Annotated in this window: 69 protein-coding genes and 1 other RNA gene (2 of these 70 running past the window's edge); 24 read left to right on the top strand and 46 right to left on the bottom strand. The window is 35.2% G+C overall.

Annotated features, from left to right (window positions below):
* Positions 1-155, top strand: partial view of a ribosome biogenesis GTPase YlqF gene (ylqF, locus tag K6112_07090; GenBank protein QZP17772.1) — the final stretch only. 709 nt of this gene lie to the left of the window's left edge; only the last 155 of its 864 coding nucleotides appear in the window; its start codon lies beyond the left edge, outside the window; it ends in the stop codon at positions 153-155.
* Here ylqF and K6112_07085 read toward each other — a convergent pair.
* The 5 genes from K6112_07085 to K6112_07065 form a co-directional block, all read right to left on the bottom strand.
* Entirely contained in the window at positions 152-847 is a 696-nt protein-coding gene (locus tag K6112_07085) for a hypothetical protein (GenBank protein QZP17771.1), read from the bottom strand. The two genes, ylqF and K6112_07085, sit on opposite strands and share 4 nt — an antisense overlap.
* A 2-nt stretch (positions 848-849) precedes the next feature.
* Positions 850-1,107 (bottom strand): hypothetical protein, encoded by a 258-nt coding sequence (locus K6112_07080; GenBank protein QZP17770.1) that lies wholly within the window; start codon positions 1,105-1,107, stop codon positions 850-852.
* Positions 1,108-1,173: 66 nt separating this feature from the next.
* A complete protein-coding gene (locus tag K6112_07075) occupies positions 1,174-1,914 on the bottom strand; it encodes a PepSY domain-containing protein (GenBank protein QZP17769.1) in 741 nt (246 codons plus the stop codon).
* Positions 1,911-2,396, bottom strand: coding sequence for an FMN-binding protein (locus K6112_07070; GenBank protein ID QZP17768.1), 486 nt, complete (start codon positions 2,394-2,396; stop codon positions 1,911-1,913). The genes K6112_07075 and K6112_07070 overlap by 4 nt, the downstream gene beginning before the upstream one ends.
* 203 nt (positions 2,397-2,599) lie before the next feature.
* Positions 2,600-3,850 carry a porin gene (locus tag K6112_07065; GenBank protein ID QZP17767.1) on the bottom strand — a complete coding sequence of 417 codons (1,251 nt, stop codon included), beginning with the start codon at positions 3,848-3,850 and terminating at the stop codon, positions 2,600-2,602.
* Between the two features lie 209 nt (positions 3,851-4,059).
* Between K6112_07065 and K6112_07060 the strand changes: the two genes are divergently transcribed.
* A complete protein-coding gene (locus K6112_07060; protein QZP17766.1) occupies positions 4,060-5,070 on the top strand; it encodes an inverse autotransporter beta domain-containing protein in 1,011 nt (336 codons plus the stop codon).
* Between the two features lies 1 nt (position 5,071).
* On the top strand, positions 5,072-6,049 hold the full coding sequence (locus K6112_07055; protein QZP17765.1) for a hypothetical protein: 978 nt from the start codon (positions 5,072-5,074) through the stop codon (positions 6,047-6,049).
* 4 nt (positions 6,050-6,053) lie between these two features.
* Here K6112_07055 and K6112_07050 read toward each other — a convergent pair whose 3' ends face one another.
* On the bottom strand, positions 6,054-6,860 hold the full coding sequence (locus tag K6112_07050) for a PD-(D/E)XK nuclease family protein (protein QZP17764.1): 807 nt from the start codon (positions 6,858-6,860) through the stop codon (positions 6,054-6,056).
* Positions 6,861-7,061: 201 nt separating this feature from the next.
* Here K6112_07050 and msrP point away from each other — a divergent pair, with 201 nt between their 5' ends.
* The 9 genes from msrP to K6112_07005 all read left to right on the top strand — a co-directional run bounded on the left by msrP (position 7,062) and on the right by K6112_07005 (position 15,516).
* Positions 7,062-8,000, top strand: a complete 939-nt coding sequence (msrP, locus tag K6112_07045; GenBank protein QZP17763.1) for a protein-methionine-sulfoxide reductase catalytic subunit MsrP — start codon at positions 7,062-7,064, stop codon at positions 7,998-8,000.
* Positions 8,001-8,615: a sulfoxide reductase heme-binding subunit YedZ gene (locus K6112_07040; GenBank protein ID QZP17762.1), complete on the top strand. Its 615-nt coding sequence runs from the start codon at positions 8,001-8,003 to the stop codon at positions 8,613-8,615.
* Positions 8,612-8,983 (top strand): DUF393 domain-containing protein, encoded by a 372-nt coding sequence (locus tag K6112_07035; GenBank protein ID QZP17761.1) that lies wholly within the window; start codon positions 8,612-8,614, stop codon positions 8,981-8,983. The genes K6112_07040 and K6112_07035 overlap by 4 nt, the downstream gene beginning before the upstream one ends.
* A gap of 28 nt (positions 8,984-9,011) precedes the next feature.
* A complete protein-coding gene (locus K6112_07030; protein ID QZP17760.1) occupies positions 9,012-10,454 on the top strand; it encodes a deoxyribodipyrimidine photo-lyase in 1,443 nt (480 codons plus the stop codon).
* 67 nt (positions 10,455-10,521) lie between these two features.
* A complete protein-coding gene (locus tag K6112_07025; protein ID QZP17759.1) occupies positions 10,522-11,034 on the top strand; it encodes a PepSY domain-containing protein in 513 nt (170 codons plus the stop codon).
* Positions 11,035-11,116: 82 nt separating this feature from the next.
* Positions 11,117-11,767 (top strand): hypothetical protein, encoded by a 651-nt coding sequence (locus K6112_07020; GenBank protein QZP17758.1) that lies wholly within the window; start codon positions 11,117-11,119, stop codon positions 11,765-11,767.
* A gap of 97 nt (positions 11,768-11,864) precedes the next feature.
* Positions 11,865-13,688 (top strand): ABC transporter ATP-binding protein/permease, encoded by a 1,824-nt coding sequence (locus tag K6112_07015; GenBank protein QZP17757.1) that lies wholly within the window; start codon positions 11,865-11,867, stop codon positions 13,686-13,688.
* Between the two features lie 169 nt (positions 13,689-13,857).
* Complete coding sequence (locus tag K6112_07010; protein ID QZP17756.1) at positions 13,858-14,190, top strand: c-type cytochrome; 333 nt, start codon at positions 13,858-13,860, stop codon at positions 14,188-14,190.
* Between the two features lie 114 nt (positions 14,191-14,304).
* The gene (locus K6112_07005; GenBank protein QZP18505.1) at positions 14,305-15,516 is read left to right on the top strand and encodes a PQQ-dependent sugar dehydrogenase; all 1,212 of its coding nucleotides are present in this window, start codon (positions 14,305-14,307) and stop codon (positions 15,514-15,516) included.
* 76 nt (positions 15,517-15,592) lie between these two features.
* On the opposite strand, the gene K6112_07000 is transcribed toward K6112_07005, so the two are convergent.
* From K6112_07000 to K6112_06970, 7 genes are all read right to left on the bottom strand, one after another.
* Positions 15,593-15,889 carry a hypothetical protein gene (locus K6112_07000; GenBank protein ID QZP17755.1) on the bottom strand — a complete coding sequence of 99 codons (297 nt, stop codon included), beginning with the start codon at positions 15,887-15,889 and terminating at the stop codon, positions 15,593-15,595.
* Positions 15,890-15,957: 68 nt separating this feature from the next.
* Positions 15,958-16,368 carry a hypothetical protein gene (locus tag K6112_06995; protein ID QZP17754.1) on the bottom strand — a complete coding sequence of 137 codons (411 nt, stop codon included), beginning with the start codon at positions 16,366-16,368 and terminating at the stop codon, positions 15,958-15,960.
* A 4-nt stretch (positions 16,369-16,372) separates the two neighbouring features.
* Positions 16,373-16,765: a hypothetical protein gene (locus K6112_06990; GenBank protein ID QZP17753.1), complete on the bottom strand. Its 393-nt coding sequence runs from the start codon at positions 16,763-16,765 to the stop codon at positions 16,373-16,375.
* Between the two features lie 145 nt (positions 16,766-16,910).
* The gene (locus K6112_06985) at positions 16,911-17,177 is read right to left on the bottom strand and encodes a hypothetical protein (protein ID QZP17752.1); all 267 of its coding nucleotides are present in this window, start codon (positions 17,175-17,177) and stop codon (positions 16,911-16,913) included.
* On the bottom strand, positions 17,178-17,588 hold the full coding sequence (locus tag K6112_06980; GenBank protein ID QZP17751.1) for a hypothetical protein: 411 nt from the start codon (positions 17,586-17,588) through the stop codon (positions 17,178-17,180). It abuts the gene before it with no gap.
* Positions 17,589-17,864 (bottom strand): hypothetical protein, encoded by a 276-nt coding sequence (locus K6112_06975; GenBank protein QZP17750.1) that lies wholly within the window; start codon positions 17,862-17,864, stop codon positions 17,589-17,591.
* 579 nt (positions 17,865-18,443) lie between these two features.
* Complete coding sequence (locus K6112_06970; protein QZP18506.1) at positions 18,444-18,590, bottom strand: hypothetical protein; 147 nt, start codon at positions 18,588-18,590, stop codon at positions 18,444-18,446.
* Between the two features lie 79 nt (positions 18,591-18,669).
* Here K6112_06970 and K6112_06965 point away from each other — a divergent pair, with 79 nt between their 5' ends.
* Both K6112_06965 and K6112_06960 read left to right on the top strand, forming a co-directional pair.
* Positions 18,670-18,822 carry a hypothetical protein gene (locus K6112_06965; GenBank protein ID QZP17749.1) on the top strand — a complete coding sequence of 51 codons (153 nt, stop codon included), beginning with the start codon at positions 18,670-18,672 and terminating at the stop codon, positions 18,820-18,822.
* A gap of 804 nt (positions 18,823-19,626) precedes the next feature.
* Positions 19,627-20,157: a group 1 truncated hemoglobin gene (locus tag K6112_06960; GenBank protein ID QZP17748.1), complete on the top strand. Its 531-nt coding sequence runs from the start codon at positions 19,627-19,629 to the stop codon at positions 20,155-20,157.
* A gap of 60 nt (positions 20,158-20,217) precedes the next feature.
* On the opposite strand, the gene K6112_06955 is transcribed toward K6112_06960, so the two are convergent.
* Together K6112_06955 and K6112_06950 are read right to left on the bottom strand one after the other, a co-directional pair.
* Positions 20,218-20,694, bottom strand: a complete 477-nt coding sequence (locus tag K6112_06955; GenBank protein ID QZP17747.1) for a MarR family transcriptional regulator — start codon at positions 20,692-20,694, stop codon at positions 20,218-20,220.
* A gap of 246 nt (positions 20,695-20,940) precedes the next feature.
* Positions 20,941-21,330, bottom strand: a complete 390-nt coding sequence (locus tag K6112_06950; GenBank protein ID QZP17746.1) for a MarR family winged helix-turn-helix transcriptional regulator — start codon at positions 21,328-21,330, stop codon at positions 20,941-20,943.
* 133 nt (positions 21,331-21,463) lie between these two features.
* On the opposite strand from K6112_06950, the gene K6112_06945 reads away from it, so the two are divergent.
* The 5 genes from K6112_06945 to K6112_06925 all read left to right on the top strand — a co-directional run bounded on the left by K6112_06945 (position 21,464) and on the right by K6112_06925 (position 27,672).
* Complete coding sequence (locus K6112_06945; GenBank protein ID QZP17745.1) at positions 21,464-22,297, top strand: alpha/beta hydrolase; 834 nt, start codon at positions 21,464-21,466, stop codon at positions 22,295-22,297.
* A gap of 19 nt (positions 22,298-22,316) precedes the next feature.
* The gene (locus tag K6112_06940; protein ID QZP17744.1) at positions 22,317-23,048 is read left to right on the top strand and encodes an SDR family oxidoreductase; all 732 of its coding nucleotides are present in this window, start codon (positions 22,317-22,319) and stop codon (positions 23,046-23,048) included.
* Between the two features lie 67 nt (positions 23,049-23,115).
* Complete coding sequence (locus K6112_06935) at positions 23,116-25,476, top strand: MMPL family transporter (GenBank protein ID QZP17743.1); 2,361 nt, start codon at positions 23,116-23,118, stop codon at positions 25,474-25,476.
* Positions 25,477-25,508: 32 nt separating this feature from the next.
* A complete protein-coding gene (locus K6112_06930) occupies positions 25,509-26,318 on the top strand; it encodes an outer membrane lipoprotein-sorting protein (GenBank protein QZP17742.1) in 810 nt (269 codons plus the stop codon).
* Between the two features lie 7 nt (positions 26,319-26,325).
* Entirely contained in the window at positions 26,326-27,672 is a 1,347-nt protein-coding gene (locus K6112_06925) for a hypothetical protein (protein ID QZP17741.1), read from the top strand.
* Positions 27,673-27,920: 248 nt separating this feature from the next.
* On the opposite strand, the gene K6112_06920 is transcribed toward K6112_06925, so the two are convergent.
* Genes K6112_06920 through K6112_06910 form a run of 3 tightly spaced genes read right to left on the bottom strand, consistent with a single transcriptional unit; the run spans position 27,921 to position 33,911 of the window.
* A complete protein-coding gene (locus K6112_06920; protein ID QZP17740.1) occupies positions 27,921-29,495 on the bottom strand; it encodes an efflux transporter outer membrane subunit in 1,575 nt (524 codons plus the stop codon).
* Positions 29,461-32,649 (bottom strand): multidrug efflux RND transporter permease subunit, encoded by a 3,189-nt coding sequence (locus tag K6112_06915; GenBank protein ID QZP17739.1) that lies wholly within the window; start codon positions 32,647-32,649, stop codon positions 29,461-29,463. Before K6112_06915 ends, K6112_06920 begins: the two co-directional genes overlap by 35 nt.
* 14 nt (positions 32,650-32,663) lie before the next feature.
* Complete coding sequence (locus K6112_06910; protein ID QZP17738.1) at positions 32,664-33,911, bottom strand: efflux RND transporter periplasmic adaptor subunit; 1,248 nt, start codon at positions 33,909-33,911, stop codon at positions 32,664-32,666.
* 174 nt (positions 33,912-34,085) lie between these two features.
* Here K6112_06910 and K6112_06905 point away from each other — a divergent pair, with 174 nt between their 5' ends.
* A complete protein-coding gene (locus K6112_06905; GenBank protein QZP17737.1) occupies positions 34,086-34,226 on the top strand; it encodes a hypothetical protein in 141 nt (46 codons plus the stop codon).
* A gap of 243 nt (positions 34,227-34,469) precedes the next feature.
* Here the strand turns inward: K6112_06905 and K6112_06900 are convergent, their stop codons facing one another.
* The 4 genes from K6112_06900 to K6112_06885 are packed head-to-tail and all read right to left on the bottom strand — an operon-like array spanning position 34,470 to position 36,911.
* Positions 34,470-35,192: a hypothetical protein gene (locus K6112_06900; protein QZP17736.1), complete on the bottom strand. Its 723-nt coding sequence runs from the start codon at positions 35,190-35,192 to the stop codon at positions 34,470-34,472.
* A 9-nt stretch (positions 35,193-35,201) separates the two neighbouring features.
* Positions 35,202-35,915 (bottom strand): hypothetical protein, encoded by a 714-nt coding sequence (locus K6112_06895; protein QZP17735.1) that lies wholly within the window; start codon positions 35,913-35,915, stop codon positions 35,202-35,204.
* Positions 35,912-36,409, bottom strand: coding sequence for a DUF1311 domain-containing protein (locus tag K6112_06890; GenBank protein ID QZP17734.1), 498 nt, complete (start codon positions 36,407-36,409; stop codon positions 35,912-35,914). The genes K6112_06895 and K6112_06890 overlap by 4 nt, the downstream gene beginning before the upstream one ends.
* A gap of 4 nt (positions 36,410-36,413) precedes the next feature.
* The gene (locus K6112_06885) at positions 36,414-36,911 is read right to left on the bottom strand and encodes a hypothetical protein (protein QZP17733.1); all 498 of its coding nucleotides are present in this window, start codon (positions 36,909-36,911) and stop codon (positions 36,414-36,416) included.
* Between the two features lie 497 nt (positions 36,912-37,408).
* Between K6112_06885 and K6112_06880 the strand changes: the two genes are divergently transcribed.
* The 3 genes from K6112_06880 to dcm are packed head-to-tail and all read left to right on the top strand — an operon-like array spanning position 37,409 to position 40,843.
* Positions 37,409-38,440 carry a DNA cytosine methyltransferase gene (locus tag K6112_06880; GenBank protein QZP17732.1) on the top strand — a complete coding sequence of 344 codons (1,032 nt, stop codon included), beginning with the start codon at positions 37,409-37,411 and terminating at the stop codon, positions 38,438-38,440.
* The gene (locus K6112_06875; protein ID QZP17731.1) at positions 38,437-39,870 is read left to right on the top strand and encodes a DUF3883 domain-containing protein; all 1,434 of its coding nucleotides are present in this window, start codon (positions 38,437-38,439) and stop codon (positions 39,868-39,870) included. Before K6112_06880 ends, K6112_06875 begins: the two co-directional genes overlap by 4 nt.
* A 4-nt stretch (positions 39,871-39,874) precedes the next feature.
* Entirely contained in the window at positions 39,875-40,843 is a 969-nt protein-coding gene (gene dcm, locus K6112_06870; GenBank protein ID QZP17730.1) for a DNA (cytosine-5-)-methyltransferase, read from the top strand.
* A gap of 69 nt (positions 40,844-40,912) precedes the next feature.
* Here the strand turns inward: dcm and K6112_06865 are convergent, their stop codons facing one another.
* The 23 genes from K6112_06865 to K6112_06755 all read right to left on the bottom strand — a co-directional run bounded on the left by K6112_06865 (position 40,913) and on the right by K6112_06755 (position 55,714).
* Positions 40,913-41,647, bottom strand: coding sequence for a PD-(D/E)XK nuclease family protein (locus K6112_06865; protein ID QZP17729.1), 735 nt, complete (start codon positions 41,645-41,647; stop codon positions 40,913-40,915).
* Between the two features lie 25 nt (positions 41,648-41,672).
* Positions 41,673-41,972, bottom strand: coding sequence for a hypothetical protein (locus K6112_06860; protein ID QZP17728.1), 300 nt, complete (start codon positions 41,970-41,972; stop codon positions 41,673-41,675).
* 4 nt (positions 41,973-41,976) lie between these two features.
* Positions 41,977-42,639: a hypothetical protein gene (locus tag K6112_06855; GenBank protein ID QZP17727.1), complete on the bottom strand. Its 663-nt coding sequence runs from the start codon at positions 42,637-42,639 to the stop codon at positions 41,977-41,979.
* 61 nt (positions 42,640-42,700) lie between these two features.
* Positions 42,701-43,345: a hypothetical protein gene (locus K6112_06850; protein ID QZP17726.1), complete on the bottom strand. Its 645-nt coding sequence runs from the start codon at positions 43,343-43,345 to the stop codon at positions 42,701-42,703.
* A gap of 2 nt (positions 43,346-43,347) precedes the next feature.
* A complete protein-coding gene (locus K6112_06845; protein QZP17725.1) occupies positions 43,348-43,971 on the bottom strand; it encodes a hypothetical protein in 624 nt (207 codons plus the stop codon).
* Complete coding sequence (locus K6112_06840; GenBank protein QZP17724.1) at positions 43,971-44,555, bottom strand: hypothetical protein; 585 nt, start codon at positions 44,553-44,555, stop codon at positions 43,971-43,973. Before K6112_06840 ends, K6112_06845 begins: the two co-directional genes overlap by 1 nt.
* A 34-nt stretch (positions 44,556-44,589) precedes the next feature.
* A complete protein-coding gene (locus tag K6112_06835) occupies positions 44,590-45,105 on the bottom strand; it encodes a hypothetical protein (GenBank protein ID QZP17723.1) in 516 nt (171 codons plus the stop codon).
* 281 nt (positions 45,106-45,386) lie between these two features.
* Entirely contained in the window at positions 45,387-45,941 is a 555-nt protein-coding gene (locus K6112_06830; GenBank protein QZP17722.1) for a hypothetical protein, read from the bottom strand.
* A gap of 18 nt (positions 45,942-45,959) precedes the next feature.
* On the bottom strand, positions 45,960-46,304 hold the full coding sequence (locus K6112_06825) for a hypothetical protein (GenBank protein ID QZP17721.1): 345 nt from the start codon (positions 46,302-46,304) through the stop codon (positions 45,960-45,962).
* Positions 46,305-46,313: 9 nt separating this feature from the next.
* The gene (locus tag K6112_06820; protein QZP17720.1) at positions 46,314-46,859 is read right to left on the bottom strand and encodes a hypothetical protein; all 546 of its coding nucleotides are present in this window, start codon (positions 46,857-46,859) and stop codon (positions 46,314-46,316) included.
* Complete coding sequence (locus K6112_06815) at positions 46,860-47,018, bottom strand: hypothetical protein (protein ID QZP17719.1); 159 nt, start codon at positions 47,016-47,018, stop codon at positions 46,860-46,862.
* Between the two features lie 20 nt (positions 47,019-47,038).
* Positions 47,039-47,119, bottom strand: a transfer-messenger RNA (tmRNA) gene (gene ssrA / locus K6112_06810).
* Between the two features lie 67 nt (positions 47,120-47,186).
* A complete protein-coding gene (locus tag K6112_06805) occupies positions 47,187-47,453 on the bottom strand; it encodes a hypothetical protein (protein QZP17718.1) in 267 nt (88 codons plus the stop codon).
* Between the two features lie 470 nt (positions 47,454-47,923).
* Positions 47,924-48,112 (bottom strand): hypothetical protein, encoded by a 189-nt coding sequence (locus tag K6112_06800; GenBank protein QZP17717.1) that lies wholly within the window; start codon positions 48,110-48,112, stop codon positions 47,924-47,926.
* A gap of 79 nt (positions 48,113-48,191) precedes the next feature.
* Entirely contained in the window at positions 48,192-48,380 is a 189-nt protein-coding gene (locus K6112_06795; protein ID QZP17716.1) for a hypothetical protein, read from the bottom strand.
* 278 nt (positions 48,381-48,658) lie between these two features.
* Positions 48,659-49,201, bottom strand: a complete 543-nt coding sequence (locus K6112_06790; protein ID QZP17715.1) for a hypothetical protein — start codon at positions 49,199-49,201, stop codon at positions 48,659-48,661.
* A gap of 4 nt (positions 49,202-49,205) precedes the next feature.
* Positions 49,206-50,051: a hypothetical protein gene (locus tag K6112_06785; GenBank protein ID QZP17714.1), complete on the bottom strand. Its 846-nt coding sequence runs from the start codon at positions 50,049-50,051 to the stop codon at positions 49,206-49,208.
* A 19-nt stretch (positions 50,052-50,070) separates the two neighbouring features.
* Positions 50,071-50,547, bottom strand: coding sequence for a hypothetical protein (locus K6112_06780; GenBank protein ID QZP17713.1), 477 nt, complete (start codon positions 50,545-50,547; stop codon positions 50,071-50,073).
* A gap of 307 nt (positions 50,548-50,854) precedes the next feature.
* Positions 50,855-51,304 carry a hypothetical protein gene (locus K6112_06775; GenBank protein ID QZP17712.1) on the bottom strand — a complete coding sequence of 150 codons (450 nt, stop codon included), beginning with the start codon at positions 51,302-51,304 and terminating at the stop codon, positions 50,855-50,857.
* Positions 51,301-53,175, bottom strand: a complete 1,875-nt coding sequence (locus K6112_06770; protein QZP17711.1) for a DEAD/DEAH box helicase family protein — start codon at positions 53,173-53,175, stop codon at positions 51,301-51,303. The genes K6112_06775 and K6112_06770 overlap by 4 nt, the downstream gene beginning before the upstream one ends.
* A gap of 128 nt (positions 53,176-53,303) precedes the next feature.
* Positions 53,304-54,227 carry a hypothetical protein gene (locus K6112_06765; GenBank protein QZP17710.1) on the bottom strand — a complete coding sequence of 308 codons (924 nt, stop codon included), beginning with the start codon at positions 54,225-54,227 and terminating at the stop codon, positions 53,304-53,306.
* Positions 54,228-54,262: 35 nt separating this feature from the next.
* A complete protein-coding gene (locus tag K6112_06760; protein ID QZP17709.1) occupies positions 54,263-54,901 on the bottom strand; it encodes a hypothetical protein in 639 nt (212 codons plus the stop codon).
* Between the two features lie 144 nt (positions 54,902-55,045).
* The gene (locus tag K6112_06755) at positions 55,046-55,714 is read right to left on the bottom strand and encodes a hypothetical protein (GenBank protein ID QZP17708.1); all 669 of its coding nucleotides are present in this window, start codon (positions 55,712-55,714) and stop codon (positions 55,046-55,048) included.
* 241 nt (positions 55,715-55,955) lie between these two features.
* Here K6112_06755 and K6112_06750 point away from each other — a divergent pair, with 241 nt between their 5' ends.
* Positions 55,956-56,435, top strand: coding sequence for a sel1 repeat family protein (locus K6112_06750; GenBank protein QZP18504.1), 480 nt, complete (start codon positions 55,956-55,958; stop codon positions 56,433-56,435).
* A 202-nt stretch (positions 56,436-56,637) separates the two neighbouring features.
* On the opposite strand, the gene K6112_06745 is transcribed toward K6112_06750, so the two are convergent.
* Positions 56,638-57,259: the 3' portion of a hypothetical protein gene (locus tag K6112_06745; protein ID QZP17707.1), read on the bottom strand. It continues 227 nt past the right edge of the window; 622 of the gene's 849 nt are visible here — the last part of the coding sequence; its start codon lies beyond the right edge, outside the window; it ends in the stop codon at positions 56,638-56,640.

Here is a 57,259-nt window from a genome sequence, read left to right as displayed (position 1 = left end):
TTGCAAGACAAAGAGGGTTTGTACTTAAAAAAGGGAAGCCAAACCTTGAAAAAGCTGCGATTAGTTTTATTAACGATTATAGGCAAGGGCTTTTGGGGAGAATTAGCTTGGAAACTCCTACTTCAAGAGAAAAAATGATTGAAGCAAATACCTAATTAATCAAAACCCAGGTTTCTTTTGAGACTAGCCTTTTAGATGGAACACACCCGTACTTTGTGAACACCTGTTTTAATAATTTACTATCTTTTAAATCAAACCAAGTCTCAACATAGATCTCTCCCGTTGAGGTTGAAAAGTTCTGGCCGGGTTGAGTCATCTTGCAGTTGGTTGTACTGGTAGGTCGAGAGCCCCATAATTTAGTATGAACTGATTTACGCATCTGGCCATTTATTTCAATACTTTCAATATTTTCTACTTTGAATTTGAATATCCAGTCAAAGTCACTAAAATCAGGATGCCTATCTTCATCTTTGATAATTTTTTTTGTTTCAAAGCCAACGGGATAATTTTTGACTTTGATGTGTCTTGCAAAAACACTGTAGCCTTTTTTTTGATCACCCTCGACAATGTCGTATAGAACTAAACCGTTTTTTATTTCCTTTTTTTGTATAAAGTCATCAGTTATGCTTGATTTAAAAAACCCGCCTTTCCACTTTATATTCACGTGGGCATACTCATACATAACCCCATTGTCTTGATGGGTACGAAAAGTAACATCCCCCTCTGCATCATCCCTGTCACCAATACTGTCGTGTATATAGCTGTATTTTAAGTCCTCTGTCGTATGTCCTATGAGAGGTATAAGTATAAGAAAAATGATTATTCGTAATGTATTCATGTAAGCCATAATTATTCCTTAATAAATTGAGTGATACCTAGGCAACCTTCGGGGTCCATACAGGGCCAATCTGATTGTACGCCACATGAATTTAGCGGAATCAACGATTCTTTGACACAATATTTTTTCCCTTCAATCACTTCATAGGATTGACATGCTTGATTCGTCGCAAAATAATTTTCAGATGTCAGTTTTAGCACTTTATCTTCAGATGCAAAAGCTATATTCAAAACAAAAATAGCTGAGAGAGGAGTGATTGTTTTCAACATTTTGTTGTATTTCAAATGGTTCATACATGAAATACTAGATGAAAAATTACCTCTTGGGAATAAAGCTTAGTAGCGTTTTTTTCTCAACCAAATCCAAATACCAGAGATTGATATTAGCAATAAAAAGATAGCGATAATATCTAATAACCACTTTCCGAAACCTTTAATAATATTTCCATTATGGAGGTCAAGAAAAAATTGTTCTAATGAGACGCCCTTGCCTAAAAAATAAGATTCTACCTGTTGTATCTTTTCATTAGGCATCACAACCTCGTTACTCCATTCATTAAAATTTGAGTCTGTCCCTCTCCACTCTTGACCTTCATCATCTGATTCCCATGATTGATTGCTGGCTTTAAGGAATAATATACTGTCAGATCCCCCGAACTTTTGAATATTTTCAGGGACGCCAGTTGCAGTTGTCAGCTTTTCAATCAACTCACCCTCTTCAGTTAATAAAACAAGTTCATTTTTGAAGGCTAAAACTAACATTTGATTGAAGATTACTACGCCAATGATTGGATTCTCGCTCTTAAAAACAGGTTGATTATCTAAAAATACCTGATTGCCAAACCTTGATATGAAATGATTATCTACTGAAAATGATTCTTCCTTATCTGGAATAGAGATATTGTATAAACCTAAAATCAGTGGTGAAGCAGTATATTTTTCGTCTAGCCCTAACTCCTCTGTGTGGTTTAGAAATATACCTGTGATTGATAGGTGAATTAAGAAAACACAAACCGCAATGCCAGTAAACTTATGTACCTGATTAATTGCTTTAAGGGTAATTCTTATTTTTTTCATTTATTTTTCACATACCCATCAAGGAAGAGGGAAAGTTCAGCAATGGACGTCATTGCCCATACCGACAGCGTAGCTCCTGATATGCCATCTACCTCTCGATCTAGCTTCATTCCAACTAGCCTCGCTCCTTCGAACTGCTTTCTAAAGGCAGGATATCTAACTTCCCAACCTCTAATCTCCCTAAATTCTAACACTCTAATGTCTTGAATTTCATTATCTTTGATTTCAACACCAAAAGTGATGGGTTCTACTTTTCCAATTTCCTCTAATATCCAAGCTGTTGTTTCATCTTTTTTCCAATATCTAATACGCAACGAGCCATAGGGGTGTTCTAGAATTTTCTCAACTGATTTTCTTATTTTACCCACCAACATAATCTTCTTGCTTTTGGGCGGAGCATTATCAAAAACCTCATCCAGAAAATCTTTATCAGTTTGGTATACGCCTCGCGCATGCAAAGATGATGCTAACAAAATTATCATTAGCATCATCCATATAAAGGAAAACAAAAAATTTTTATTTAAATTATCTATAAATGGGTTTCTTTCTTCTGTTGGATTAATTTTACAGCATAACCCAATTCATCCTTCCATAGACTATCGCTTTTTTGAATCTCTTTTAAAAGCCACAGCAAATAATTTTCATCCAAACTTGTCATTTTCTCCTCGATATAATTTAATAAAACTTAGAATTGATACCCAATTCCTAAATTAAGACCATCAAGCGTTTTTGAAACAGCAGAACCATTATCTTGTATTTGATAATCCATCTTTACAACGACGTCTTTATCAATCCACCAGTTAACTCCAGCATTATATTGAGAATATTCATTTTCTGATCCCCCTCCACTGCCGTCTTGATTATTCCATACGGCATAACGCCCAAAGATTCCGATATCTTGATTCATAGTGAAAGCATTATTAAACCGATATGAAGGCTCTACATAATAACCATACTGCTGATCTGCGCTAACAGCTTTTACTGCAGATCCATCAATATCCCACCAAGCGTATAATGCTCTTAAGCCAAAATTAGCTCTGTTATAGACTGCATGAGCTTCATAAAGTGTGGCTGAACCACAATTGTCAATTTCATCTTGACAGAAGTTATCCTGATAATTAATTGTTCCGGCTAATTCCAAGCCCGGTACCGCTGTATATTTAAGATTTCCTGTGTATGCCAACGTACTCGCATCAGCTTCAGCCACTTTTTGGCGAGCCTTTCTAACAGCATAATTAGAACTACCTGTAGATTTTAAGCCTGAAGTTATTGCTAATTTTGTAGAAAGTCCATCCATAAACTCATGCTCTACCATGGCACCCCCTTCCCACCAGGTGGTTGGGATGATATTTTTTTCTACATCATTTCTTTCAACACCATAAAAAGTCGGTGGCTCATGCGTTTCGTTCATGATTCCCACTGGGATAAGGAATAATCCACCTACTAAGCTAGTTTTTTGCGTTAAATCATATTGGATATAGGCTTGTTCTAGTTCAACCTCACCCGGCTGTCCTTCACCTGAGAGACTGTGTTCTAGTTCAAGCTCTGAGACAAATCGCATCTTGTCATTAAATTCATGGTTGATGAATAACACAAAACGATGGAAATCTATTTGGCTTTTATGGTTATCACTATTATCGTCATCTCTATGAGCGTTATAGTGCAGTTCGCCATAACCACCTATGGTTGTTTTATTAGATAGCTTAACTTGCGCTTTGATTGCTTCGTCTGTCGCATCCGCAACCGCATCCACTGATCCAGCAACATCTTCTACCTCCCCTTTCAGAGATTCGTTTTCTTTCTTAAGCTCTGCCATCTCTTCCTTCATTTCTTGCATCATTTGGTAAATCTCTTCGTTGGTAGGTGTATTGGCCATCGCAGAAACACTCAATGTTGAAAGAACGGCTAAAGCTAAAACACTTTTTTTAATATTCATTACTATTAAAACTCCTTTAAAAATTTTATTTAATCTAAATCTTAATGAGAACTGTTTACAATTGTAAATGAGAATCATTCTCATTACAACAATTATATTTAATATTTATTGTGATAAAAAGGAAAATTGTTGTTTAAAAACAACAAAAAGTGAGTGAATGTTTGAAATTTAATAGGTAAAATGGGGTTAGAGGTATAAAATTAATTGTAATGAATTTTAATAACCCAAAATTCTTCCTACTCACACCCCTTGTTCTTGCGACCACAGTGGCCTTTGCTAACTGGGGTTCTGACTCTCAAGAAATGAGTGCAAATAATGCAACCACCAATGATGAAGATCGTGCTGCTTTTATCGATCTCTCTAAAATGGTTGCCGCAGGTGATATTGAGGGTGCACAGAGCCAAGTGATTGAAGCCGCGACTGACCAAGGCGTGGGTTTTACTAAATCCTTTTTAGAGAAATACTTCCCGACAGTCGAAGTGAGTTTTGAAACTAAAGAAGGCGGTAAACCCACCACCGGGATTTTAGTGGTGGCACCACTCTCTGATCAAAAAGATATTGAGAATACGATATTTACGCAAGTCAGTGCATTCTATACCGATAATAGAACCACATTGAACGCGGGTTTAGGTTACCGCCGGTTAGTTTCAGACAATACACTCATGCTCGGTGTGAATGCGTTTTATGATCACGAGTTTCCTTATGACCATGGCCGATACAGTATCGGTTTAGAAGCCAGATCTACCGTCGGTGAAATCAATGCCAATATTTATCAAGCCACCACTAAGTGGAAAACAGGTAAGAATGGTAATCAAGAACGTGCACTCGATGGTTGGGATATCGAAGCCGGTTTACCGCTGCCTTATATGAACTGGGCCACCGTATTTGTGAAACGTTATCAGTGGGACGGTGTTGATGGCGGTAAAGATGCGAAAGGAAATGATGCCCAACTGAGAGCTTATGTGCCCATACTTCCAGGTCTTGAGATTCAAGCCGGAAGAACCTTCAAAGATGATGAGAAGGATTCAAACTATTTCACAGCAATATTCAATGTCACTGAAGCCTTCAGCAACAAACCTAAACAACAAGTGCAATGGTTCAACGATACCGCTTATAAGTTAGAGAGCATGGAGGACAGAAGATACGAAAAAGTCAGACGTGAGAATATTATTGTGAAGCAGGTTAATAGTGGCGGTAAACTTTCAGTGAAGGGTTTTTAATATGATGATTAATCGACAAAATTTAGTTTTATTCATTAGTTTATTGCTTAGCCTATTTTTTATAACAAAAGCAAATGCAACCTGTGAGATGACTGGAGATGCTCTTAACACGAGCAATGGTGTCACTACACCAGTAAATGATGTAGGTGATGCAGGTATTGGTGATGCTTGTAACTATGTACCTGATACCTACCATATTGAATTTTATCGTATGTCTTTATGCACCAGTAATCCAGATGTTGCAGGAGCAGCACAACCTGATTTTTCTACCTGTTCTGACATGCTCTCCGAAACAGGAAGTGTTACAGAGGTTGATATACAAGGTACCAGTGAATCAACACTGTCAGTACCTGATTTTACTATTCCAGCTGGAACATATGGTTATATGGTTGCAAGGCTATCAGCAAAGTTAGGTATTAAGCATGCATTTGAGGCAACAACTGCAGTTGCTTATGGTGATAGTGATGGTAATGTTCAATCTCCTGGAACATATTGCTGGACCGTGAATAATGTCTTAACAGGCATAGACAATGCAAATGGTCTGTCTACTCCATTTGGAACGACAGTTGATGCTGGATCAACTGATAAATCTAATATGCAATGCTCAAATACGGAAGGAGATATGAGTAATGCTGAATTTTCATATGAAGTGGTTTACGTAAATAATGATAGTGGTTGTGGAAGTTTTGATTCTGACGATGGTGATCGGGAAAGTGCAGGTGATGTTGGTAATGGGACAGCAAGCAGTAGAATGATGCAAAGTGCCACGGCCTCTGCGACAGGATGTGCAAATACGAATAGTATTTTGTGGACGATTGATTTAACAACACCTCTGGTTGTGACAGATACCTCAAATTTTGTGATGAATTTTAGAACGACGGATGCGGTATCAATCGACTTTAATGGAGGTGCATCAACCAACCCAAGAATAGTTAAAGTCGGTGCAGATCCAATCCAAGCCTACTTGACATTAAATTAAAATCTTAGTCATAGTTTTTTCTCTGCTTCGCGTAAGCACAGTTTTCACAACTGAGATGACTATCAGGAAGCTTCTCTGAATTTAGGCAATCAATCATGTTATTCACTTCACGATCAATCCATGAAAAATCATGCTCATAAGGTATCAGTGTTTCAAAAAACTTCATCTCACCGTAAAAACCTTCAGCATGGCGATCAGCATTCACGACTAAAAAGTAGGAAATTAATCCCGTTTTAAATCCCATTAAATTAAGCAGGTAATTATAAAAGTCCATCTGTATTTTGTAGGCCTCGTGGTAGGGGGAGTTTAGGTAGGAACTTGGGTTAACCTCATAATTACTCGCCTGAGATTTATAATCCACGACAATCAGCTCTTCTGTTTGCGTATCAAACCATATGTCATCCACACCGCCAGAGAGAATAATATTAGAGTCATCGTATCTCACCATCAACCCCTTCCTCAATGAATCTCGCCAATCATCCATGGCTTCATGCTTAAATGGCACGACGTGATCTAATCCATACTTAGCAAAAAGGCGGTGGGGGATTTGTTGGTCACGACAGACGTCAAATTCTTTTTTTAAAAGCAAGTCGGTTGTTTCATTCAACGTCCAACCAGGCATTCCCGGCTCTGCTAACCCTACTACCCTATCTAAATAAAAACATCTTGGGCAGGTAATAAACGTACTGAATTTACCTCGACTGACTTTAAAGTCGTCTAATTGCCCTGGCGTATAAATTGAAGAAGCCCTGGTCCTCTTCCCCTTCGCTTCCACCAGCTCTAATTTGCTATTTCTTTTTAGACTGACCACTTTTTATTAATCTCCAATATCTGAATATACAAATACTATTTTAATATTAACAATAAAAGAACTGGGTATGTTAAAACTGAACTTTTAAAAAGTATGGCTTGTCATAAAAAAGTATTGATAGGGTAAGACGTAAACCTCCTGTTGATTAAACAACGCTCCTATCAGTACCTGCGTTAATTTAATTTTTTAATTAGGCGAGATATGAGTTCAAAAAATCCAATCCGTCCCTCTGAAATTACCCCTGAACATATTTACAACGATCGTAGAAAATTTCTTAAATCAATTGGGATTGGACTGGGTGCGACTGCATTATCCTCACTCGCCTTTGGCAAAGTTCAATCACTTAATAATATTATCGGCAGTAATTTATCAGTCAATGATGAAAAAACCTCCTTCAAAGACATCACAACCTACAACAACTACTATGAATTTGGTACTAAAAAAACGGATCCGAGTGAGTATGCGGATAAGCTCACCACCGATCCTTGGTCTGTCAGTATTGAAGGTGCTGTAAAGAAAAATAAGGTGTTATCGGTTGAGGAAATTATTAAACTCAGCGCATTAGAAGAGAGAGTTTATCGACTTCGCTGCGTTGAAGGTTGGTCCATGGTAATTCCTTGGGTGGGAATCCCTTTGAAATCATTACTTGAACTTGTCTCACCAACCAATAATGCCAAATTTATTAAATTTACTACACTCAATCGTCCTAGTGAGATGATTGGCCAGCGCTATAAAGTGCTTGATTGGCCTTATATTGAAGGCTTAAGGATGGATGAAGCGATGCATCCCCTTACTATTTTAGTAGTTGGGTTATATGGCAAAGTACTGCCCAACCAAAATGGGGCCCCTATCAGGCTCGTTGTCCCATGGAAATATGGATTCAAGAGTACCAAAGCCATTACAAAAATTTCATTAGTCGAAAAAATGCCTGAAACAAGTTGGATGAAAGCAGGACCTTCTGAATATGGTTTTTACGCTAATGTTAATCCAAACGTAGACCATCCAAGGTGGACACAGGCAACAGAAAGACAAATTGGTAAGGGATTATTTGCGCCCAGAGTGAAAACCAAAATGTTTAATGGCTATGAAGATGAAGTAGGTCACATGTATAAAAATATGGATTTAAAAAAATATTTTTAAATGACAAAGTTACTTCGCCCTTCACTCAAGCCAATTATTTTTCTTATTTGTTTGTGGCCACTATTTTCTATTGGTTATACGATTTATATTGACAATTTGGGGGCCAACCCTATTGAGTACATCGAAAAACACTTTGGGCTTTGGGCACTTATTTTTTTATGCCTCACACTCAGCCTAACGCCATTAAAGGAAATCACCCAAATTGGTAAATGGATTTTATACCGACGCATGCTTGGATTGTTCGTCTTTTTTTATGCCTCCATACACCTGCTGATGTATTTAGGGTTAGATTATCAATTTGCATGGTCTGATATTAAAGACGACATTGTGAAGCATAAGTACGTATTAGTGGGATTCCTTGCCTGGTTGTTGCTTATCCCACTCGCTGTCACCTCATCAAATAAAATGATTAAACGATTAAAGAGGCGATGGAAGTCCTTGCATCAACTCATTTATGTAATTGCCATTCTCGTCGTATTGCATTTTGTATGGCTAGTTAAAAAAGATATGACTCAGCCCATTATCTATGGGTCGGTATTAGGGGGTCTATTATTAATTCGTGTCTATTACTATTATAAGAAACGAAATCAATCAAGGACTAAAGAGAATAAATGAACATCAAACAAGTCCTATTCGATGGCAAGTGCGGTCTTTGCAACAAAGAAATACGTTACTACCAGTCGATCGCTCCCAAAGGAAAATTTAAGTGGGTCGATATCACCATTCCTAAAAATTTAGCTAGATATCCATCAATCAATCTTCGAGATGCGTTGATGAACCTTCACGTAGTAGAGGGTAAAAATATAAAATCAGGCGTAGATGCCTTCACATGCATTTGGTCTGAACTTGGTTATTTTAAATTACTAGGCTTTATTATCAGGCTCCCTATCATTTATCAATTGGCATGTATTCTCTATAGACTATTTGCAAACTATCGCTTTAAAAAATTGTCACATTGCCAAGTTGTTGATAAACAAAAATAATATTTAAATTTAAAACTTTAAACCCCTCATGAAACCAAAAACCAATATCGTCTGGCTAAAAAGAGATTTGCGGTTAACAGACCACGCTCCTATGTATGAGGCAACTTGTAGGGATGAGCAATTTTTGGTGTTATATATATTTGAGCCTTCACTTATGAATGACAGTCACACTGATGAGCGACATTGGCGGTTCATCCAACAGTCCCTTTCAGATATAGAAAAAATATTAGCCAAGATGAATAAGCAAATTTCAATCGCTTATGGGGAGGCTGACCAAATTTTTCACGAAATTATAAATCAGTATGAGATTAAAAATATTTTCAGCCACGAAGAAACTGGACTTAAACTCACCTTTGAACGAGATAAAAAATTAAAAAAAAATTTTAATGCTGAAAAAATTCAATGGCATGAATATCAAACTAACGCTGTCATACGTGGATTAAATAATCGGAAAACATGGGAAAAGCAATGGGATAAAGTGATGCGTGACAAAATTAAGCCCATCAATCTAGCGAATGCCAATATTGTTTTTCATCGCTTCCCCATTTCGGGAATTCCTAAATTTGGAAATGATGTACATCATCAAGTCGGTGGCTGCTTTGCTGCACAAAATGAAATGAATGATTTTTTTGAAACTCGTGGGCATGATTACTTTAAATTTATTTCAAAGCCGGATAAAAGCAGAACAAGCTGTAGTCGACTTTCTCCCTATATTGCCTATGGAAATTTGAGTATGAGGGAAGTATATCAGACGCTTCTAAAGGCATGGAATAAGCCTGGATGGAGAAGATCAATGGCAGCTCTGTCCTCAAGGCTTCATTGGCACTGTCATTTTATTCAAAAGTATGAGAGTGAAATAGAAATTGAAGATTTACCCATCAATAGAGGTTATAAGAACTTTCCTTACAAAGTAATTAATTGTGAACACCAAGATTTTTTAGCTTGGGCCAACGGAGAAACAGGTTATCCCTTGATTGATGCCTCAATGCGTGCGTTAAAAAAAACGGGGTATATCAATTTTAGGATGCGAGCGATGGTGGTGAGCTTTGCATGCCATTACTACATGATTCATTGGAAATTGGTAGCAAGGCATTTAGCCACCCTATTTTTGGACTTTGAGCCTGGTATTCATTACCCACAAATTCAAATGCAGGCAGGAGTGACAGGAATTAACACCATCAGAATTTATAATCCCTCAAAACAGTTACAGGATCATGATTCTGACACAAAATTTATTAGAGATTGGGTTGACGAACTATCGAATCAGGATAAGGATTATATATTAGGGTTACCAGATAATAATTTTGATTTATTCTCTAACGACCAAAACTCATACCCAACACCAACTTATGATTTTTTTGAGAGAACTAAGTATGCCAAAAATCTTTTATGGCAATGGAAGAAAAGCGCTCAAGTCAAATCTTATAATTCAAAAATACTCTCGAGGCATGTGAAGGTTAGTCAGAGATAAATTTTCTGATGGAACTTATTTCTCAACCACCAGACTAATTTTTTTACAACAGGAAGTGAGTTACAAAATGAAAAAAACATTATTAGTACTATCTATAATTGCAGCTACAACCGCTCAGGCCGAACATCATAAAAAAGTGGAGTTAACCGACATAGACAAATGCTACATGAATGCAGTAGAAAAATATCCAGGGCATGTCCTTTCAATGGAATCTGAAATTGAAAAAGATCGCCTTATCTATGAATTCGATATCATGACAAAAGATGGAAAAGAGGTTGAGATTGAGTGTGATGCGAAAAACCATACACTGCATGACTTTGAGGTTGAATATAAAAAAGGAGATGAAGCGTTTACTAACGTTGCAAAAATCTCTGAAAGTGAAGCTGAAAAAATTGCCCTTGAGAAGTATAACGGCAAGATAGTTGACCGTGAATACTCAATAGAGGATGGAAATCCTGCCTATGAGTTTGATATTTATGTTGCTAAAAAAGGTCACGAATATGAGGTAGAAGTTGATGCAGTTACGGGTGAAATATTAGAAGTAGAAATGGAATTATATGATATTGGATCTGAAGATTAATTTGTTATAGATTTAAAAAAAAGGGAGTTAACTCCCTTTTTTTTTATTTCTAATCAATAATACAATCAAGTATTATAAAGAGATGACTAGAAATTCACCCCTCACCTCACCCCAAAGTTTCCTTGGTTTGTATTCAGGTTTGGGCTTGCTATTTTTAATCATAGGTTTTCTTCCTTTATTAGATGTTGCGCAACAAAAAAACTTGCTCACAGAAGGAGGTTTATTTGAAAGCCTAACGGTTTATTTGTATATTTTCTGCATTATTCTTATTTGTCTCAGATGGCCCTTGCAAAAAATACTTTCAAGTTGGTATCTATCTGCCCTAATTATTCTTTTTGCACTCCGTGAGCTTGACTATGATAAAGCGCACTTCACTCATGGCGTTCTTAAATCGAGACAGTATTTTTCAGATCTTGTTGGCCTACCAGAATTTTTAATATCGATCGTAATGCTCATATTTATCTTAACTGTATTGACCTTAATTGTTCTGAGAGAGAGACATAATTTCATTAAGGGGGTAGTTGATTTAAAGCAAAGTCAGCTTGCTGTTCTAGCCAGCATCATTCTCGTCATTGTTACAAAGACTATTGATGGGATGGAGAGAAAGTTTGGAATTGATTTATCGCCAGCTGGAGAAAGGTTTGCTCTTATTATTGAAGAGGTTGGAGAGATGGGTATCCCTATTATGTTTGCTATTGCAATATTTTCATGGCGGAACAAAACCCAGACTTGAGAGTCACTTATAGTACTTCAAACATTTTATATTATGTAATTTGAGTTCAGTTAAAATACATAATCTATTCTTATCTTTGATATAAATAAAGGCTTACATGTTTCAATGGTTTGAAAATTTAATTAACCCCTTCCCAAAGGACTTAATAGAGACCCCCCCTAAATCTTTATTAAAATTTGCTTGGTTATGCATTAAAGATATAAAAGTTTACGTTGGTTTGATGGCGATTTTAACTGCTGTTATAGCAAGTTTTGAGGCTATTCTTTATGCTATTTTAGGCAAACTAATTGACCTTATGGTAACAAGTGGTCCTGGTGAATTTTTTAATAATCACATGTCTTTTCTTTTTTTAATTGGGGCAATCATAATTGGTAGCACTTTTTTTGTTGCGCTAAGAACGATGGTAAAGCATCAAACGCTAGCGGGCACTTTTCCAATGAGGCTGAGATGGAACTTTCATCGACTGCTTTTAAATCAAAGTATTAATTTTTACAATAATGAGTTTTCTGGGAGAATCTCTGCCAAGGTAATGCAGACGACCATTGCCTTGAGGGACATGTGGTTTATATTATCCGATATTTTAGTTTTTGTAATTGTTTACATCGCTACCATGATTATCTTGGTTGGCAGCTTAAATACCTTGTTATATGCACCTTTTCTAATTTGGTTGACTGCGTACATCATCAGTCTTTTTTATTTTATTCCAAAGCTCGCAAAGCTATCAAAAAATCAAGCAGATGCTCGATCCATGATGACTGGCCGTATAACAGATGCCTATACTAATATAAGCACGGTTAAGCTTTTCTCTCATGCAGGTCGCGAGTCAAGTTATGCTAAAGATTCAATGAAAGATTTCCTTCATACCGTCACAATGCAAATGCGTAAGATAACAGCTATTCAGATTATAAATCATTTTCTGAGTATGTTTTTAATATTAGCAACGACTGGGACTGCTATTTATTTGTGGTCCAACAATGAAATAGCTATTGGTGTTGTAGCTGCTGCCTCTGCCATGTCACTGAGATTGAATGGCATATCACATTGGGTGATGTGGGAAATGACATCACTTTATGAACAGATAGGTATTGGTCAAGATGGCCTCAATATGCTTTCAAAAAAACAAATTGTGAACGATAAACCCAATGCGTCCACTATTGATATTAAAAAAGCATCTATTTCATACAAAGATGTTTATTTTTCATATCACGAGAATGATAGCTTTTTTTCTAAGTTTAATTTAAATATAAAGAATGGGGAGCGGGTTGGTATCGTTGGTAGATCTGGTGCTGGAAAGTCTTCCTTAGTAAATTTATTACTTAGATTCTATGAATTAAATTCAGGTGAGATCTTAATAAACAATAAAAATATCACTTCAATGACCCAAGACAGCTTGAGATCTAATATTGCAATGGTGACACAAGACACATCCTTACTGCATCGGTCCATCGAAGATAATATTGCCTACAGCAAACCAAGCTCTTCAGATAAAGAAATTGTTATGGCTGCTAAGAAAGCACAAGCGCATGAATTTATTATGGGCCTCAAAGATCAATACGGAAATATTGGCTATAAATCATTAGTTGGGGAAAGAGGTGTAAAGCTTTCGGGTGGTCAGAAACAAAGAATTGCCATAGCTAGAGTGATTCTTAAGAACGCCCCTATATTATTGCTCGATGAAGCGACAAGCGCATTGGATTCAGGAGTAGAAGCAATTATTCAAGAAAGCTTAGATATCCTTATGAAGGGGAAGACCGTCATTGCCATAGCGCATCGATTATCAACTATTGCAGCAATGGATCGACTGATTGTTATGGATAATGGCAAAATTATTGAAGATGGTAATCATAAGGCGCTCTTGAAGAAAAATGGTCTTTATTACGATTTGTGGCAACACCAGAGTGGAGGATTTATTGGTGATTAAATTAAAATTGGGAAAAATTCACAATCTAGAGTTCTCCAAATTTAATGATTATCCTTACTTGGCAAACTTGTTTAATTGTGTATATTATTTATTAAGTCTTAAGAAATTTTTTTTGAGATTGTATTTTTTTAGTTTTGTATTTTTTATTAATTTTGTTAGGTGATTGCAATTGAAATATTTTAGTATTACTAGTTTTTTTGGCATTTTATTTTATTTATTAAGTTTCCAGGTTTTAGCAGGCAATATAGAGGCTGGTAAAATTCGATATGATAAAACATGTATTAATTGTCATGGTCCTGCAGGTAAAGGCGCTGCTAGTTATCCAAAAATTTCCGGTAAAGAAATCCCATACATAACTGATAAGCTTGAGACTTATCGATCTGGAACTAAGATCGGTCCGAATTCAGGGTTAATGATTATGATGGCAAAACCTCTTACGGATGAAGAAATTGCTGATTTAGCAGCATATTTAAAGGATGCAAAATATGAAGTTAACAACTAGGAGAAAAGTAACATGAAATTATTAAGTAAATTTGGCTTAGTATTTTCTGCATTAATTTCTGCTGCAACATTCACGTCAACAGCAGTTTATGCAGATGATCACGGCTCTAAGGGAATGAATGTTCCTAAGATCGGATCTATGGTAGTAATGTCTGGGTTGGAAAATCCATGGGATATGGCTTTTACTGCAGATGGTTCTATGTTTTACACTGAAAAATGTAAAGGTCTTTCAGTAAAAACAGCATCAGGAAAAGTAAACGCACTTTATGGAATGAAAGATTCTAAAGGTTATAAAAGTGCTGGAAATGATCTATTTTGTAGTGGTCAAGCGGGTATGTTAGGTGTTGTTTTAGACCCTAATTTCAAGAAGAACAATACAATTTATGTGTATTCAACTTCATCAAAGTATCATGGATCTGGCTGTAAAACTAACTTTGAAAAATGTGACGGAAATATCGTCATGAAATTTAAAGTGAATAAAGATCTAACAAAAGTATCTGGTCGTACTGACATTGTGAAAGACATTCAATATAAACCATTTGAATCTAACCAACCTTTTGGTGGTCCAGGTGCTCACAATGGTGGAAGAATGGCCTTTGGCCCAGAAGGATATCTTTGGGTAGGTACAGGCGATCGTCATAGAGGTGTATGTCCTCAAGATAACTCTTTAGTATGTGGTGTCGTTCTAAGAATTGATGCTGATGGTAAAGGTCATCCTAAAAACAAAATCAAAGCGGATAAACGTTTTTATACATATGGTCATAGAAATGTTCAAGGTATTGATTTCCGTCCTACAGATGGTCAAGCATTTACTGCTGAACATGGCCCATGGCATAACGACGAAATTACTGCGCTAGTAAATGGTGGTAATGGTGGTTGGGATCCTGCAGAAAAAAGAGCGGGTAGAGGTGCTTGTCCAGATAAATACTGTGGTTATGAGCCAAATCAAATGGAAGGTATGACACCTGCTGTTCGTGCTGCATACACACCAATGAGTGATACTCGTTTTGATGACCTCATGTTCCCTGCTTGGCAAAACAATGGTTATTCACAAGGAACTGGTTCTGCTGCTTTCTTAACAGGTAATAACTGGGGTATTTATGAAAACCGTCTAGCAACTGGCATCATGGGTATTGGTTTTGGTGGTACACCAGGTGGCATGCGTATCGATATTGTTGATATTGCACCTGATGGATTATCAGTTAAGAGTGTTATCCATATGCCTGTTGGCGTTTCAAAGAGATTTCGTGGTCTAGAAATGGGTCCTGATAACGCTCTTTATGCGACAACTGACGAAGGTGAAATTTATAAAATTTCAGCTATGTAGTTTTAGAATATTTATGTAGTCTTTACACTACTGGAATATATGAAAAAACCCTCATTGAATTTTAATGAGGGTTTTTTTACATCTGACTATTTACAAAGCATTTAAAAGTGCCATCTAATACATTATTTTTGGACCCCTCTTTATTTATATAATCTGTTTTGATGTTTATTATTTCGAAACGAGTTCCGCAAACCTCATTCACTTTATTTTGAAAAACTTCCCTTAATTTTTTTTCAGAAGTCTTGGCATCACCTTTGATTAGAAAATTATATTTATCAGAACCTTGAGGTGATAATTTTGTTTCTAAGCTTCTCGCCTTGCTTGTTACAACTAGTGATAGTGCTAATAAAAAAATCAGGCTTATTTTTTTCATATGATTAATTAGGTGCAAGCAAATAGAGGTGGTTCAAAAAAATTTAGCGGTCTTTTTACGCTTACTTGTTACTTGCACTTACCTTTAAATTTTGTTGAAGTTGTAAAACTGCTCCCGTCACAAGCCCCAATTCTTTTAGCTGTGGATTCAATCATGCCATTAGAGCGATTCAGTTTTACGTTTAATAAAGAAGTGTCACATTCATTGCTAACTTGAGTGGTTTCTAAAATAACCTGGGCGTCTTCTTTGACATATTTCGACTCACCTTTAATAGCGCCATAATCAAATGTCTTACTTTTATAAGTCATTGAATCTATAATGATAGAATCATTTTTGACTTGAAGCGTGAGCGAAGTTTTAGATGTATTTTCTAACACATCATTTCTATAGTTACTCTCCTCACCTTCACAAACTAATTTAAAGTCATCAGCTAGAACAAAGTTGGGAATCGTTAATGCGATAAGCAGTAGTTTTTTCATGCTTTCATTCTACCTGATATTCAGGGTTTGCCTCCAACCATTCTTTCTCAGTGACGCCTGCCTCACAAGCTAAACATTTTGGGACGAGACCACGGCAACAGGCTCTAGGCGCTTTCTTGCTTAATGCTGACCAATGTAGACTACACTTATAATCGCAGATCACCATTGATTGATGACTTTGTTGTTTACATTTTGTTTGCGCTGTATCTATCCCTGTATAGGGCTCGCAAAGCATAATCATTTTATCTATAGGGTAATCTTCTTTACTAGAGTCATATATTAATCTTCCTTGGTAGGCATTTGACTCACTTGGGATATAGAACTCTGAACTTTTGTCATGAGCCATCGCACAAGTAGTGATTGCAATAATAAAGCAGAGGAGTATTAAATATTTCATTCGAATATTAAGTCATTTTTTATTTAATTATATCTAACTCAATGAGTCATACCAAACCGCGAGGGCGTTCCAATCAATTAATGACCAAATTCCAAATAGGACGCCAAAGACGATAAACAGACTGATTAAGTAACCCTTCACTTTGTTATCGGGCTTCCTTTGCTTTTTTTTCTAATTGCTTGATCATGTTTTGATCACTACAAATATAATTTTCATATTTTGTTTGGGCACAGGTTTCATAATTAGGCAACATTAAGCAGGTATTCAAATAGCCCTCGTAGGCTTCTTTATCATAGAAACATGAAACAGATGGCTTAACATATTCGATCTTTAAACCTTGGTCATTAGTAAAAACTTCTTTACTCTGTCCCAGTATTGGGATTATTAATGTAAGTAGAAATAATTTTTTCATTTAATCACCTAGAATACATCTTCCTTGCTCAGGCACATTTTCAAATGTCTTTAGGGTCACTGAGTACTTTATTCGTACATTTGGATTGCTTGATTCCCATAAACAACCCATACCTTCATCCCTGTAAACTAAATAATAGTACATAGAAAGCCATTTATTATTTGACATAAAATGACAGCCGTAAGGCTTTGTATGCAAAATTGAAATTCGTTTTTTATTTGGATCGTCTTCGCCCTCAAGCTGCCAAGACATATCTGCTATACATTCTTCTCTAGTCTTGTAAGATGTAAACCAAAATTCTTGTTTTTGAGTCTCTTTATTCGTTGCATAACTCCCCCAACTATTATTTGCTTGATGATCAGAACAAGAGATCAGTGGCAATAATAAAAATAATAAAAAAAGTTTTTTCATTTAATTTGTTTTTACATTACAAGCATTATTTATTGCTACTATAAGATTATTTTCAGCTGTATCTACTATTTTTTCCAAGACTCTTACGTTCTTATCAATGATGTTTAGATTTTCTTGCATTCTGTCAATCTTAACATTACTTTTATTTAGCTCTACTACGACATCCCAGTCATTGGCATAAGCTCTATCTATAACTACATTACTTGCGTTTAAGAACAAACCTGCTGCAATTGCACCAAGTAGTATCTTTGTTGTTTTATCTACTTTTAATTTCATATTATTTCTCCTTGTAAAGGTGTATGCACTATCACCTTATAGCTAGCCTAACCTATTGTTTTATTTACATTTTAATCAATAGATAATGTGTATAGCATAGTGTATTTTAGGGTGCAAATTTAGTCAAATGTATTTGATGTGCGCTCAAGTTTTATATAATTAATACCACCCAAACATAACGGAGTAGTAATTAAAAATTTAAAGTAAGCAACTATTTTAGGCTCACACGCAGTTATGGGAGTTCTTTGAGATAAGAACAGCTGGTGCACGCACACCGTAGTGTTTTTCACCTTAATTATAAAAAAACTATAAGTGTTCAGGCGGTATTACATTTTTAATATACGCCCGTTATTTTACAATTGCTAGTTTGAGCCTAAAATTAAGTGGGAATTATCCAAGGAATTAAACCCAAAATTATTAAAACAAGAGCCAGCACTAAAAGTAATTTGTTTAGTTTAATATCAGTCCTTTAGTTTTCTCTTATCTGATTGTTTATTAAAATAAGCGATGAGACATATCAGGATAAATAAAGCAATCAACATAACAAAGACTGCGATATATAGCATTGATGATTCCATACTAGTCTTTATCAGCCTCTTCGGTTTTTTTAATGTCTGAGTTTGCTGGAAGCATTTTTTCACCATCCCATCTTTGTCCACACCAACAAACACCTTCAGCGTTGATTATACAAGTACCACTTCCACAACAACGTTTATCTTCCATCATGTAATTCCTCAGCAAATAATCTTAAGTATTAAATACTAATATAGGTTATAGTATTTTGAAATTTATGGGAGATAATAAGATGAATAAAAATACTAAGCTTCTATTACTCGTTATATCAGCTTTAGTATTAATTGTAATATTTAGAGAAGAAATTAAGCTTGTCTTAACAATCATTGGAGTCTTTGTGGTAGCGGGATTGATATTACAATGGCTTGACAAAAATAAGGATTAAAAGCTCATAAACAACAAAATCCTGATTCACCTATTGGAGCACATAAAATAGACTTCTCTACCTCCTGTTTAATGTTTATGTGCTCTGGCTCAGCCATAACCTCAGTTCCACAGCTAACGGATATCATCGTTATAGAAAGTAATATGAATTTCATTAGTTATCTGTACTAATAACAATAGATTTTAATATTTTCTCGCATTTGAATCTTCAGTTTTGTCATAATCTTTATTTGATTCTTTTGCATAGCATCCTGTAACAAGAACAGCTAATGCCAACATAGCTAAAAACTTTTTCATCTACCTTTCCTTTTTTTAATTTAAAAATTTGAACATCACTTAACTCGACAAATATTTGTAATTGAAGTTCGAGAAGAAAGATAAAATAGAGAATAAATCTCCCCTTAGGAGGGGGATGCTTTATCCCCTGATAATTACCCTAACCTATTGTTTTAGTTACATTTTAATCAATGATTAATGTGTACTGACAAGTGTATTTTAGGGTGGGAATTTAGTCAAGTGTGATGGTTATGTGTCTAAATAAACTACCGGCTTTATTCCATCAACGTAGATATAAAATTAACCATTTTTATTTACCTATCGACTTAATAATGAGTTAAGTAATACAAGTAACTTTCTTCTAAAATGAAGACCAACTGTAAACATGCTTTGTCATAAATAGGTTGTCCTATCCTCTTAATTAATTTTTATATAATTAAAATAGTTTGCATACTAACTATTAGTGTGCTAATAATATTATAAGTCTGGAAATAAAAGGCTACGTTTAATTTTTTTTAGGGAGAAAAAAATGCAAAAAAAATTTCTAGGATCTATTTTATCTATTTTAATCATTTGTTGTTTTTCATTGGTTGCCAAAAGCGATCATCATGAAGAAGAATCTATTTATACTCAATTGGGTGGTACTTATAATATCGCTCTAACAGTGGATTGGTTGGTAGATAATATTTATGTAAACAGGGCATTAAATAAAAATCCTGCATTAAAAGCAGTTCATGATGCAGCTTATACCAAACCTGGATTTAAGGTGATGCTTACTAACTGGGTCGTAGCAAGAACCGGCGGGCCTAAAATTTATCAACCTGATGAATTTGGGCGTGGTAAAAATATGAAAGACTCTCACCCTCATCTTAATATTACGGACCGTGAATTTGATATTATTATGATTGAATGTCTGGAAACATTTTATCAATTTGATGTACCAGATCATTTAATTAAACTTATTATGGCTGATCTTCAAAGTTTTAGAAATGTCATTGTTACCAAGCCGACTAAAGGATATAAAAGCCCTTACAATAGCCCATACAATGGTCTCAAGTAAGAAGTTTTACAAAACAAAAAGGCTATCAATGATAGCCTTTTTTTTATTTCAAATATTTTTTTATTTACATTTGTTGAGTTTTAAATCTTCTTTATCCGCATCATTAATTGTCATTGCATCTGTTAAATCATTCAAACTATTTTTTAATAAATTAAATTCTTCTGGATTAAGATGCGTCTGACAGGCAACCTTATGTTGTATTTTGGCAACCTCATCTTCTAAATCTATCCCCTTTTTTGTTAATTTGATTAAAATAATTCTTTCATCCTGTTTTGATCGTGATTTTTTTATAAGCTTCTTAGTTTCTAGTTTTTTTAAAATAGGTGTGATTGTAGGGAGATCTAACTTCAATATTTTCGCAATATCTGTGATATTTTTACAGTCGCCTTCCCATAGCGTAATAAGGACCAAATATTGCGAATAAGTAATATCTAATTCTTTAAAGTAAAAACGATAAAAGCGTGTAACTGCATTAGTTGCTGAATAAAGAGCAAAACACAATTGATTATCAAGAAGTAAGTTTGGGTATTTATGCATAGGTTTAAGTATAAAAGTTTTTTAAATAAGCTTTGAAAGCTGGTTAATTAATGTTTTATTTTAGCATCTAGGAGTATAAGTAAAAAAACCTTCATTAGGAATTAAATAGTAGTGGTGCCCTCGGCACGATTCGAACGTGCGACCCTCCCCTTAGGAGGGGGATGCTCTATCCCCTGATAACTACCTTAACCTATTGTTTTAATTACACTTTAATCAATAGTTAATGTGTATTTTTAGTATATAAGATTAAATTAGATTTGTGTTTATATTCTTTAAATTTTTTCGAAATAAATCTAACTCCCCACCTAATATTTTTTTTACCTGTTCTTGAGCTTTACTCCAATGCGGAAATACATTACTTAAAACCTTATTACCTTCTGCAGTTAGATCAATATATGAAAATCTACCATCCGAACCCGTATTTGATTTTACCCATCCTGCTTTTTTGAGGACATTAAGGTTTCTAGATAATGTGGTTCTCTCCATTTTTAATAGATTTGATATCTTGTTAATTGATCCATCATCAACTTGAGATATTGTGACTAAGATGGATACTTGATTTGCATTGATTTTTTCACCAGATGCTTTGAGGTGCTTGTTATATATTTGTGAAATATTTCTCGATGATTGTCTCATGCTAGCGCATAAGCAATTTGTGAGCTCTAACCTTTTTTTATTTTCTATATCCATATAACTTGTTTACAAACTTTATTTTTTATTATACATTATAACATTATGTGTATATACACTTATTAAGAGGATAAAAAAATTGCAATCAATAAAAAAATTTAATTTAAATGATGCGACATTCATTAGATATACCGAACAAGGATCTGGTCAGCCTTTACTTTTGCTGCATACCATTAGAAATCGATTAGAGTACTCAGATCTACTATTACCTTATCTAACTAAAAAATTTAAAGTCTATGTTATCGACCTACCTGGTCACGGAGACTCTCCCATCAATAAAAAAACAAACTATGACCAAACCTTCTTGACTGACTCTATTGTGTCATTTATTGAAAAATTAAACTTAAGAAATCTAACTATTGCGGGTGAGTCAATTGGAGCTGTTTTAGCGGCAACTATTGCAAAAAAAATACCTAGTCGAATTAAAAAAATATTTTCTTTCAATGCCTATGACTATGACAAGAGATTTGCACAAGGTGTGATGAGAGGAAATTTTGCAGCAACCTTTTTACTATTTCATGTCAGCCTCCCCCTTGGGTTGGGTGTATTTTTTGCCAAATTAGAATCCTTTCCTACGTTATGGATGATCTTCCGAGGAGGAGTTCATAAAAAATCTGCGATTACAAGTAAATATATAAAACTTTTATGTACATCAACAAAGAAACCTGGGTTTATTTATCATGAGAGGAATGTCTTTCAGAACCACAAATCTTGGTTAAACGATGAATCTTTATATCAAGGTCTGAAGACACCCGTGAATCTAATTTATGGGGAAAGCGATTGGTCTAAACAAGATGAAAAATTAAATACGATGAAGGCATTAGGACTCAATTCTTTCCATACAATGAAAGAAACAGGTCATTTTTCCTTTTTGGAATCACCTAAAGAAGTATCTGAAATTATTTTAAATTAACTATCAATAAGGAAAAGTCATGGAAAAAATTGCATTTATAAGTGGAGCAAACCGAGGGATTGGTTTTGAGACATCAAAAAAATTAGCTGAAAAAGGTATAAAAGTTATATTAGGTTCAAGGGATATGGATAAGGGTAAAAAGGCTTTAGAAGCATTAGCAGCCCAGGGAATTGAGGCTGACTTAATTCAATATGATGCCGCAGATCTTGAAGCGCCTCAAAAGATTTATGATTATATTTCAGAGAAATATAACAAGTTAGATATTTTAGTAAATAATGCAGGTGTGCTTTTAACAGGAAATTTATTTGTTACTAACAGTACGACTGTTTCAGATAAAGACATAAAAGAAACATTTCAAACAAATCTTTTTTCTGTCATCTCTCTTACACAAGCATTACTTCCGCTCATAAAAAAATCTGATGCGGGAAGAATAGTAAATGTTTCAACTATTTTAAGTTCATTAACCCTTCATACAACTGAAAACTCACCCATCGCACCAGCAAAAGAGTTTGCTTATAACGCCTCAAAAACAGCACTTAATGCATTTACAATTCATCTTGCATTAGAATTAAAAGATACAAATATAAAAGTTAATTCGGGGCATCCAGGATGGGTAAAAACAGAATTGGGTGGTCCAAATGCTCCTATGGAAGTAAAAGATAGTTATGAAACTTCATTGTATTTGGCCACACTAGACAAGGATGGTCCAAGCGGAGGTTTGTTTCACAAAGAAGAGACTTTACCTTGGTAAATAAATAACTTTTATTACTTTTTTTTATAAAAGTACGTGTATATACATATAATTATTCAGGAATAATATGATCAAAGAAACAGATAACAAAGCAACACGATTTTTTGAAATCGTTACCAAGATGCCAAAAACAATAATCCTTATTGGGTTAATATTCATTTGTCTAGCAACGGCTTTTGTACCTCAACTATACAAAGATACTACAGCGGATGCTTTCATCGCAAAGGACAACGTTGCACTCATTTACAAGGAAAAGGTCAAAGAGATTTTTGGCCTAGCAGACCCGATGGTCATCGCTATTATTAATGAGGACGGCATTTTCAATCCTGGAACATTACAGCTTATTTATGACTTAAATTCCCAAATTGAAAAACTTCCCAATGTAGATATAGATCGTGTCACAAGCCTAGCTACTGCAAGCAATATTTATGGTGATGAAGAAGGTATGATCGTAGAGGATTTCTTTAACCCCTACCCGCCTGAAACCCAAAGGGAAGCTGATAAGATCAAGGAAAGTATCGATAATTTCCCGCTTTATCAAGGAAGCCTTGTGGCACGTGACGGTACCGCAACCCTAATCGTTGCAGAGTTGATTGACGCAACACAGGCAGAGCAAACCTATAAAAACTTTATGGATCTGGCCGCCAATGCAAAGCTAAAAGCTGGTGAAGAAATCCATGTAGCTGGTGAAGGCGCCATCACAGGTTACCTTGGTGCCTATATTGATGCAGACGCCCAACGTCTGAACCCAATGGCAGGGATAATTATCACCCTGATCTTATTTGTGGCTTACCGCACACTTCGCAGTACAATTTTACCTAACGTGATTGTCGCAGCTACAATCGCAAGTGCTGTTGGCTTAATGGCAGCATTTGGTATTGCCTTCTTCGTGGTAACCAACGCACTAATCGTAATTTTGATCGGTATTTCTGTCGCAGACTCCATTCATGTTTTTAGTCAGTATTATCAAGAATATGCCAAACGCCCGGAAGCAAATGCCCGTGAAATTGTAATCCGGGCAATGGGGGAAATTTGGCGCCCCATTACTCTGACTACTTTAACTACCGTTGCTGGTTTCCTAGGCTTATATCTGGCATCTGAAATGCCCCCTTTTAGATATTTAGGCCTTTTCTCTGCCATCGGTGTGGTCGTGGCTTGGGTCTATTCCCTCACCTTACTCCCTGCAGCGCTTACTTTGTTAAAAGTGAAGTCAAGCAAAGCCTATAAAGTAAGTGCTCAAGGTGTTGTAGAAGTAGATGGCTTTGGTCGATTGATGGATAGATTAGGTAAAAAAGTGATCAATCATTCCAAACTGGTTGTTTTTTTAGGCATAAGCCTAATATTATTGGGAGCCTATGGAGCGACCAAGGTACAAGTGAATGAGGATCGTATTGATACCTTCTATGAGCAAGAGCCAATCCATATTGCAGACAAAATTATTAATAGCACCATGGACGGCACTAACAATCTGGACATTGTGATTGAAACTCCAAATCCAGAAGACCTGTTTGAGCCAGCAAATTTGCGTAAAATCGAAGCACTACAGGAATATGTGGAAACTTTACCAACAGTAGGTGGCTCAACTTCCGTAGCTGACTTTATTAAGCAAATGTATAAATCCCTAAATAACAGCGATGAAGCTTATTACATCATCCCAGAGAATAAGGAATTGATTGCACAACTCTTCCTTCTTTATAGCGCCAGTGGGGAGCCAACCGATTTTGAAGAAGAAATTGACTATGACTATCAACTCGCAAATATCCGGGTGAATATAGATACAGGTCTTTATTCGGAAAACAAAAGAGTAATTGATACCGTTCAGGTTTATATTGATGAGAATTTCAATGAAGCAGGCGTGATCAAGGCGACATTAAGTGGTCGCGTGAACTTAAACTATAACTGGGTTGGCAATATTGGAGAAAGCCACTTCTTAAGCGTCGGTATCGCTCTAGGATTAGTGCTGATCATGTCAGCCTTGTTATTTCGTTCTTTAATAGCAGGTGTTTTCTCCCTAATTCCGGTGATGGCATCAATCCTAATTATATACGCAGTGATGGGTCTGTTTGATATCTGGCTTGGTATCGGCACAAGTATGTTTGCAAGTGTTGCGATCGGCTTGGGGGTGGACTTTGCCATTCATACTATTGATCGTATCAAACTTCTCTTTGCAGAACGCTCATCTGAAAGCTTTGATGAAACAATCGCAAAGTTATTCCCATCAACAGGCCGTGCCTTGTTATTCAATTTCCTTGCGATTGGTTTGGGCTTTGGCGTGTTAATGTTCTCTGACGTGGTACCTTTATTCCGCTTCGGTGCCATCGTGCTATTCGCAATTTCGACAAGCTTTATTGCCAGCATGACCTTGCTGCCAGCCTTGATAAAAGTCACGCGTCCATCATTCATTAAGAATATGCCCCTAAAAAAATAAAACCCAAACTTAAAAATTAAGGATAAAAACTCATGAAAAATTTAACCAAAGTATTCGTTCTGACACTTGTATCTTCTGTATTATTTTTAAGCCCTGCTTCAGCCAACACGTTACCAGACGGTAAGGAATTGGTGAAACGTGTAAATGCCCTTGATGAAGGAGAGTTCGTTACTCGTAAAATTCATATGAAGATGATAGATAGACGCAATAAGGAGCGGGAACGTTTTACTGTCTCATTACGCAAGTATTTCGGTAAAGATAAGAAGTCGATTATCTTTTATGAAAAACCATCAAATGTGAAAGACACAGCCTTTCTTACCTTTGACTATAAAGATGTAATAAAAGACGATGATCAATGGCTATATCTTCCTGCTATGCGTAAGGTAAGACGTATTTCAGCCTCTGATCGTGGGGATTACTTCCTTGGCACAGACTTCACCTATGAGGACATCAAGAAAGAAGGCAAAATTGCTATCGAAGATTATTCCTTTGTCACCAAAGGTGAAGAAGTAGTCAATGGTATCAATACCTATGTAGTTGAGGCCACTGTTGAGGATCGTGAAGATGCCAAGGATCTGGGTCATTCCAAGGTTGTTATCTGGATTGACGGTGAAATCAACCTGATTCGTAAGTCTCTTTTTTTTGATCTGAAAGGGAATGAATTAAAGACCGTGACTACGTCCGATATACGTAAAGTGGATAATATCTGGACCCGCCATATTCTCAATGTGCAGAACCATAAAACAGGCCACAAAACGATCTTCACTTTTTCAGACGTAAATTACACCTCACCAGTGCCTGATCGCATCTTTACCAAGCAAGCCTTAAAGAAAGGTTTATAACGTAACGGTGCACCTTGGTATTAAATCAAACATATTGGTTTCGTTATTACTGGCTATGATTTGCGGGGTTGAAAGTGTTAGCTTCGCAGAGGAAGTCAGTTGGACAGATAATGCAGCTCTTACTGGTACGTTGGAAACTGAATGGGCAGGAATGCTAGATGATGGCAGCACACAAAAGCTTGAGACGATTCTACAACCGGAACTGAATGTCAGTCTGACCGGTGACAGCTCCTTAACAGGTATTTTACGTATTCGTGGAGATGCCGAGGATAAACTGGAACCGGGTAGCCCTTATCAGGACAACCGTTCAACTGCATCTAGTTCTTTGTATTTGGGCGACAATGTAGATGTAGAACTCCGAGAGCTTTACATCGACAGTTATTTTGACGATACATTACTACGGGTTGGTAAACAACAAGTGGTGTGGGGTCAAGCGGATGGCTTAAAAGTTCTGGATGTGGTGAATCCTCAGTCCTATAGAGAGTTTATTCTAGATGATTTTGATAATTCTCGCATTCCACTTTGGACAATAAATATAGAGTTTCCTGTGGCGGATGAGTCACTTGTTCAACTGATCTGGCTTCCGGATACCACTTATAACGATTTACAGGAACCGGGGAGTCCTTATGCCTTTAGTAGTCCTCGAATAGTTCCTCAGACTGTACCTGGATTTAGTACAGTCATTCTAGACGCAACCAAGCCACATAAACCTTTATCAGATTCTGATTTTGGCGCCAGATTCTCCACCTTTTTAGATGGGTGGGATATTACTCTTAATTACCTCTATCACTATAAAGATAATCCAGTTTTCTACCGTCAAATTTTAGGAACACAAGTTACAATCACACCAGAATATAAACGAACCCATTTGATCGGTGGTACATTCAGCAATGCCTTTGGGGATTACATTTTTAGATCAGAAATTGGATATTCAACCAATAGTTATCATGTGACACATGACGCAATGGATTCGGACGGGATCGAAGAAACAGGAGAAGCCTCCTATGTATTAGGCGTCGATTACAGCGGAATCACTGATGTGTTTCTGAGTGCCCAGTTCTTCCAAACTGTTCTGACAGAAGATCCCCCAGGAATATCCCGTGATCAGGTGGAAAACACAATCACATTTTTAGTGGAACATAATTTTGCCAACGAAACATGGAAAGCTGAAATCTTATTAATCCAATCAATAAACGATGGTGATGGTATGGTGCTTCCCAAAATCTCACACGAATTTTCAAGCAATATAAGCATCTGGGCAGGTACTGATATTTTCTATGGTGATTCCGATGGCCTTTACGGGCAGTTTGATGATCAGGATCGCATCACCGTTGGATTTGAATGGGGCTTTTAAGTTGAATTGGACATCATGACTACAGCCAAAACTCACCGTTACCTCGGGCTCATTAGTCGATTCTAGATGATTTTGCCTACCCCCTTAGGAGGGGGATGCTCTATCCCCTGATAACTACCCTAACCTATTGTTTTAGTTACACTTTAATCAATGGTTAATGTGTATAGAACAGTGTATTTTAGCTTGGGAATTTAGTCAAGTATGTAAGGTTTTTTAAAGTCTTAATTAGCAAAACTTTAGAAAAATTATCAATCAAATAAATCGCGGAAATAACCTTTTATATTTTCCAGCATACTTGGTTCAGGAAGTTCGGAGTTTGATTCAGGTGTTTCAGATGTGCTTTGCTCATTAAGTTCAGAACTCCTTGGTTCTGTCATACCCTCTGCTTGCACAACCCAGCCGCCGCCCATTGACTTATAGATATCCACCATCGAAGTATAAAACGTACCTTGAACTTGGGCATAATTAAGCTCTGCGTTGAACAAACTAGTTTGTGCGTCCAGTACCTCGAGATAGCTACTATAGCCATTATCGTAACTCAGTATGGCCAAGCGCGCATAAGTTCTTAAGGCTTCAAGTTCTTTTTCTAGAGCTGCCAATTGTTCTTTAGTTTTTTGATGTTGTATAAGGGCATTTGAAACTTCACTAAAAGCATTCTGGATTGATTGTTGATATTGCAATAGCGCTTGTTGCTGTATGGCTTCACTTTGTTTAACCTGTCCAGCAATACCACCAGCAGTGAATATTGGAACAGAGGCGTCTCCAGCAAAGGTCCAAATACCCGAGGAACTTGAAAATAGATTCGATAGCTGCGTGCTTGATACACCTAATAAACCTGTTAATGAAATAGTCGGATAGTAGAGAGCTTTCGCTGCCCCTATTTGTGCGTTAGCTGCGATTAGATTTTGCTCAGCCTGAACTATATCTGGACGGCGCTCTAACAAATCTGATGGCAAACCTTCTGGAATTACTGGTAAATCAAGCTTACTAATGCTGTGGCCTCGTGGAATAGGTCCAGGATTTCTCCCCAGTAATAATGAAAGTGCATTTTCCTGTTGAGCAATTTGCATTTCTATCGGTGGGATACTGGCTACAGCAAATTCGTACTCAGACCGATTTTGTGCGAGTACCATTTCTGAAATCACACTAGCCTCATATCTTAATTCAAATATTTTAAGTGAAGCTCTTCGACTTTCTTCAGTGGCTCTAGCAATTTCTAGCTGCAAATCAAGATCTCGTAAATTAATGTAGGATGCTGCGACTGTCGAAACCAATGTTAGCACGACGGCGCGGCGCCCCTCTTCACTTGCCAAAACCTCTGCTCTTGCAGCTTCGCTCTGACGACGTAATTTCCCCCAGATATCTAACTCCCAACTAGCTGATATTGTGCCTTGGTATGAAGAGTAATTTCTATCTGCAGAAGGAGATAATGGTTCAGGGCCGCTATTCTCTGTGACACGCTGCCTTGCTGCGTTAGCATCCGCCCCCACTTGTGGAAATAGCTGAGAACGAGTGGTGCCATAACGCCCTATGTATTCCTCTATTCGAGCAGCAGCAATCTTAACATCGCGGTTGTCTTTCAATGCTGTTGCAATTAATTCATCTAACACCGGATCTTCAAATTGTTGCCACCATTTGGTATTGGCTAAATTGTTTGAAGTATTTTCATCAAGAAAACGAAATGTCTGTGGCGTATCTATTTGTGGTCTTTCGTAATCAGGGCCAACGGCCTTACAACCACTGAGTAAGAATATAGCAACAAAATATAATAAGTTTAGTTTATATATATCAACGCCCCTTTTTATGAATAGGACTTTTAGCAATCGTTTGCGAAGTTTGATTTGCTGTTTTATTTTTACTTAACTTACTAGATATAATCTCAAACAGATAATAGAACATGGGGATAAAGAACACTGCAATAGCAGTGGCAGCAACCATCCCGCCAATCACACCCGTACCGATAGAGTGACGACTATTTGCCGATGCCCCAACAGCTATTGCTAAAGGGACACAACCCAAAATAAAAGCTAAAGATGTCATGATAATCGGCCGTAAACGCTCTTTAGCTGCTGAAAGTGTGGCATCAATTATTGATTGTCCCGATTCTCGATTGAGTACCGCGAATTCAAAAATTAAAATTGCATTTTTGGCCGCCAGTGCAATTAACATGGTAAGACCAATCTGGAAGTAGATGTCATTATTTAGCCCACGTAATAAAATTGCCAGCAGAGCGCCAAATAACGCAAAAGGGACTGCCATCAAAACACCAATAGGTAATGACCACCTTTCATATTTTGCCGATAAGATTAGGAATACCATCAACAAGCCAAAAGCAAAAACCATCCCTGAAGTAGAGCCTGACTGAAGTTGCTCAAAAGCCTGTCCACTCCAAGCAATTTGATAGTCTTTTGCCGATAATTCCTCTTTAGCAAGCTCTTCCAAGGCAGTAATAGCTTGCCCAGAACTATAACCTTTTGCAGCATTCACTGTGAGCTTAACAGCAGGGAAATTATTAAACCTTGTAATTAAATCAGGTCCGGTCACAAACTTGCTGGTCACCATAGATTTGAGCGGCACCATGGCTCCTTTATTGCTACGCACATAAATATCATTTAAGTCTTCAGGTTTGAGGCGATCACCTGGTTCTGCTTGAATAATTACCTGCCAAAGACGGCTGTCCTTATTAAACTGGGAAACATACAACGAGCCAAACATTGTCTGCATTGTGCTATACACGTCTTGAACAGGCACTCCCAATGACTCAGATTTAGTTCGATCAACCTCAACCAGTAATTGTTGTGAAGTCGCATTAAACGTTGAAGTAACACCACTTAATTCAGGTCGCTGCTTGGCTTTCGCAATATATTTTTCCACCGTCGCAGACAATTGATTCATTGTATTGTTACCGGTACTCTGAATCCACATCTCCATACCACCAGTAGTCCCTAGCCCTGGAATTGATGGTGGATTGATTGGCAGAACAATTCCCTCCTGAATTTGCGATAATTCTTTATAGGCAGCTTGGGCAACTGCTTTTGCATTTTGGGTACGAATATTATCCATCTTATAGCGCTCATCAAAGCCTTTGAACCCAATAAAGAATGTACCTGCATTATTTTTATTCTGACTATCTAGCAAGCTAAAGCCACTCACCATCGCAATGCCTTCAACGGCATCTTGCTTCATAAAATAATCCGTCACTCGCTTACCGACCGCCCCTGTTCGATCAAGACTTGCAGAATCAGGCATAATCACAGCGCCAAGCAAATAACCTTGATCCTCCACCGGAAGAAAGGCTTTTGGAATATTATCCATCATCGATACACTCAAACCAATCATGCCACCAAATAATAACAAGGCAATTAAAAAGCGTTTTATGATGAAGGCAACAGCTTTGGTATAACCCTCCGTCATACGAGTAAAGGTATTATCAAACCATTTGAAAAAACCTCGCTTTTCGCGTTGGCCTGGTTTTAGCAAAAGTGCTGCTAGTGCAGGTGAAAGTGTAAGTGCAACAAAACCTGAAAGTACCACTGATATTGCAATCGTAATAGCAAACTGCTTGTAAAGTTCTCCCGTAATACCAGCCAAAAATGCTACCGGTATAAATACTGAACACATCACCAATACAATTGCCACTACTGGTCCAGAAACTTCATCCATAGCTCGCTTGGCTGCATCCTTCGGACTTAACTTGTATTCTTGCATATTCCGCTCAACATTCTCTATAACCACAATCGCGTCATCCACCACAATACCAATTGCTAATACCATGCCAAATAATGTCAACATGTTGATGGAAAAGCCTAATGCCAAAAGGCCCACAAAAGCACCAATGATTGAAACCGGTACAGCAATCACAGGAATAAGCGTGGCACGAACGCTTTGAAGGAAGATAAACACCACTAGCACCACCAGCACCAAAGCTATGAAGAAAGTATTAATCACATCCTTGATGGAAGCACGTGTAAATTCGGTAGTATCCATCACAATTTTGTACTCGATGCCTTCGGGGAATGAACCTTTCATCTTAGCTAGCGTAGCTTTTACTTGTGCAGAGACATCAAGAGCGTTAGCGCCTGGCTGCTGATAAACCGCAAGCAATGTTGCTGGTTTACCTTGAAATGTACTACGTAATGAATAATCTTTTTGACCAAATTCAGCACGACCCACATCCTTCAGACGTACTATTGCAACACCATTACTATCTGCGCGAAGAATGATGTTTTCAAATTCAGAAGGTTGAGTCAATCTACCCTTTGTAGTCACAGCAAAAGATTGTTCTACAGCTGCCCCCGTGGGTGATTGTCCGATCTGACCAACTGCAAACTGTTGGTTTTGATTCGCTACCGCATTTTGTACATCACTTGCGGTAATACCAAGCTGCGCCATACGATCTGTTTTTAGCCAAATACGCATTGCATAGTCCGGCGTGCCGAAGATGGCAGACTGATTTGCACCTGGGACACGCTTTAACGCATCAAGCACGTAAATATTTGCATAATTGGCGATGTAGGTTTCATCGTAACGATCTTCAGGTGAATAAACTGCAATCACCATCATAAAAGCAGAGGATTTTTTCTGTATTGAAACCCCTTCATCTTGAACGGATTGCGGTAACTGGGGCAAAGCCAAGTTAACCCTATTTTGAACATCAACTTGAGCCAGTTCAGGGTCTTTCCCAATATCAAAAAATACGTTTAGCGTCATGTCACCTGTTGATGAACTCGACGAGTACATGTAGATCATGTCATCAGCACCATTAACCTGTTGCTCGATCGGCGCTGCTACATTATTAGCAACAACATCTGCGCTAGCCCCCGGGTAAGTTGCCGCTACCGTGATTTGTGGTGGAGTAATTTCTGGGTATTGTGCAATCGGCAAATTTAACATTGCTAATGCACCTGCCAAGGTGATCACAATAGAAATAACCGCTGCAAAAATTGGTCTGTCGATACAGAAGTGAGAAAGGTTCATGCGTGACTCCTAAATCACTCTTTGTATTGGCCGTTGGAATTGGGCGATTTTTCTGGATTTAGTCTTAATTTTTCACTTGGAAGTATGGGTACAGCAATATTCGATGGCGCTTTCGGCTCATCCTCTAACAGCTTCGTTTTTACCTCAGTAATTTTAAGTGGTTTCTTTGCCTTCACACGAATTGCACCTTCAACCACTACGCGCTCACCTGCTTTTAAACCACCATTGATAAGCCAATCATTACCAATCCAATCACCTACTTCAACCATGCGCTGTTCTGCCTGATTATCCTTGTTGATAACCCATACAAAATGGCTCTTGGCTCCCTGCAAGACTGCAGTCTGTGGCACAATAATTGCGTTCTTACGACTGGCACCAGACACCTTTGCTCGCACGAACTGTCCTGGTCGCAATTGTCCATCAGGATTCTTAAATACAGCACGTACTAGAAAAGTGCCAGTTTCCTTGCTAAATGATGGATTGGCAAAACTGATGTAGCCCATATTTGGAAAAATAGACCCATCTGCAAGAGTTAGCTGCACTTGAAACTTGCTATCTTTTGGACCTAACAGCAGTCCTTTTGCCACATTATCACGATAACTAAAGAGCTCATTTTCAGAAACACTAAAATTAACATTCATAGGGTCGATGCCTGAAACACTTGTAAGCACACTACCTACAATAAGATAGGCACCCTCATTTGGCTTAGCATTTCTTGATAGGCCCGATATTGGCGATACAATAGTTGTGTAGCTAAGGTTAAGTTCAGCAACTCTCACTTGCCCCAAAGCAGAAATTACAGCAGCCTGCGCCTCTTTTTCATCACCGGTAACGGTATCCAGTGTTTGTTGACTGACTGCATTTTGTTCTGCCAGTGGGATAACTCTAGCTAATGTTGCTTTAGCAACTTCTAACCTTGCCTGCTGTTGAGCAAGTTCACCTTTCGCTGTTAATAATTCAGCTTCAAATGGTTTGGGGTCCATCTGAAACATAATTTTCCCGGCAGTGACAAACTCACCATCGTTATAAAGTTGTTGGTCAAGAAAACCGGCAACACGTGCTCGAAGTTCAACCTCGTTCGGACTTAATGTTTGTCCTACATATTCAAAATCAATTGGAGTATCTTGCGTTATTATTTTCATCACCGATACTTCAATCGGCGGTTTTGGTGGTGGTGGTGATTTTTTATCACATGCAGTCAATAACAATGTAGTTATCAAGAATGTAAAAAAAATGAGTGTTTTTTTCATAATTACTTCCATAAACATTAAAAATAATAGTTAAGAAGTAGACTAAAAAAAGGATTTATTAATTGCTTTTTAAAAATACAACTTTCATGAATCATAGCATATTGCTCCTAAAATATTTAAAACTCATACATGTGATTATATTGATATGATGTTTAAATATTTTAAGTTTATAAAAAAGGAAAGTAGATGAAAAAGTTATTAGCTTTGTTGGTATTAGCTGTACTTCTTACAGGTTGTTTTTATGCTGCAAAAGAAGAGGCAGAGAAAGAGTGTGATAAAGCTGGAGAAAAATGCGAGTCAGTGAGTGAAAGTGATTTAAATTCTTAAGATAAAGTAATTGAATTTCCCCTTAGGAGGGGGATGCTCTATCCCCTGATAACTACCCTAACCTATTGTTTTAGTTACATTTTAATCAATGGTTAATGTGTATAGAACAGTGTATTTAAGCTTGGGAATTTAGTCAAGTGTGACATTATTATGCCCAGTATTTAGAGAAGTTTTATTACTTTTAGATTACTGGTAGTGAAGTGTTTTGGTTATAAATATTTTAATATACTTATCAGCTAATCATTAATTAATGCAAAAGTCTTTAACACATATGGCTAAACTTATTAGCTCGTTATTAATTAATTCAAAGGTCTCCACCCAATCAGGTTGTGGCTTATCTCCGAATCGCTTATAAGATAATTCAACAACGTATATATCTCCACTTTTATAAAGTTTAATATCTCCGGCCTCAGTACCTTTTAAAAACCCAACTTTTTTAAATGGTGAGCTAGTCCTGTAAATATAATAAGTATTATTAACAGAACTGTTACCTAAACGATAAGTATTTATGATTGTGTATGGAAAATATTTAGGACCTTCAATAATTTTAATCGGTCGTGCAGCATGGCTATCATCAACATTCTTGTGTTCTATCAATTGATTATCTGAATCTATGATCATAAACTCTGTCTTTTTTCTTGGAGCATCCTCAAAAATATCTTTACTATTATCATAGTCATAAGGGTCACAAGACTCATGTTCTTTTGCCATTCTTGTTTCAGTTGTTTTAATTAGAAAAGTTATATCATCTATCTTTTTTGAAGACGTTATGATGGTTTCAGAAGTGCAAGGATAGTTATATCTATTTTTTCTGGGTGAATATTCAACCCCGTCAACAGGAACAACTTTAGCCACTTTTCCTCTTAGGGAATCTTCAGTTATTAAAGGTTTAAATGCAACTAATAGTTTTTTTTCTGCGATTACCAGATTAGGTATTAAGAATAAAAGTAGTAGTAGTTTATTCATATCAGTCCTTTAATAATCATCCAGCATTTGCCTCATGGAAGTATTGGCATCCTCAACACTAAGCCCGCCAGAAACTGGATATATCACCTTATGCCAATTAGGCCATGGTGATGAAAATGCACTTAAGCATTTATTATATTTATCACTCTCTTTAAAAAAGTACCTACAACTTTTTTCTATTTCATTTTTAGATTCCTTGCTCATAGCCTCTACTTCAAATAAGAATGGACTTGTTGTGTTATTCCATTTACTTGTATCTTTAAATTCTCCAGTCACTAAAACTTCGTTGCCTATATTCTTTTTATAATATGCCATTCCTTTTTTATCAAAGATTAATTCAACATGAGTCATATTATTCTCTTGTTCAAAATGGAGTCCAAAATATGGCTTAACTATTGGTGCTTTATAACCCGGTCCACCGTCATAGCGACTGGGCATAAAAGTTCCGTAAATACATTTTGCTTTATTAAAAGTAAGTATGGGAGAGTCGAAATTTCTCCCTAAATGATCAATTACATTTTTAGAAGATAGGATACCTTTGACTCTTATTGTTTTTGACAGGGGTACATCAAAATTACCTATAGGATTTTTAATAGGATTGCCATCTTTGTCGTTCCATATATAAGTTGCATTAATGCAATCTATCTCCGAACAATTACAAGTATGACTCTCGCCAATCACTAGATTAGGTATTAAGAATAAGAGTAGGAGTAGTTTTTTCATAAGACCTCATTATTGAATTTTATAAGCATGTCAGCTAATTCATCAGCTCTTTTTTTCGTTAATTCTCTCATTGTTATCTGGTGGGACAATTCACCTATTTTTCCCTCTGCTTGACTCATTTCCCACCAAGATGAATAATAAATTTTATCTTTTACCTCACCAGTTTCAGGGTTCCTAAATGTCATTGATAATGCTTCTTTGTCACGATACTTAATCCATTCCCGTTGTTTGTTTCTTAATAAAATCTTTTTTTCATCACTCAATAAACTCATTAATTTTTTGTAATTAACATTGAGACGTTGGTCTTCGTAAGTGAGATCAACTGTTTCACAATCTTTGACATCGTTTGTATATCCGATGACGGATGTCTCTTTCTCATAAGCCTTGTCACGGCACTCTTGCAGTCTTTCTGATATTATGTCTTTATCCCCCGTCCAATCTTCAGTACAAGAAATTAGTGGTATTAGCAATAAGAGTAATAGTAGTTTTTTCATTTTTCTATTTACAGTATTTAAGGTTTAAACAACTGTTATCTATTTCAGGTTTGCTCATTCCTCTTCGCAAATAATTCCATTCAGTACTTCTAACTTGAACACTGCCATTATGAGTATTTACACTGTACATCGTGGTAGTACTATATGAAGCTGTTGGTGATGATGTTGCTATAAAGAACATAATGTTTCCATCATAAAAATTTGGATTATCACCAACAACCTCTTCTATATTATCAATAGTAAGTACCTTTAGATCATCAGAGGAATGAACGCTTCCATCAGACATTTTATAACTCGGATCTTCTTTAGTAGTGGTGAATAATTCACAAAACATATAAGGACGGCAATCATAGCTAAACATATGCACTTTATCTTTATAAACCTCTACTTTGTATTCTCCGGTAACAGCAATATTTAGGTTTTTAATAGTTTTGGATCTACTAATTTCAGCAGTCACCCCAAAAGAGGAAAGCAACAATATAAGTGAGAGTAATTTTTTCATTTGAAAGTCCTTTTATTCTTTTTAAATTTCTATATTTAAAAGGTAGTTTAAAAGGATAAAAGGTTACTTTTTTTTGATTATAAGAAATATTGAAGATGAAGGTAAGTAAAATTTTGTTAATTGAATTCCCCTTAGGAGGGGGATGCTCTATCCCCTGATAACTACCCTAACCTATTGTTTTAGTTACACTTTAATCAATGGTTAATGTTTACTGACAAGTGTATTTTAGCGTGAGAAATTAGTCAAGTGTGACTTTATTGTGCCCAAATTTTTTAAGTAGTTTTTTTTAGTTGACTATCGATACAAGCTGATAAAAGGAAATACAACTCCACTCCATCCTAACTCTTTAATTTTCAAATCATTTCTTTAGCATAGACATGATCACTTAAATTTTTTGGTAAGTTACCCATTGTCATAGCTTTTATAGTCATCAAATGACTTATAATAATATGAAATAAATAAGTAATTTTTTTGCTTAAAAATAAACAAGGCTTGCTGTGAATAATAAAAATATACTAGATTTATTCTCTGGTTGCGGAGGACTTTCCTTTGGGTTCGAGCAAGTAGGGTTTAATGTTTTGGCTGGAATTGATTCATGCAAAGATGCATTAAAAACCTTTAAGTTTAATCATAAAGACTCTCTGGTGTTCAAACAAGATCTTTCAGATCCCAATTTTAAGATTATTAAAAATCAGCTTAATAGAAAAGTAGATTTAATTATTGGAGGCCCTCCGTGTCAAGGTTTTTCAATATCAGGTAAAAGGAATCCAAACGATCCGAGAAATAAGTTATATATTGCTTTTGTAGAAGCTGTTAAATACTTTAAACCTGAAGCCTTTGTCATGGAAAATGTACCCAATTTAGCCTCAATGCAAAAAGGATTAATTTTAAATTCTATTCTCAAAGAATTTGACGATTTGGGATATAAAACTTTTCATAAAATTCTTTTAGCATCTGATTACGGGGTTCCTCAAAATAGAAGGCGATTATTTATCGTTGGCTTTAAACATGACGTAAAGTTTTTCTTCCCTATGCCAAATGATAAAAAAATAAATTGTGAAGAAGCAATAAGTGATTTACCAGAGGGTGAGATAGTTGATGGTTTTAGCAACCCATCTGCCTCCAAATCCAAATACCAAGAATTAATGAGGAAGAACACCAATCAATTATTTAATCACCAAATAACTCGACATTCAGAACAAACAGTATCAATAATTTCACATGTTCCTGATGGAGGGAACTTCAAAAACTTACCAGAAGAATTTAGAAATACTAGAAACGTAAATATTGCCTGGACTAGATTTAATAGTAAAAAACCAAGTTCAACAATTGATACTGGGCATAGACACCATTTTCACTATAAATACAATCGTGTGCCAACGGTTAGAGAGTCAGCAAGGCTTCAAAGTTTTCCAGATGAGTTTATCTTTTGTGCATCTAAAACTAGTCAATATAAACAGGTGGGGAATGCAGTTCCCCCTGTACTTGCTGCAGAGTTAGGCAAAAAAATATTGGAAGTATTGAAATGACACAATTAAAATATGAGATTCCAAATCAGCACTTTTTTCGAATTCATCATGTGCGACCACGTTTTAAAAATGATGTAGAAAATGTATTAATATATATAGCATCAGAAATAGCAAAAATCCCAACATTAACAAAAGAAAATTTTTGCTCAAAACTTGAGGCTGCTATACGTTTGTTTCCAGGTAATGGGTCAGTAACAGCAAAGACAATTGCTAATTGGAGGACAGAAATAGCAGCATTATTTGGTTTTATTGAGCACTCAAACGGATTATATAAACCTGGCAACATTGCTGAATTATTAGCAAAGAATCAAGACTTACTTGAGTTCTTTAGATATTTTTTGAATAAATTTCAATATCCGGGTGGTCATTTAAAATCAAAAAGTTCACTTGAAATGTTACAGGTAGAGATAAAATTCAAACCAGCTACATATATTTTAAACTTGATAATAGAAGCACAGAAATCATTAAACATTACAAAATTTGGTGTTTCTAAATCAGAAATATGCCATTGTGTATTTAATGATTTAAGATCTACTACAGGTTCCAGAAGTTATCTCGATACTGTTAACTTAATTTTAAATAATAGAAAAAATAAGCTCGTATATGATGAATCAGGTGATGTGGTCAGGTATGCTGGAGACATTTTAGACTATATGGAGTTAGCTGGTCTTTTAAAAAGAGAAATATATAATGGAAGATATTATATTGCTGCTGCTCTTAAAACTGAAGTTTTACTTGCATTTACAAGTGATAAAAGTTTCTTCCCTGAATATAGCTCTTTATATGGTAGAAAAAATTTAACTTTAGCTGATGTTAACTTAACCAACGAAAAATGGTTCTCTTACGTTAATAAAACTTTAAACCCAGGTGTTTTTGAAGGTGATGTTTCTGAGATATTAAATGATATGACAGACGAAGAGGAACAAGAGTCTGGATTATTAAAGGATTTAATAAAAAAAATTAATCAAGATTTATTGAACAAAAGTGAAGTCACTACAAAAAAAATTGGATTTGTTGGTGAGTCAATATCAATAGAGCATGAGAAATCAAGATTACGGTCTATTAATAAAGAAGAGTTTATAAAAAATGTTAAGAAAATACCTGACCATTTGGGTGTCGGATACGATATACAATCGCACCAAGGTAGCTTGCCTATGAAAAAATATATTGAGGTAAAAACTACTATTTCTAAAGGTAAAATTAATCACTTTTCATTTCATATGACACCTAACGAATGGGATGCAGCGCAAACATTGAAAGATTCATATTATGTTTATAGGCTTCTTATCTCATCAGATGGAATTAGGTTATTTCAGATTCATGACCCTGTTTCTAAGTATAAAAATGATTTATTAGATATGTCTCCAAGAGGAGGTGCTGATATAAAATATACTGAAAAATCTGGCACTTGGGAAAAATTGTTAGTTTAAAAAGATGAAATATAAGTTAGCTTCTTTATTTAGTGGTTGTGGTGGAATGGATTTAGGTGCGGAAGGCGGATTTACTTTTCTAAAATCGAATTATAGAAAACACCCTATTAAAACTGTTTATGCAATGGATTTTGATGAAAAAGTAACCTCTATTTACAACCAAAATTTTAAACAAGAAGCACAAGTTATAGATATCAGAGATTTAGTTTTGGATGATATTCCCACACATGATATTTTGACTGGTGGATTTCCATGCCAATCATTTTCAATTTTAGCTCAAAATCCAAAAAGGTTAGGCTGTAACGATCCAAGAGGGATGTTGTATTCTGAGATGTGCAGAATTCTTCGAAAAAAAAAGCCTAGTGTGTTTATTGCAGAAAATGTAAAAGGGATCTTGTCAGCGAACCAAAAAGAATCTTTTCCTTTGATATTAAAAAAATTTGAGAGGTGTGGTTACCATGTTAAGTATTCACTTCTAAATTCAGCTCACTTTGGTGTCCCCCAGAAGAGAGAAAGGGTTTTTATAATTGGCTTTAGAAGTAAAGCAGTATATAACAGATTTTTATTTCCTCTCCCCACCCATACAAATAATTTTGAGCCATTATCAAAAGTCTTGTTTTCGTCGGAAAAAATAGAAGATAAATACTATTTCAGCCAAAAAGCAGTTGATGGAATGTTGAATTCTAGAAATTCTAAAATCATGAATAAAGGAAGGGCCCAAAAAATAGATTTACCTTGCAATACAGTCACCTCTCATCTTGCAAAAGTAAGTCTAAATAGCACGGATCCAGTACTATATGAAGATGGAAGATATAGGATGTTTACTCCTAGGGAAGTAGCGCGGATACAATCTTTCCCAGACAGTTTTAAGTTAGTAGATTCAAAAACTATAAATTATCGAGGGTTAGGTAATGCTGTAGCTCCAGTAATGATGTGGCATATAACTGATGCTGTAATAAAATCCTTAGAGTAGAATTTAGATAAGATTTCATAAAATCTTTTTTTTGTATTTGTGGATTACTACTTAATAGACTTTAACATTTCATTCTGAAGCTAAATTAATTTTATTTATATATTTGCAATAATCACAATCTGCATTTGCATCAGGGATTGTTTGAGATTTTAAACATTTTATGAGCTTTTCAAGTGTTGACTCAATCCATGCATCGTTTCCCTTATAAGGAATCATCTTAATATCAAAAGTTAGGCTGCTATTAAAGTGATTATCAAATACCTTTCCATTACAGTAAACAAACCATCCTTCATTATCTACCTCGAATCCATTTGATCTCATTAACCACTGATAAAATTCCATTTGACGCTTATATGCAATTTGCCAATCCGCATCGAGATTTACTTCCGTTTTTTTTGATGTGGCCTTATAGTCTGCAATAATCAACTTTTTAGTTTGATTATGAATCCATACATCATCAATAGCACCAAACCATAAAAAACCACGCTTTTTATCCTCAAATTGCACTCCTTTAAAATTGAATCTCCATTGATCCAAAAGCTCATGCTGAAATGGGATTGCATCTATATTAGCTTCAGACATTAATGGATGCGGCTCACCTTTTCTTCTGTATTCGTCAAATTCATTTTTTAGAAGAGAATCAATAGCAATATTTAGATTAAATGGTGGACCTGATACCCTAGAGACACCTTTTTTATATCTCAAATAAAAGCATCTTTCGCAGTTAAGAAATAAGTCAACTCCAGTTCTGCTTATCTTAAATAAGTCTTTTGATGCTGGATCGTATAGTTTATTTTTTGGCATAATTTATTAAGCTTTATAAGTATTATTATTTTAAATTCTTCTCAAAAATCCCCTTATCCTGCACATATCCTTCTCTAAAGGGATTGGTATCTTGAATATAACCTTCCCCATATGGGTTCGTATCTTGCACATACCCTTCTGCAAATGGGTTACTATCTTGCACATACCCTTCTGCAAATGGGTTATCGTTTTGGATATACCCATCGCTAAATGGATTCGTATCCTGATGATATCCATCCCCGAAAGGATTATCTCCTGCAAGACCAAAGTTCATGAAAACAATCGTCAGAGTACTTACGAATAACTTGATAATAATTTTTTTCAAAATTTTAAACCTCAGTTTTAACTGGGAATGGTAAAGCGCCCCAGTCCTCGTCAGGATTGTTAAGCATAATTTCAGCAAATAAAGGAACTAAGACTTTCATTAAAGAATTACAATCATTAACCTGTTTTCTATTTACCGCACTATTCCATGTTGCACCACCATGCATAACTTGGTTACGCAATACATAAAAGCGTTTAAATAGAATTATTAGGATCTGACCAATACAATCTTCGTAGTCCATCAGATTCTCAACATCACGTTTCTCTTTTGTGCGGATGTATTTCCAAAAATCTTCACCCTTTTTATTGTCCCAAAAAGGACTAATGATGTATTCATTCTCTAAGATTTGAATAATCACTTCACGATGACCATTAGTAATTAATTCATGGATTTCTTTCTTCCCATGTTTCACCAACTTTTGGAAATAGCTTGTCATTAAGCTTTTATCAAAAACTCCTTCTTCAGATGATCTTTCAGATGTATAAGCCGCATTGAATGCGATCCATAGAAAGATAAAGCTCGCATCACTGTCTTCAGTCTCCATTTCAGCTCTTTTGATCCAACTTAAAGATCTATGGATACGTGTTGAGAATTCTTCTTTAAAATTCTCACGGTTATCTCTATGTATAGTTTTTAAATCATCAAATTTCATCATTCTTTCCTCCAATATGAGGCCTTATTTATCCTCTTATTTGAAAGGTAGGATGAATTGAGAAAAGGTTACTTATTTATCCTAAGAACTCTTTATTTTCTTCTATGAAATCTGATTCTTGAATTTTTGGGAATTTTCCTTCACCTTCTTTGATAGGATATGAGGCTATCGTTCCATCAAAACCTTTTACAGCCTCGTTATGAAAGCTAGTTATATCGAACCAGAACTGCGTGTTGTAAAAGAATTTTCTTTTATCATTTTCCTCATTATGTTTCTTCAGGCCTTCTGGATCTTTATCAAATCCATTATTCTCTCTCCGGTCATTTCTTAAATACTCCCAATCTTCATCTAGAAATGCAGTAACCTCAAAATCAAGAACATCATATGTTCGTCCATTAACTGCCTCAACTGTATGTAAAAGTGATTGCCAACGGATACCACTGGACAGTGAATCTCGATCTTTAAAAATAATCAATTCTGCATAAATTCTTTTTTCAACAAATTGATACTCAATGGGAACTCCTTTGAAGGGTTTTGAGGGATCAACAGATGAATCTTCCTTGTCGATAATAACGCAGTCATCAATTGAATATCCCCAACCTCCTTTGATTGGTAAAACTAAATTGCTTGTCTTCTGTATGAAATTCCTAGGTGAATTTTCATAACCAGTTTCAACACCCTCCCATTCACTTGGAAGCTTTGGAGCATCTATTTCAATCATATTTATCCCTCAACAATAATAATTACGAACATCCGCTGAGCTTCAGCATAATTTAATTTCCCATCTTGGTTTAAATCAAGTTGATTGAATTGTTGATAATCCATATAAGCAATATCCTGGTCTACTTCCTCAAAAGAATGGAGCCCATCCCCATCTTCATCAAGTGCAATAAACTGACCTTGAGATATCCCATTGACTGCTTTTCTTGATTCTTCAAAACTCAGCTTTGCGTCCTGATTCTTATCAGCATATTCAAACTGTTGGATAGCTAAGGCTAATTTTGCTTGCTGTGCCTCTGCTAGAGTCCACTCGCCATCTCCATCACTATCAAAGGTATTAAAATCATAGATATCAGGAGAGACAGCAGCTGTTTGTAAAACTGCTTCGGTAGGTATCGTGAGCCTTGCAATGATAAAACCAATTGTAAAGAATCCTGCCATCAAGGCTGCAAAAGCTTTCCAAACATCCTTAATACGATATAAAAAAGGTGTCGGGGCTGCCTTTAATTTTTCATTAAAAGATTTCATCTGGGCAGGTGGTGTTTTAGCAGCGATGCCTAGATCTTTATTGACCTTCTTAAATACTTGTTTAATTAATGCATCTTCATTTATTTTTTGAGTAGCCATTATTTCACCCTCTCCAAACAAGGTTGAATAAGTTCCTTGAGCATCGTATTAAATTCAGACACGATCTTTTTTAAATTTGAAACCGTTTTTCCAGAAATATTTGTCAGCTCACTGTAAGCGTGACCCTCTACCTTTACTTTACTGAAAAGTTCTGCACCTTCAGGATCATCCTTACCACACTCTTTAATGACCTCTTCCATACATTTTTTAATCATCATAGAGTCTCCAGGATTTGTAGGATTCTCACCTTCCCCCCTCCCAGGATCATCCGGAAGCACCTCAAAGCCACCTTTTTTCATGCGATCTCTTGTCACATTAAATACATAGCTTTTTAACCAGGCACTGATTGCAAATGCTGAGGAGGGTTTGGTTTGTTTTGAAAGTAAACTTAAAAAGACATCCTGCAGAACTTCTTCAGCCATTGCATCGTCATATTTGTTGTACATGAAATCACGCTTAATCACTATTAAGTAGTGGCGACTAAAACCCTCATATAACATTGAGACTGCTGTCTTTCTGGACTCAAAATCACCCGCATCAAACAAGCGCATAATCTCTTTAAATTGATCAGATGTAATTGTCATAGCGAATAAGTTTAGCATTATTATTAAAATTTTCTTAAAGACCTTGAGCGGCAGCCTTATCGGTTAAGGATTTAATATATTTATCGTTTAGTCCTTTAAAAGATGCTTTTGCTTTATTTAATACAAGAAGGGTTTTCCATAGAACTTTTGCATCAGATTGCAAACTTTCACTTCTTTCTGGAAACTCATTTGACCATTCATTCATTTGATTTGAAAGGTATTCAATAAGCAATGTGCTCATTTTGTGGCATTTTGGTCTCTCTGCCAGATCAAGCCAATTTGCTTTGGGTTTAGAGAGTACTTTCATAGTTTTATTATCTGGATTTTCAAAATAGCCCTCATATTTATTAAGGATAACAAGTGTTTTCCAGAGTGCCTCTATTTCCATCTCTACACTTTTAAGTTGATTACCTGTTTGCGTTTTGGCATATTCCGCAACAATATCTGTTGTAATTTGAACCGTGGATTGAGTTACCAAGAGTTTATCTCTTGGCTCAAGATGATCTTGCATATAGACTTTATCTTTTGATACTATTTTTTTATTATTCATACTTATTCCTTTGAATTTTAGGTTTATATATAAAAGGTGGGGCTTAAGGCGGATAGGTTACTTTTTAGTTATTTTTTTACTAAGTGTATTTTTAAAAAAATGATAAAAAGTAAACAATAAGGCAATTACGAATAAATGTTTCATTTGAACCTCCAGTTAAAAAAGTTATTTTTCTTGCTTATTTAAAAGGTGGGGCTTGAGGTAAAAAGGTTACTTATTTTATTCTGAATCTAAAAATAAATAACCAAATTATTATGTGGCTCATATTTCCGGGACTTTACTTACATGCCCTTAGAAAATCTCATTTGACGATGATTTTCAAACCACTCTTTGAGTTTATCCACATGCCATTCATACAAACCATACATCACTGAATCAACTCCATGTTCTTTCAAGAGTCTTTTTAATATTATTATGGATTCAAGGTAAGGCAGATCTTGATTCTTTTCTCCATCATCGAGGATATTATTCACGGTACCTCGGTAAGGAAGAGCCTTTATCATTCTTTCTATTCCATCTTTATTGGGCTCTTCAGGGCCAATGAAATACTCTCGTAATTCCATTATGGTTTTAAGTGGGAGTGCCTCTAGCAGACTTTCTGCACCGTAGGCTTCTATGGTCCACTCTACACTAGTGATATCTCTGATGAAATCACCATCTTCAAACATTTTTTTATGTTGGTGAGGATGCCAGGTGATGTTATCGATCACATTGGTAGGTTCAGGTTCTTTATAAGGCTCTACATTTCTGAATAGTTGGAGCAATGCATTGCAACCATAGCCTTGATACTCATCATCTTCAGTCTTTCCAAAATTACCTTTTATGAGCTTACCCATTATTCAATCTCCTTTATCTTAGTAACAACCATTGCTATCGCAAACTGTTAAACCTTCATCATAAATAAAGGTTTTGCTTCCATCATCTTTAGGAATTACATAGTATTCAGTCTCAGTTCCTTCATCAGTGCCTCTAACAATAAGACCGGAATCCTTAGCGCCTCTTATGATTACTAAGCTGCCATCATCTTTATAAAAGCTGTTATCACCAGAATTTGTGTTTGAATCAGCAAAATTAAAAGAACCAGAGTCATCAAAAAGAGATGGTGAATCTAAGAAACTCTCTGCATTAGCTAAGCCTAAAAATGAAAAGCTCAAAGTCATTGTGATTAAACTGGCATAAAATCTATTTGTATTTTTCATATTGTCTCCTTATAGAGTTATTGATTCTTTTTTAATAAATGCTTCTGCTGTTTCTAGTTCATATGTTGCTATTGAATTTCCGGTGTACCATGTTTCTTTTTTGTCTTCTGCTACTTCTTTTTTTAAGTCATCTAGGTATTTTTTAGACAATACTTTCCAGCCAAAGCACAGGTGAGGTACTTTATGATCACCTTCTTTTGCTCTTTTGTATTTAACATTGTTACCTTCTCTGTAGAATGCTTCCCAGCCGTATTTATCGAAGTAACTTAATGTTACTTCACAGTCATTTAATAAGAAGATATCTCCGTTTTCGTGTGTTACGAACCATGATCCTTTGAATAATTCGTATGATTTTGCTTTTACTTTGTAGCATTTTTCATCTTCAACCATATCTTTTTCAGCTATCCAGTTGTTAGGTGTTGCATTATTGTTTGTCCATATATATGTATCTGGACCTTCAACTTTAAAGCCAAAGCTTTTTCTGTGAAGAGCGTATAACGCTATGTAGTTATCACGACCTTTTCTTATTGCTAATTTTTTTTCTCTTATGTTCAATTATTTCCCCTTGTTTATTTCTGCTTCTTTTAATCCTTCCTTTGCATTCGCTTCTTCTCTTAATTTTCCTGAAGTGAATAAAGCCCATGAAGATCTAGAGTTGCCCATGTTCCATGTAAAGTATCTATTTCTTCTTGCTTTAGTTTTTCTGTGTTTCATATTGCCTCTTATAAAAAAATTGGTGGAGGTGGCGAGAATCGAACTCGCGTCTTAAAGAGTCCCCATAGAGGATTTATCTTTAATCAAAACCCTGCACCCCCTTTACATTTAAAGAGTAGATTGAAAGTTAGAAAAGTTATTTTTTAATTAAGATTGAAGATAAGCCACTTATGCAGCTAAATCCTCAACCTTTTGCTCCGGCTCTTTGAAAAGAAAATCACATTTATTAAAGAGCCAAAGCGTTCTCCAAAGCACTTCAATATCAGCCTGATAATTTTCACGTTCTTCTGGATACTCCTCAGCCCATTTACCAATTTGTGTAGCCAGGCTTTTAATAGCAGTCTCAGCAACAATCTTACAACCCATGGGTGTAAGCATCATGTCTTGTACTGTTATCTCCTCTAGTTTCTTATTTTCTAGTTTTTTATTCTTCATAGATTTCTCCTTAGTTAAATAGCCCGACCTGGTAATATCCAGGCCGCTGGCATCCGGACTTGCAGCGTCCTTTGACTGTTCTTGCTTTGCATCACATAGTGATTAGATTGTGTTACGGTTAGTTACTGATGGTCTCATCAGTCAGGTAAAAAACCTGAGACACTCTCCCGAGTGTTTCGACCTAAGCATTACTTGGCTGTTATAATTACTTCGCCATCCTTTGTGCGTTCAGCAGGCCAAGTACCCGTTGGTTTAGTTTTTTGTCGTGCTCTGTTTCTTTAGAGTTTCGGTTGACTCCTCTAACCTTTATCATTGATACGGTAGGTCGGTTCGACCTTTTTTTAGCTTAACTAAATAAAGTAGATTGAAAATTAAAAAGGTTATTTTTTATTCGCTTTAATGTCGTCTTAGATCAAATTTACCAAAACGACACTTTCATCCCTGACTGTCTAAGGCTGGATAGTCCTATTTCATAACAAGTAATATATTGCGATTAAAATGATTACAATTACCACATGAGCTGCAATTGCTTTGAGTAGTTTTTTCGTTTTTTTAGCTTTTCTCTTTCTTACTTTCTCTGCTTCTTTCCATTGCTTTACTCTTTCTTGTTCTCTTTTGTATTCCCTGAAAGCTTTATTTTTATATCCTAAGTACGCCATTTTATTTCTCCTATTTAGCTACTTTGGCAAATGCCTAGGTGTAGCAAGTTGGTTTAAATCCACCTATTTTTTTATGTAATTACCTATCTTTTAGAAACTCACGCAAATATCCCACCTTCCATGCGATATATTTTTTTTGGGCCTCTTTTAATTGCTCTGGTTTAAGTTGGGTTGGTATTTTGTTTCTTTTGATTTCTTTTTCTTCTTGTTTAGATCGCACCCATCTAATTTGATGGTATAGATTTTTCCATACTTCTTTTGGTGACATGTCTCTCTCCTATTTAGCTACTTTGACAATTGTCTAGGTGTAGCAAGTTGGTTTAAATCCACCTAATATTTCTGTCTAGCTAAACTCTCCTTTGGCTGCCCTGACTGCTCTCCACATAATTACTAGAGCAATGACAACCCAGAAAAAAGCACTACCTGAATCTTTTCTCATACTCATAGCTTCTCCTTTTAAGCTATTACAACATCTATATTATTTAATTATTAATTTGTGTAAATCAGGAATTTCATGAGTTGAGCCACTGTAAATTTCTAAGTTTTTTATTTCCTATTTTTTTTAAAACGCTTTAGTATTTCTTCATCAGATATTGTATTCAGATCACTTGACTCGAAACACTTTCTAAATTCATCTTCAGTTTTATAGGCTCCGTAAACCCAATTAACTGTATCACTCCCTTGCCCGTTACATTGAGCTGTGCCGCCTATCAATGCAACTTCATTATTCTCATTTTTAATTTTGATAGAGAACACATAGTGTTGTTCTTGCTCAGCCAATGCGTCAATATAATCTCTAAAAAATTGGATTCTTAATGCATCATTAATTTCTTCAGGTTCACAAAACCCTTCACTTATCATTCCTTTATCAGAGAAGTCATCTGGATGCTGATAACTTGCATCAATTGTAAGATCGTAATATTGCTCTTGCTCTGACTCAAATAAGTAGGCATCACTTGATTCAAGCCACTCATAAAAATCCCACAATTTATCACTTTTTGGAAAAGCTACTTTTCTTCCATAAGCCACATCAATTAACTGATCTCTTATTTTTGCTAACTTTGTTGGGAGTTTATTTATTTCATTCATAATATTATTCTTGTTGAATGCTGAAATTGTATAACGAACGTAGAACAAAATAATCTAGCCATTTACCTATCTCTTTTTCTGAAGTTGGTATAGTTTGAGGTTTAAAACAGTTATGAAAAATATACTCTAATTGTCTATGGGCCCCAATGATAGGATCCACTGTCCCCAAAGCTATCTCGAGATAACGTTTGCTATAACCCTCAAATAAAAGCGAGGCAGCTTTTTTTATATCATTTGTATCCTCTGAATTCAATAAACGAAGAACTTCCTTAGCATCAATTTTTTCAAGATTAAAAGGCTGCCGATTAATTTTCATACTAGCGAAAGCAATAAACCTTACATCTTGTGGAGGTTCATGCCAATAACAGTGCAAATTATGATTAAAACTCATTTTGTCATTTGCATAATTTTTAACGGCATTATCGAGCCATGCACCTATGTCTTTTTCTGAAGTCGGTTTAGTTTCATCATTTTCTATGTTCCAGAAAATATCTCTTAAAGCTTCATTTTTTTCAGTTTCATTTTGAGCTTCTTCTTCATCCTCTGTCTTTAAAGATTGTGAATCTCCTTTAACTTCTGAATACCATTCCCATATGAACGCATGTGGATTGCTAGGTTTACTATCAGCAACACTCTGAGCTATCTCGAAGTAACGTTTGCTATAAGCTTCAAATAAAAGTGAGACAGCTTTTTTTCTATTCTCCCTATCCCCTGAATTTAATGAGCCTAGAACTTCTTTAGCGTCAATTTTTTTTAGATTAAATTTTGGCAGCTTGACATCAAGACCAGAAACATAGCGATACATATCGATATCTATTTTTTCTTTTTTTACGTCCATTTTATCTACCATTTTTTATCCTCGGCACATTTTAAAAATTGTCATATCCAAATTTTTTCATATCAAATGCAATATTAACTTTAGACTTAGCCCAATAAATTCTTCTACCTAGTGATTCCTGATAATTCTGCAATGGAATAACTTTTGTGCTTAAAGTGTAACCAAGCTCGCCTAATTCATCATTAGTCCATTTAGGCGTGTTTTGTTTCTCTTTACATAAATATTTATAGACTTCTTTCTTTCGTTCCTTGATAGTCATAAGCTCTTTATTTCTTAAGATTTTTTGATTGCATTGATTGCAGCAAGGAACTTTTAAGAATTCAGCTCCATAATTTGTTTCCATAAAGTTTTTACCAAAAGCGTAAGCCTGTTCAACCGGAGGAACGTAGTCAATATCATTCGAAGGTGATCCGCAATAAACGCATTTATCTTTTTTAAAATAATTTGCGTTCATATAATGCTTATCCATGATCGAACTTAATTGTTTATTTCTTTGTTTATTATTCATTTAAAAAATCTCCTTTTCATTAGGAACGTTATCCTTTTGATTAAAAGGTAGCTTGAAAATTTAAAAGGTTATTTTTTCCAAATAATAGGTATTTCATATTAATCTTGAGGTTTTAAAAGCTTGAATCCTTTATGTTCTATCAGAAGTAGATAGGCCTAAATATCTTATATATTCCTGATAAAAGGCTTATTAAAGGGTGAATCTATAATAGAAAAATCTATGCTTAGGAACTTCATATAGAGAACTTAATGCTATGACTCTACCATCTCCGATTTAACCATTAACAATAAGAGGGGGATAAATTTTTTTATAATTTATTTAGAGCTTTTGATATAAATTCATCATGAGTAATTTTGAAGGATAATTCACCATCAGTTCCAGATACTTTATATTGCTCTCTTTTTCTTCGTTCGACTTTTACCCACTCTATATCCTCATGATTAGAATCTAAAATTAACTTAAGTTCGTCAAAACTTAGTCCAACCACACCATCGTCTCCACATACCAACAAAATAACAATGTCATCAAAAATATTTTTTAATTCACTTATGAAGTCCTGATGTTGCTTATAAAAAGAAAATTTCCATGGAGTTAATCGTTTTTTTGAGTGCTTTATGTAAAGGGCAACTGAATCGTTTATAGCGTAAGCGCTGTTGTCATAATGTTTATCAAGAACTTCAACGGTAACTGGGGATTCAGACCCTTCACAAATAGCCCTTAATGCTGCGCCATGGTAATATTCAAACTCGTTAATCATACTTTATGGTGTTTTAAATTTCTTATTACAGTATATTTACCATCATATACATAAAATAATCTAGCTTTATTCTGCTGTATCGGTGAGTAATAAATCCAAATATGATGAATTGCAGCAGGGTTATCATCTTTAATTCTTCTTATATCGGCTCCACCGATAAAACCTCTCGGTCTTTCAATATTTGATATATCAGTATATTTTGGATTAAAGGTATCAATTGATGTTGGTCCGTTAATTGAAATTGATTTTTCTTGTTGTGGCATATTATGCTCAATAAATAACAAAATATATGATGGGACATGATCATCACCAAGTAAATTTTGCAATTCTTTTAACTTTTCATAATTATTAAGTTGTGAGGATTTCATTATCTTTTCAACAGAGCTATCAAACTTAAAAAGTTTAAACCCCATTTCACCTTTTTGATGATTAACAAACCCAAGGTCAATACTATTTTTTGCTGCTGGCGTATGCCGAGAACTTCCAAGCCATGTCGGAACCGTTTTATTCGATTTTATTGATGCAAGAGAAAAGTTATGCATCATGAAACATTTATGCCAATCATTGTAGAGAGAATCAGGTATGGTTAATTCAAATTCCTTAAGATATTCATTTCTTGACCCAAACATCCTAGCTCTTTGAATATAAGTATCTTGTTGAATTTTTATGGCATTTCGAGCAAAAAACATACTTAAAAGATTATTAAAAGTTAAGCCTCTAGAGGCAATATTACCACCTACGCAAACTGTAAAAGGAACTATTGGATTAGTGCCATGATCGAAATCGGAACCTTCATCTCTCTTGGCTATAAAATTCATTTTTAGAACTTTATTTTTTGAAATATTATTTACAATATAGGTAAAAATTATTTCAACATCGTTAGGGTACTTTTTTTCAATCGCTGCCTTTACCTTAGTCCATCTTAATTCGTATTTAGAATCTTCTTGGCTAATTAATGACCTTATAAATTTACTAACAATTCCATAATCAATAGCATGCATATCAGTCTTATGACTTGTATGTACAAGCATACAAAAATTTTTGATTTCATCTCTATTTCTTGTATTTAAGTAACCAACTGTAGCAATAAAAATAGAAAGTGCGTCTTCAAGATATTTAGGGTTATCATCAATAGGAGGTAATAATTTTAAATTAAACCCTAATTCATGATCTCGGTTGGATGGAAAAAACGTTTGTGCTCCATTATAATTTTCATGTGCTTTGAAATCTACCCAATTTTCAGCAATATTATCAAAAGTATTATTCAGATCGAGCCTAGCCGGAGTTGCAGTTACTCCTATATATACCCCATCTTTTTTTAGAAGATTACCTACTAGTTCATTTATTTTTGTTTGCTCATCTACTTTATTAATTTTCCCATCTGGACTTGCATAATCAGCCTCATCATCAATAATAACCTTGCCCTTAAATTTATCTATTTTATCCAGTAGTTTTTGAAGGTCTTTTGAGTTCTTTTTACAAAAAATAACCATTTGAGTTTCATGATCTATTTTATAGGTTGGGGTAATTATTTCTTGGTAATCTACTGGAATAGGAGTTACGTGTGCTCTCACAAACCTATCAATATTTTGATCTCTAAGATGTAAATTATCGTTTATTAAAATAATTACAATTTTATTTCCTTCGTCAATTAATTTTGATGCAAGACATATCATCATCTCCGTTTTACCACTTTGAGGTTCACCGTATATTACAAAGGAATTTTTATTATTTCTAAGATTGTCTATTGCTTGTTGGACTGTATCGTTTATACGTTCCGTATTTTTTCCCTCATTAAGTACCCTATTGAGCTGAAACTCATATGATTTTTTTAAAACTTTTACTTTATTAATATCATCTCTTATTGACATATATTTAATTCCAATTTATTTATTTTATTTTATCATCAAGTGATTGGGTAATAACAATCTCTCAATATTTAAAAAGTAGATTAAACGATCAAAAGGTTATTTAATAATTAATTTATGTATGAAATATTTTAACTTGATCTTTTTGCTACTATTCTTTTAAAAGGAAAACCATTTCTTGGGCCCCAGTCAAAGCATACTGCCTTAATACCTGTTAAGCCTAAGGGATAATCATTTGATATTCGCTTATAACTTTCGCCATCATATCTTCTTAAACAAATTTCTTGCCTCTCATCATCAGAAATTTTAGAGGGTCCAGAATTTTCTCCTTTATAGACTCCTAACTCGATATTTTTTTTATGGGCTGCTCTTTTTTCAAGACGTATGCGCACATTGCGTTTTTTCGTTTCAGCTTTTTGGGGAGCCATAATTCTAATTCTTGTTTCAGACAATTTATCTCTAGTTTCTTGACTTACTATCTTTCCCTTATGTGCATTTGCTATTTTCTCTTTTGTCTCTTTTGTGTGTTTATTACCATATGCCGGGTGATCAGCACCATACTTTCCATATTGAGGATTATTCTTTCCAGCAAATAAACCTTCCCTACTCTCTCTATATCCATCTTGATCCCAAATATCTTTTGCTCGTTTAGATCTTGCCTCGGTTGAATCTTTTTCAGCGATAGCTTTTTTTGTAGCATTCGATGTTTGCTCTTGATGCTTTATTTTGTTTGTCTCATCTTCATACCAATCAGACTTAACACCTAAGTCTCCGCCCTTAATTGAATTCCAACCTATACTTACATTTGGCCTAAATGTATATTCAAGCTCAAGCGCATGTTCTTCTGATATGTTCTCATTTATCACATCCCAAATAATCTCATCTTTATATTTTTTTATAACTCGCGCAAAGTGGTGATCAGCTCGCCTTGATGCTTTTATATGTGATCTTCTTCTCTCGTCAAGAGTATTTGAAGTAATACCAACATAACCATCCTTTTTGATGTCTTTATGTCTTTTAAGATGTGCCCAATAGACTATGAATTTTTTCGTCATATTAAGAAAGTAGATTGGTTATTAGAGAGGTTATTTTATTTTCCATTCTTGTTGAAATACCGCTTTAGTATTTCTTCATCAGATAACCTATTTAGTTCATCAGATAAGCTATTTAGGTCGTATGGCTCAAAACACTTTTTAAATTCATCTATGGTTTTATAAGCTCCAATAACCCAATTAACTTCATCCTGGCCTACGCTATCTTTTTGAGCTGTGCCGCCTATATATGCTACTTCATTATTCTTATTTTCTATTTTGATTGAAAATATATAATTTTGCTGAACCTTATTTACTTCATTTATAAAATCTCTGGTATATTTGGCTCTTAATGCATCATTAATTACCTCAGGTTTACAGAACTCCTCATTTATCATAGATTTATCATCGGGTTTTAAGAACATATCATTTATCCTAGTTTTATCAGATAAGCCATCCGGTCTTAAACTTGTGTCAATTGCTATGTCAATTGCTATGCCGTCATATTGCTTTTTATCTTTTTCAATCTTGAAGCCATCACTATATTGAACCCACATATAAAATTTCCATAAATCATTTAGAAAAAATTTTGCTACTTTTCTCCCATAAGCCTCATCAATTAATTCATCTTTTACTATTTCTAAAAATGGGGGAAGTTCATCTTCCCAATAAGGTTCGGGGATTGGTATTGACGTCATCTTATTTTCTCCTTTGAGTATTTTTCTAAATAAAATAGCTAAAAACTTAATAAATGTTGTTTTAGCTACCTCTTCATATATATGTAAAATTTGAGTAAAGCACCTGATACCATGGGATTTGCTACCCCCATTTTTTTATAAAATTTATAAATCAAAATCAGCAATGATTGGGTTGTGGTCGCTTAGCTCTTTTGTATTTTGTACCCTTATTCGTTTCAGACAATCATATAAATCTTTAGTACAGAACATGTGGTCAAGCTCCCATGGGAAATCACTCTTATTATGATAATGAGTTTGAATAGGCTCTGAATTATACTTTCTAACACAATCATAAAATCCCATATCTAAGATTGCATTAAAAAAATCATTTGTCGGATATGTACCCTTTTTTGCAAATCTGGGATTGTAATCCATTCTTCGGTCCATATTAAAATCTCCTGCAATTATTATATTTTTTGCATCATGGTGGTGTCTTAGATGACTCACAAATTTACTAATAAATCCTAAAAGGGGTGGATTTACAGGTTTAAAATCTAAATTTGCATAGACATTTATAAAATAAATATCTTTATAGCTCGTAACCAACAAACCCATACCTCTATCATCTTCCATTTTAATTTCTTGGTAATTTTTGTCTCTAGAATAAAAAACAGTTCGATTTGTTTTTTTAATGCATCTCTCGATTGCATTAATGCCATTTATTAATGGGCTTGCTTCTTGAGCCATTACAAAGTCTGAATTTAGATTATTTATTGCAAATTCCCAACAGTTTTCTTTACTACGCTTATTCATATTCCATGAAATAACTCTCATTTTTTTCTCCTTTATTTGACAATATTAATTTGAGTAATTTATAAAAAGTAGATTGGAAGATAAAAGGGTTATTTTTTATGTAAACCTGACAATTAGAGATATTTACGTCTACCTATTACATTACAAAATTGGAGGCACTCAATTGAAAAAACTACTACTACTTATTTTATTCTCTTCACAGATAGCATGGGCTAAAGACACTAGAGAACTTCTAACAAAACTACCGCCTTTGGTTATTGAGATGATTCAAGAACACCCTCACACCCTTTATGCAACACTTTCCTGCTTTAATTATCCCAAAATAAATGTGCAAGCTTGTGAGCAATTAACGAAAGTTGATCATCCAGGTTCAGCTTATTCAAAACATAACTTAGGATATGCAAATGAATTTGGTGAAATGGGATTAAAACAAAATTATTCTAATGCTTTCTACTGGTACTTGAGAGCTGCAAATCAAGGGCTACCAGACTCACAATATAATTTAGCAAGAATGTACGAATATGGCCTTGGGATTCAAGTCAGTCATGTCATGGCCAAAAAACTTTATCAAAAAGCTGCTAATCAAGGCGATAAAAAAGCAGAGGAAAGACTTGAAATACTGATGTTACTAGCCATAAATCAAGCCGTTGAAAAAGGTCAATTTCCTTATCAAGGAAAACTAGATTATATGACTAGATTGGAGCCTTGGCAGATTAAAGAGGCTAATAATTATTTTAAATAAATACTCTCAAACAGCGATTATTTTTCTCCAGCGTAGGGTAGCCTACCCGAAATCAACACAGAGCCTTAAATCGCCTTAGAGCCCTAAAATGGTAAAAATAAACCTATATAAATCAATAACTTACAAAATACATATTTTTTACCCAATTTAGCCAAAACGAGCTATTTTTTAATAATTAATTAAAAAAAAAGGAGTGACTTTTTTATTTTTTAATTTGTTTATTGACTAGCCTCATATTGTTTAAATTAAGTCCTTTAACATTAACCATATTACTAAAGATAGTGGCAAATAAGCGTATGGAATAATTTTCAACTTCATCTAACAAAAAACTATATTCAGGATGAAGTTCAAAAAATAAAAAACTATCAAATTCGTCCATAGCAACTCTTGTTGATTTGTCATTTACTCTGTTTCCAAAGCTATTTGCTTTGCCTACATAAATTTGAGATTCGTTCTTATTATTTAGTATGTAGACTACATTTGATCTTGAGGCATATTTTTTTAGTTCAGATTTATCAAGCCATCTGTCTGAATAGGAAATGAAAAGCTTATCTTTAGGTTTTTTGTTTTTACTATCCTCCCAAAATGCAAATAGATTCTTATCTTCTAAAAAATAAAACATCTCATCAAAGTCTGTTTCCTGCTTTGAAAGAGTTTTAAGTCTAAAAATATTGCCATCTTTATGATCAAATTCTAGAAGCTCTTTTAATTTTGGCTTTGCCTTATTTCTTGTTGAAGCATAGCTATATATCATTAATTTTCTCAAAGCCTTTAGAGTATCCAATTCATCATTCCAAAAAATATGTAGCACCACTCTTTCTGGA

The sequence above is a fragment of the Methylophilales bacterium genome (assembly GCA_019823025.1).
Taxonomy (GTDB): Bacteria; Pseudomonadota; Gammaproteobacteria; order Burkholderiales; family Methylophilaceae; genus BACL14.
The sequence above is the reverse complement of the archived record's forward strand: the minus strand, read 5'-3'. Positions and strand labels throughout refer to the sequence as shown.

What these genes read in the sequence shown, in the direction of transcription:
- K6112_07085 (QZP17771.1), bottom strand. Translation starts at nt 847, where the DNA reads ATGGCTTACATGAATACATTACGAATAATCATTTTTCTTATACTTATA.
- K6112_07080 (QZP17770.1), bottom strand. Translation starts at nt 1,107, where the DNA reads ATGTTGAAAACAATCACTCCTCTCTCAGCTATTTTTGTTTTGAATATA.
- K6112_07075 (QZP17769.1), bottom strand. Translation starts at nt 1,914, where the DNA reads ATGAAAAAAATAAGAATTACCCTTAAAGCAATTAATCAGGTACATAAG.
- K6112_07070 (QZP17768.1), bottom strand. Translation starts at nt 2,396, where the DNA reads ATGATAATTTTGTTAGCATCATCTTTGCATGCGCGAGGCGTATACCAA.
- K6112_07065 (QZP17767.1), bottom strand. Translation starts at nt 3,850, where the DNA reads ATGAATATTAAAAAAAGTGTTTTAGCTTTAGCCGTTCTTTCAACATTG.
- K6112_07060 (QZP17766.1), top strand. Translation starts at nt 4,060, where the DNA reads ATGAATTTTAATAACCCAAAATTCTTCCTACTCACACCCCTTGTTCTT.
- K6112_07055 (QZP17765.1), top strand. Translation starts at nt 5,072, where the DNA reads ATGATGATTAATCGACAAAATTTAGTTTTATTCATTAGTTTATTGCTT.
- msrP (QZP17763.1), top strand. Translation starts at nt 7,062, where the DNA reads ATGAGTTCAAAAAATCCAATCCGTCCCTCTGAAATTACCCCTGAACAT.
- K6112_07040 (QZP17762.1), top strand. Translation starts at nt 8,001, where the DNA reads ATGACAAAGTTACTTCGCCCTTCACTCAAGCCAATTATTTTTCTTATT.
- K6112_07035 (QZP17761.1), top strand. Translation starts at nt 8,612, where the DNA reads ATGAACATCAAACAAGTCCTATTCGATGGCAAGTGCGGTCTTTGCAAC.
- K6112_07030 (QZP17760.1), top strand. Translation starts at nt 9,012, where the DNA reads ATGAAACCAAAAACCAATATCGTCTGGCTAAAAAGAGATTTGCGGTTA.
- K6112_07025 (QZP17759.1), top strand. Translation starts at nt 10,522, where the DNA reads ATGAAAAAAACATTATTAGTACTATCTATAATTGCAGCTACAACCGCT.
- K6112_07020 (QZP17758.1), top strand. Translation starts at nt 11,117, where the DNA reads ATGACTAGAAATTCACCCCTCACCTCACCCCAAAGTTTCCTTGGTTTG.
- K6112_07015 (QZP17757.1), top strand. Translation starts at nt 11,865, where the DNA reads ATGTTTCAATGGTTTGAAAATTTAATTAACCCCTTCCCAAAGGACTTA.
- K6112_07005 (QZP18505.1), top strand. Translation starts at nt 14,305, where the DNA reads ATGAATGTTCCTAAGATCGGATCTATGGTAGTAATGTCTGGGTTGGAA.
- K6112_07000 (QZP17755.1), bottom strand. Translation starts at nt 15,889, where the DNA reads ATGAAAAAAATAAGCCTGATTTTTTTATTAGCACTATCACTAGTTGTA.
- K6112_06995 (QZP17754.1), bottom strand. Translation starts at nt 16,368, where the DNA reads ATGAAAAAACTACTGCTTATCGCATTAACGATTCCCAACTTTGTTCTA.
- K6112_06990 (QZP17753.1), bottom strand. Translation starts at nt 16,765, where the DNA reads ATGAAATATTTAATACTCCTCTGCTTTATTATTGCAATCACTACTTGT.
- K6112_06985 (QZP17752.1), bottom strand. Translation starts at nt 17,177, where the DNA reads ATGAAAAAATTATTTCTACTTACATTAATAATCCCAATACTGGGACAG.
- K6112_06980 (QZP17751.1), bottom strand. Translation starts at nt 17,588, where the DNA reads ATGAAAAAACTTTTTTTATTATTTTTATTATTGCCACTGATCTCTTGT.
- K6112_06975 (QZP17750.1), bottom strand. Translation starts at nt 17,864, where the DNA reads ATGAAATTAAAAGTAGATAAAACAACAAAGATACTACTTGGTGCAATT.
- K6112_06970 (QZP18506.1), bottom strand. Translation starts at nt 18,590, where the DNA reads ATGATGGAAGATAAACGTTGTTGTGGAAGTGGTACTTGTATAATCAAC.
- K6112_06965 (QZP17749.1), top strand. Translation starts at nt 18,670, where the DNA reads ATGAATAAAAATACTAAGCTTCTATTACTCGTTATATCAGCTTTAGTA.
- K6112_06960 (QZP17748.1), top strand. Translation starts at nt 19,627, where the DNA reads ATGCAAAAAAAATTTCTAGGATCTATTTTATCTATTTTAATCATTTGT.
- K6112_06955 (QZP17747.1), bottom strand. Translation starts at nt 20,694, where the DNA reads ATGCATAAATACCCAAACTTACTTCTTGATAATCAATTGTGTTTTGCT.
- K6112_06950 (QZP17746.1), bottom strand. Translation starts at nt 21,330, where the DNA reads ATGAGACAATCATCGAGAAATATTTCACAAATATATAACAAGCACCTC.
- K6112_06940 (QZP17744.1), top strand. Translation starts at nt 22,317, where the DNA reads ATGGAAAAAATTGCATTTATAAGTGGAGCAAACCGAGGGATTGGTTTT.
- K6112_06935 (QZP17743.1), top strand. Translation starts at nt 23,116, where the DNA reads ATGATCAAAGAAACAGATAACAAAGCAACACGATTTTTTGAAATCGTT.
- K6112_06930 (QZP17742.1), top strand. Translation starts at nt 25,509, where the DNA reads ATGAAAAATTTAACCAAAGTATTCGTTCTGACACTTGTATCTTCTGTA.
- K6112_06915 (QZP17739.1), bottom strand. Translation starts at nt 32,649, where the DNA reads ATGAACCTTTCTCACTTCTGTATCGACAGACCAATTTTTGCAGCGGTT.
- K6112_06910 (QZP17738.1), bottom strand. Translation starts at nt 33,911, where the DNA reads ATGGAAGTAATTATGAAAAAAACACTCATTTTTTTTACATTCTTGATA.
- K6112_06905 (QZP17737.1), top strand. Translation starts at nt 34,086, where the DNA reads ATGAAAAAGTTATTAGCTTTGTTGGTATTAGCTGTACTTCTTACAGGT.
- K6112_06900 (QZP17736.1), bottom strand. Translation starts at nt 35,192, where the DNA reads ATGAATAAACTACTACTACTTTTATTCTTAATACCTAATCTGGTAATC.
- K6112_06895 (QZP17735.1), bottom strand. Translation starts at nt 35,915, where the DNA reads ATGAAAAAACTACTCCTACTCTTATTCTTAATACCTAATCTAGTGATT.
- K6112_06890 (QZP17734.1), bottom strand. Translation starts at nt 36,409, where the DNA reads ATGAAAAAACTACTATTACTCTTATTGCTAATACCACTAATTTCTTGT.
- K6112_06885 (QZP17733.1), bottom strand. Translation starts at nt 36,911, where the DNA reads ATGAAAAAATTACTCTCACTTATATTGTTGCTTTCCTCTTTTGGGGTG.
- K6112_06875 (QZP17731.1), top strand. Translation starts at nt 38,437, where the DNA reads ATGACACAATTAAAATATGAGATTCCAAATCAGCACTTTTTTCGAATT.
- dcm (QZP17730.1), top strand. Translation starts at nt 39,875, where the DNA reads ATGAAATATAAGTTAGCTTCTTTATTTAGTGGTTGTGGTGGAATGGAT.
- K6112_06865 (QZP17729.1), bottom strand. Translation starts at nt 41,647, where the DNA reads ATGCCAAAAAATAAACTATACGATCCAGCATCAAAAGACTTATTTAAG.
- K6112_06850 (QZP17726.1), bottom strand. Translation starts at nt 43,345, where the DNA reads ATGATTGAAATAGATGCTCCAAAGCTTCCAAGTGAATGGGAGGGTGTT.
- K6112_06845 (QZP17725.1), bottom strand. Translation starts at nt 43,971, where the DNA reads ATGGCTACTCAAAAAATAAATGAAGATGCATTAATTAAACAAGTATTT.
- K6112_06840 (QZP17724.1), bottom strand. Translation starts at nt 44,555, where the DNA reads ATGACAATTACATCTGATCAATTTAAAGAGATTATGCGCTTGTTTGAT.
- K6112_06835 (QZP17723.1), bottom strand. Translation starts at nt 45,105, where the DNA reads ATGAATAATAAAAAAATAGTATCAAAAGATAAAGTCTATATGCAAGAT.
- K6112_06830 (QZP17722.1), bottom strand. Translation starts at nt 45,941, where the DNA reads ATGGGTAAGCTCATAAAAGGTAATTTTGGAAAGACTGAAGATGATGAG.
- K6112_06825 (QZP17721.1), bottom strand. Translation starts at nt 46,304, where the DNA reads ATGAAAAATACAAATAGATTTTATGCCAGTTTAATCACAATGACTTTG.
- K6112_06815 (QZP17719.1), bottom strand. Translation starts at nt 47,018, where the DNA reads ATGAAACACAGAAAAACTAAAGCAAGAAGAAATAGATACTTTACATGG.
- K6112_06805 (QZP17718.1), bottom strand. Translation starts at nt 47,453, where the DNA reads ATGAAGAATAAAAAACTAGAAAATAAGAAACTAGAGGAGATAACAGTA.
- K6112_06800 (QZP17717.1), bottom strand. Translation starts at nt 48,112, where the DNA reads ATGGCGTACTTAGGATATAAAAATAAAGCTTTCAGGGAATACAAAAGA.
- K6112_06795 (QZP17716.1), bottom strand. Translation starts at nt 48,380, where the DNA reads ATGTCACCAAAAGAAGTATGGAAAAATCTATACCATCAAATTAGATGG.
- K6112_06790 (QZP17715.1), bottom strand. Translation starts at nt 49,201, where the DNA reads ATGAATGAAATAAATAAACTCCCAACAAAGTTAGCAAAAATAAGAGAT.
- K6112_06785 (QZP17714.1), bottom strand. Translation starts at nt 50,051, where the DNA reads ATGGTAGATAAAATGGACGTAAAAAAAGAAAAAATAGATATCGATATG.
- K6112_06780 (QZP17713.1), bottom strand. Translation starts at nt 50,547, where the DNA reads ATGAATAATAAACAAAGAAATAAACAATTAAGTTCGATCATGGATAAG.
- K6112_06775 (QZP17712.1), bottom strand. Translation starts at nt 51,304, where the DNA reads ATGATTAACGAGTTTGAATATTACCATGGCGCAGCATTAAGGGCTATT.
- K6112_06770 (QZP17711.1), bottom strand. Translation starts at nt 53,175, where the DNA reads ATGTCAATAAGAGATGATATTAATAAAGTAAAAGTTTTAAAAAAATCA.
- K6112_06765 (QZP17710.1), bottom strand. Translation starts at nt 54,227, where the DNA reads ATGACGAAAAAATTCATAGTCTATTGGGCACATCTTAAAAGACATAAA.
- K6112_06760 (QZP17709.1), bottom strand. Translation starts at nt 54,901, where the DNA reads ATGACGTCAATACCAATCCCCGAACCTTATTGGGAAGATGAACTTCCC.
- K6112_06755 (QZP17708.1), bottom strand. Translation starts at nt 55,714, where the DNA reads ATGAGAGTTATTTCATGGAATATGAATAAGCGTAGTAAAGAAAACTGT.
- K6112_06750 (QZP18504.1), top strand. Translation starts at nt 55,956, where the DNA reads ATGATTCAAGAACACCCTCACACCCTTTATGCAACACTTTCCTGCTTT.